Annotated in this window: 44 protein-coding genes, 2 tRNA genes and 1 pseudogene (1 of these 47 running past the window's edge); 40 read left to right on the forward strand and 7 right to left on the reverse strand. The window is 56.6% G+C overall.

What is annotated here, in order from left to right; all coding sequences use genetic code 11:
* The 15 genes from CE168_RS07520 to bsh form a co-directional block, all read left to right on the forward strand.
* A partial coding sequence (locus tag CE168_RS07520; protein WP_099571816.1) for an isopeptide-forming domain-containing fimbrial protein occupies positions 1-1152 on the forward strand: 1152 nt, incomplete at its 5' end.
* 108 nt (positions 1153-1260) lie between these two features.
* Entirely contained in the window at positions 1261-2226 is a 966-nt protein-coding gene (locus CE168_RS07525; protein ID WP_236824360.1) for a class C sortase, read from the forward strand.
* Complete coding sequence (locus CE168_RS07530) at positions 2150-2932, forward strand: histidine phosphatase family protein (RefSeq protein WP_099571908.1); 783 nt, start codon at positions 2150-2152, stop codon at positions 2930-2932. Before CE168_RS07525 ends, CE168_RS07530 begins: the two co-directional genes overlap by 77 nt.
* A 245-nt stretch (positions 2933-3177) precedes the next feature.
* Complete coding sequence (locus tag CE168_RS07535; RefSeq protein WP_099571817.1) at positions 3178-4131, forward strand: magnesium transporter CorA family protein; 954 nt, start codon at positions 3178-3180, stop codon at positions 4129-4131.
* A 20-nt stretch (positions 4132-4151) separates the two neighbouring features.
* Entirely contained in the window at positions 4152-5009 is an 858-nt protein-coding gene (locus tag CE168_RS07540) for a transporter substrate-binding domain-containing protein (RefSeq protein ID WP_099571818.1), read from the forward strand.
* A 94-nt stretch (positions 5010-5103) separates the two neighbouring features.
* Entirely contained in the window at positions 5104-8076 is a 2973-nt protein-coding gene (gene leuS, locus CE168_RS07545; protein ID WP_099571819.1) for a leucine--tRNA ligase, read from the forward strand.
* A gap of 166 nt (positions 8077-8242) precedes the next feature.
* Positions 8243-9019: a ComEA family DNA-binding protein gene (locus CE168_RS09050; protein WP_180753755.1), complete on the forward strand. Its 777-nt coding sequence runs from the start codon at positions 8243-8245 to the stop codon at positions 9017-9019.
* A complete protein-coding gene (locus CE168_RS07555; RefSeq protein WP_099571820.1) occupies positions 9016-10758 on the forward strand; it encodes a ComEC/Rec2 family competence protein in 1743 nt (580 codons plus the stop codon). Before CE168_RS09050 ends, CE168_RS07555 begins: the two co-directional genes overlap by 4 nt.
* 33 nt (positions 10759-10791) lie before the next feature.
* On the forward strand, positions 10792-11766 hold the full coding sequence (holA, locus tag CE168_RS07560; RefSeq protein ID WP_099571910.1) for a DNA polymerase III subunit delta: 975 nt from the start codon (positions 10792-10794) through the stop codon (positions 11764-11766).
* A gap of 1 nt (position 11767) precedes the next feature.
* Positions 11768-12397, forward strand: coding sequence for a tRNA (adenosine(37)-N6)-threonylcarbamoyltransferase complex ATPase subunit type 1 TsaE (tsaE, locus tag CE168_RS07565; protein ID WP_099571821.1), 630 nt, complete (start codon positions 11768-11770; stop codon positions 12395-12397).
* An 84-nt stretch (positions 12398-12481) separates the two neighbouring features.
* Positions 12482-13291, forward strand: coding sequence for a tRNA (adenosine(37)-N6)-threonylcarbamoyltransferase complex dimerization subunit type 1 TsaB (gene tsaB, locus CE168_RS07570; RefSeq protein ID WP_099571822.1), 810 nt, complete (start codon positions 12482-12484; stop codon positions 13289-13291).
* A gap of 10 nt (positions 13292-13301) precedes the next feature.
* Positions 13302-13847: a ribosomal protein S18-alanine N-acetyltransferase gene (rimI, locus tag CE168_RS07575; protein ID WP_099571823.1), complete on the forward strand. Its 546-nt coding sequence runs from the start codon at positions 13302-13304 to the stop codon at positions 13845-13847.
* Positions 13848-13895: 48 nt separating this feature from the next.
* On the forward strand, positions 13896-14939 hold the full coding sequence (gene tsaD, locus CE168_RS07580) for a tRNA (adenosine(37)-N6)-threonylcarbamoyltransferase complex transferase subunit TsaD (protein ID WP_099571824.1): 1044 nt from the start codon (positions 13896-13898) through the stop codon (positions 14937-14939).
* 117 nt (positions 14940-15056) lie between these two features.
* A tRNA-Asn gene (locus tag CE168_RS07585) sits at positions 15057-15132 on the forward strand.
* Positions 15133-15416: 284 nt separating this feature from the next.
* Positions 15417-16367: a choloylglycine hydrolase gene (bsh, locus tag CE168_RS07590; RefSeq protein WP_099571825.1), complete on the forward strand. Its 951-nt coding sequence runs from the start codon at positions 15417-15419 to the stop codon at positions 16365-16367.
* Positions 16368-16534: 167 nt separating this feature from the next.
* On the opposite strand, the gene CE168_RS07595 is transcribed toward bsh, so the two are convergent.
* Complete coding sequence (locus CE168_RS07595) at positions 16535-17218, reverse strand: ECF transporter S component (RefSeq protein ID WP_099571826.1); 684 nt, start codon at positions 17216-17218, stop codon at positions 16535-16537.
* A gap of 440 nt (positions 17219-17658) precedes the next feature.
* Between CE168_RS07595 and CE168_RS07600 the strand changes: the two genes are divergently transcribed.
* Genes CE168_RS07600 through CE168_RS07610 form a run of 3 tightly spaced genes read left to right on the forward strand, consistent with a single transcriptional unit; the run spans position 17659 to position 20049 of the window.
* Positions 17659-18123, forward strand: a complete 465-nt coding sequence (locus tag CE168_RS07600) for a MerR family transcriptional regulator (RefSeq protein ID WP_099571827.1) — start codon at positions 17659-17661, stop codon at positions 18121-18123.
* 60 nt (positions 18124-18183) lie between these two features.
* Positions 18184-19230, forward strand: a complete 1047-nt coding sequence (locus tag CE168_RS07605) for a zinc-dependent alcohol dehydrogenase family protein (RefSeq protein WP_099571828.1) — start codon at positions 18184-18186, stop codon at positions 19228-19230.
* A gap of 51 nt (positions 19231-19281) precedes the next feature.
* Positions 19282-20049, forward strand: coding sequence for a carboxymuconolactone decarboxylase family protein (locus CE168_RS07610; protein WP_099571829.1), 768 nt, complete (start codon positions 19282-19284; stop codon positions 20047-20049).
* Between the two features lie 148 nt (positions 20050-20197).
* On the opposite strand, the gene CE168_RS07615 is transcribed toward CE168_RS07610, so the two are convergent.
* On the reverse strand, positions 20198-21328 hold the full coding sequence (locus CE168_RS07615; protein ID WP_099571830.1) for a 5-methyltetrahydropteroyltriglutamate--homocysteine S-methyltransferase: 1131 nt from the start codon (positions 21326-21328) through the stop codon (positions 20198-20200).
* A 137-nt stretch (positions 21329-21465) separates the two neighbouring features.
* Here CE168_RS07615 and CE168_RS07620 point away from each other — a divergent pair.
* From CE168_RS07620 to CE168_RS07635, 4 genes and pseudogenes are all read left to right on the forward strand, one after another.
* Positions 21466-21896: pseudogene (locus CE168_RS07620) on the forward strand (GtrA family protein).
* Between the two features lie 96 nt (positions 21897-21992).
* Positions 21993-23021 carry a cation diffusion facilitator family transporter gene (locus CE168_RS07625; protein ID WP_099571831.1) on the forward strand — a complete coding sequence of 343 codons (1029 nt, stop codon included), beginning with the start codon at positions 21993-21995 and terminating at the stop codon, positions 23019-23021.
* Positions 23022-23314: 293 nt separating this feature from the next.
* Entirely contained in the window at positions 23315-24091 is a 777-nt protein-coding gene (locus CE168_RS07630) for a MazG nucleotide pyrophosphohydrolase domain-containing protein (protein ID WP_099571832.1), read from the forward strand.
* The gene (locus tag CE168_RS07635) at positions 24084-25502 is read left to right on the forward strand and encodes an aminopeptidase C (protein WP_099571833.1); all 1419 of its coding nucleotides are present in this window, start codon (positions 24084-24086) and stop codon (positions 25500-25502) included. The genes CE168_RS07630 and CE168_RS07635 overlap by 8 nt, the downstream gene beginning before the upstream one ends.
* 328 nt (positions 25503-25830) lie before the next feature.
* Here the strand turns inward: CE168_RS07635 and CE168_RS07645 are convergent, their stop codons facing one another.
* Positions 25831-27432 (reverse strand): ABC-F family ATP-binding cassette domain-containing protein, encoded by a 1602-nt coding sequence (locus CE168_RS07645; RefSeq protein ID WP_099571835.1) that lies wholly within the window; start codon positions 27430-27432, stop codon positions 25831-25833.
* A 230-nt stretch (positions 27433-27662) separates the two neighbouring features.
* Here CE168_RS07645 and CE168_RS07650 point away from each other — a divergent pair, with 230 nt between their 5' ends.
* The 15 genes from CE168_RS07650 (at position 27663) to CE168_RS07720 (ending at position 48441) form a co-directional block, all read left to right on the forward strand.
* Positions 27663-28040, forward strand: coding sequence for an MGMT family protein (locus CE168_RS07650; RefSeq protein WP_099571911.1), 378 nt, complete (start codon positions 27663-27665; stop codon positions 28038-28040).
* A 323-nt stretch (positions 28041-28363) separates the two neighbouring features.
* Positions 28364-28439 (forward strand) — tRNA-Gly (locus CE168_RS07655).
* 531 nt (positions 28440-28970) lie between these two features.
* On the forward strand, positions 28971-30467 hold the full coding sequence (locus CE168_RS07660; RefSeq protein ID WP_099571836.1) for a DUF3375 domain-containing protein: 1497 nt from the start codon (positions 28971-28973) through the stop codon (positions 30465-30467).
* An 89-nt stretch (positions 30468-30556) separates the two neighbouring features.
* Positions 30557-31252, forward strand: coding sequence for a DUF4194 domain-containing protein (locus CE168_RS07665; RefSeq protein ID WP_442861948.1), 696 nt, complete (start codon positions 30557-30559; stop codon positions 31250-31252).
* Entirely contained in the window at positions 31252-34737 is a 3486-nt protein-coding gene (locus CE168_RS07670) for an ATP-binding protein (protein WP_099571838.1), read from the forward strand. Before CE168_RS07665 ends, CE168_RS07670 begins: the two co-directional genes overlap by 1 nt.
* 48 nt (positions 34738-34785) lie before the next feature.
* The gene (uvrA, locus tag CE168_RS07675; RefSeq protein WP_180753756.1) at positions 34786-37773 is read left to right on the forward strand and encodes an excinuclease ABC subunit UvrA; all 2988 of its coding nucleotides are present in this window, start codon (positions 34786-34788) and stop codon (positions 37771-37773) included.
* A 143-nt stretch (positions 37774-37916) separates the two neighbouring features.
* Positions 37917-40115, forward strand: a complete 2199-nt coding sequence (gene uvrC / locus CE168_RS07680) for an excinuclease ABC subunit UvrC (RefSeq protein ID WP_442861949.1) — start codon at positions 37917-37919, stop codon at positions 40113-40115.
* A gap of 66 nt (positions 40116-40181) precedes the next feature.
* A complete protein-coding gene (locus CE168_RS07685; RefSeq protein WP_099571840.1) occupies positions 40182-41126 on the forward strand; it encodes a shikimate dehydrogenase family protein in 945 nt (314 codons plus the stop codon).
* Complete coding sequence (gene rapZ, locus CE168_RS07690; protein ID WP_099571841.1) at positions 41126-42061, forward strand: RNase adapter RapZ; 936 nt, start codon at positions 41126-41128, stop codon at positions 42059-42061. The genes CE168_RS07685 and rapZ overlap by 1 nt, the downstream gene beginning before the upstream one ends.
* Positions 42062-42210: 149 nt before the next feature.
* The gene (gene whiA, locus CE168_RS07695) at positions 42211-43161 is read left to right on the forward strand and encodes a DNA-binding protein WhiA (RefSeq protein WP_099571842.1); all 951 of its coding nucleotides are present in this window, start codon (positions 42211-42213) and stop codon (positions 43159-43161) included.
* 128 nt (positions 43162-43289) lie between these two features.
* Positions 43290-44495, forward strand: coding sequence for a phosphoglycerate kinase (locus CE168_RS07700; protein ID WP_099571843.1), 1206 nt, complete (start codon positions 43290-43292; stop codon positions 44493-44495).
* A gap of 126 nt (positions 44496-44621) precedes the next feature.
* Positions 44622-45416 (forward strand): triose-phosphate isomerase, encoded by a 795-nt coding sequence (tpiA, locus tag CE168_RS07705; RefSeq protein WP_099571844.1) that lies wholly within the window; start codon positions 44622-44624, stop codon positions 45414-45416.
* 124 nt (positions 45417-45540) lie between these two features.
* Positions 45541-45789, forward strand: coding sequence for a preprotein translocase subunit SecG (secG, locus tag CE168_RS07710; RefSeq protein ID WP_099571845.1), 249 nt, complete (start codon positions 45541-45543; stop codon positions 45787-45789).
* A gap of 134 nt (positions 45790-45923) precedes the next feature.
* Positions 45924-46736: an HAD hydrolase family protein gene (locus tag CE168_RS07715; RefSeq protein ID WP_099571846.1), complete on the forward strand. Its 813-nt coding sequence runs from the start codon at positions 45924-45926 to the stop codon at positions 46734-46736.
* A 169-nt stretch (positions 46737-46905) separates the two neighbouring features.
* Positions 46906-48441 (forward strand): aminotransferase class I/II-fold pyridoxal phosphate-dependent enzyme, encoded by a 1536-nt coding sequence (locus tag CE168_RS07720; protein WP_099571847.1) that lies wholly within the window; start codon positions 46906-46908, stop codon positions 48439-48441.
* A 276-nt stretch (positions 48442-48717) separates the two neighbouring features.
* Here CE168_RS07720 and tal read toward each other — a convergent pair whose 3' ends face one another.
* Both tal and tkt read right to left on the reverse strand, forming a co-directional pair.
* On the reverse strand, positions 48718-49821 hold the full coding sequence (gene tal, locus CE168_RS07725; protein WP_099571848.1) for a transaldolase: 1104 nt from the start codon (positions 49819-49821) through the stop codon (positions 48718-48720).
* A gap of 88 nt (positions 49822-49909) precedes the next feature.
* Entirely contained in the window at positions 49910-52018 is a 2109-nt protein-coding gene (tkt, locus tag CE168_RS07730) for a transketolase (protein WP_099571849.1), read from the reverse strand.
* Between the two features lie 391 nt (positions 52019-52409).
* On the opposite strand from tkt, the gene hrcA reads away from it, so the two are divergent.
* Both hrcA and dnaJ read left to right on the forward strand, forming a co-directional pair.
* Complete coding sequence (hrcA, locus tag CE168_RS07735; RefSeq protein WP_099571850.1) at positions 52410-53543, forward strand: heat-inducible transcriptional repressor HrcA; 1134 nt, start codon at positions 52410-52412, stop codon at positions 53541-53543.
* 53 nt (positions 53544-53596) lie between these two features.
* Positions 53597-54748, forward strand: coding sequence for a molecular chaperone DnaJ (gene dnaJ / locus CE168_RS07740; protein ID WP_099571851.1), 1152 nt, complete (start codon positions 53597-53599; stop codon positions 54746-54748).
* A 169-nt stretch (positions 54749-54917) separates the two neighbouring features.
* On the opposite strand, the gene CE168_RS07745 is transcribed toward dnaJ, so the two are convergent.
* The gene (locus CE168_RS07745) at positions 54918-55709 is read right to left on the reverse strand and encodes a fructosamine kinase family protein (RefSeq protein ID WP_099571852.1); all 792 of its coding nucleotides are present in this window, start codon (positions 55707-55709) and stop codon (positions 54918-54920) included.
* A 200-nt stretch (positions 55710-55909) separates the two neighbouring features.
* Between CE168_RS07745 and CE168_RS07750 the strand changes: the two genes are divergently transcribed.
* Complete coding sequence (locus CE168_RS07750; RefSeq protein WP_099571853.1) at positions 55910-56794, forward strand: undecaprenyl-diphosphate phosphatase; 885 nt, start codon at positions 55910-55912, stop codon at positions 56792-56794.
* Positions 56795-56894: 100 nt separating this feature from the next.
* Here the strand turns inward: CE168_RS07750 and CE168_RS07755 are convergent, their stop codons facing one another.
* A protein-coding gene (locus CE168_RS07755) for a PAC2 family protein (RefSeq protein WP_099571854.1) crosses the window boundary here: on the reverse strand, positions 56895-57671 show its 3' portion. 48 nt of this gene lie beyond the right edge of the window; only the last 777 of its 825 coding nucleotides appear in the window; the start codon falls outside the window, past its right edge — the gene reads right to left on this strand; it ends in the stop codon at positions 56895-56897.

Raw genomic sequence — 57671 nt, forward strand, 5'->3', positions numbered from 1 at the left:
ATCGTGGACCGTACCCCGGCAACAACCACGCCAAGCAGCGGAACCGCCGTCAAAACGACCGCGTCCATCATGATGATGAACGGCACCGCGGTCAACGGCATCAGCCAACTGCGCACGGCCAGTGGCACGACCTTGACGCTCGGACAGGTGATCTACAAGGTATCCAGCGTGGAAGCACCCGATAAGAAAGTCAACGTCGGCAGCACGTGGAAAGACAGCGCATCCGAAGCGATAGGCAAGGATCTGACCTACCGCGTGACGCAGAAAATCCCTAACTGGACAGGCTATGATCACTACCATCTCGCGTTGAATGACAAGCTTGGCACAGGCCTCGACTACGTTTCGCTCACTTCGATTACCGTCGGAGGCAAAGCATTGGCAGACACGTTCTACAAGGAAAACGTCAACGGCAAAACCATCAGTTGGCTGTTCGGCGTCAACGGAGACATCCTCGCTTCAGACGCATCAAAGGCAGCCCTGCCGGTCGGTTCGACGATCACCGTCACCTACACGGCCCGCCTCAACGGCAACGCGGTCATCGGAAGCCCCTGCAACGTCAACTCCATCGACTTGGAATACTCCCATAACCCCAACGCATGGCAGGACCACAACAACCAGCCCGGCAACGAGGTCAAAGTCTGCACCGGTGAAATCGCATTGCGCAAGGTCGACGCCAAAAACCAAAAGCTCACCGGCGCGAAATTCACCATCGCCCAAGGCACCAACAACAAAACACCTTTGAAACTCGTATCACTCGGCAAAGGCAACTACCGCCTCGCCACCAGCAGCGACACCACAACCACCACCACGTTCGAAGCCGGCGAAACCAAAATCCAAGGACTCAAAGGCGAATACACCATCACCGAAACACAAGCGCCCCAAGACTACTCACCGCTCATGCTGCCCAGCGCAGTCGTCACCGTCAACGTTGACGATGCCACCATGACGTGGAGCATCGACGTCAAATCCGACCCCAACAACCTCATTAAAAAAGGCGACAGCCACACCGTGGTCGTCACCAACATCCGCACCATCACCGAAATACCGTTGACCGGCGCGGCAGGATTGACCATGCTTTTCAGCATCGCAACGCTCCTCTTCATAGGAGGCATCGTAATGCTGCGCATGTGCAAATCAGCTGACGACCGCTAACCGGCATCCAACGATAGGAAACACATGACGGTCCCCACGCACGACAAACCCCGACACAAAAACACGTCGGCAAAACGCAACATCATCCGATGGTGCGTGGGAACCGCCATGCTCACCGCAACAGCACTCATCATCAGCATCCCCCTGATCATGCGCGCCGAAGACAACATCCAACAAGCAGCCAACGTCAAAGCATACGCAGCCACCGTCACCAACACCACAGACACGACAATCCAAGAAAGCAAAAGGCAGGCAAAACTCTACAACGCACGCCTCGCCAACCGAACCAAACCACAAACCGACGATCCAGCAGACAACTCAACCAACAACCAAACCGACAACCAAACAAAGGATAAAACCCCAACACAAAATCCCATCGAATACAACCAACAACTCATCATCCCACCCAGCGACGTCATAGCAACCATCAACTACCCAAAACTCGGCATCAACCTACCCATACGGCACGGAACCAGCGAACAAGTGCTCGCCATCGGCGCCGGACACTGGAAGGGAACATCCCTACCGATCGGGGGAGCGGGAACCCACACCGTCATCACCGCACACCGAGGCCTCGCCGACAAACTCATGTTCACCAAACTCGACCAAGCCCGCGAAGGCGATGAATTCACCATCACCACCCTCGATGAAACCCTCACATACCAAGTGCAAACCATCCGCACCATCACCCCCGACGATTTCACCTGGATAAACAAACACGACGACACCGCCGATCAGGCCACGCTCATGACCTGCACCCCATACGGCATCAACACACACCGACTCCTCGTCACAGGAACACGCATCCCAAACCACGACGAATGCCCGCCCGAAACAGGCTGCCTCACCGACGGAACACTCACCGCCACAGCGTTCGTGCTCACCACCGTATGGGCAATCATCATCGCGCTCGCACGCCACAGTTACAATGAAATGCATGATCGACGAAGTATTGTTCCTACGCCACGGACGCACCGCCTACAACCTCGCAAGACGACTGCAAGGCCAAATCGACATTCCCCTCGACATCGTCGGCAGGTGGCAGGCCGACCAAAGCGCTTATGCACTCGCTAAAAAGTACTATTGGGCGAAAGTCGCGCACCTCGCCGACCATAATGACGAACTCGCCCAACCCGCGTACAAGGGCGCGTATCTCGCCAATATCGACGAAATCAACGAGGCGCCGGCCGCAAGTCGACGCATGGTCGTCGTGTCGTCAGACCTTTTCCGCGCCCAACAGACCGCCCACGCCATTGCCGACCTTCTCGGACTTGACGTAGTCCTCGACCCGCACCTGCGTGAACGCAGCTTCGGCGAATGGGAGGGCATGACCCGTGAGGAGATCCTCGAACAGTACGCCGACGACTACCATTCATGGCGCGCCCACACCGGGGGCGAAACCAAGCATGGCGTCGAAAGCCGCCGCCACACCGGCCAGCGTGGCGCCCAAGCCATCCGAAGCATCATCGCCGAACATGCCGGCGATTCCATGCCAACCACGCTGCTCGCCGTCGGCCACGGATCATGGATCGTGGCCACCGTCGCCGTATTGCTTGACATGGATCCGGACGATCTCAACAATCTCGGCGCCATGCGCAACGCCTTCTGGACGCGGATGAGCGTCGATGCCAGACGTGGCCCCGCCGAACCCGACACATGGCAGTGGAAGCTCGACGCCTTCAACCAAGGCCCGGCCATCGCGGCGTTTACGGACTGGGAGAATGGGCCGAAGGAATTGCGCGGCCCGAACATGCCGTTGTGGAAGCCCATCATGCAGTAACATGCGGTGACATGCGGTAACCCACGGTGGGCCATTGCTCACCGTGGGCGCATGCGGCGAACATGAATTCTCGATGAAATCTCCGGCTTGTGGCCGGTTAGCTCCCAAGGTTGGACTATCCTAAATAAGGTTGTTTGCCCGAATGGCCCCTGAGCGGCTGCGAAAAGCTGGTCGCAGTAGGCTATGGGATTCGGGCTGCCGTACAGCGATAGAACGTTGGGAAGCGCGAAAGGCGGGTGAGAAACATGTTGAGAATGTTCAGAACGATTAACGGCCAGGTGGAGCAGATCCAAAAACCCGAAAACGGATCCTGGTTATGCCTTTCGGATCCGACCGATGTGGAGCTCGCCAACGTTTCCATGGAAACCGGCGTCGATCTCGCCGACCTGCGCGCCCCACTTGATGACGAGGAACGGTCCCGTGTGGACGTGGAAGACGATTACACGATGATCATCGTCGACATTCCAACCGTCGAGGAGCGTGGCGGGCGAGACTGGTACGAGACCATCCCGTTGTCGATCATCATCACGCAGTCGGCCATCATCACAGTCTGCATGCAGGACACTCCGGTGCTGCACCCGTTCATGGAAGGCACGATCCGCGGTTTCAACACGTATATGAAAACGCGTTTCATCCTGCAGATACTGTACCGCAACGCCACCATGTATCTGCGGTATCTGCGCATCATCGACCGTGAAAGCGACAAGCTCGAACTCAAGCTGCGCCATTCCATGCAGAATCGTGAGATCCTCATGCTGCTCGAATTGAGCAAGACGTTGGTCTATTTCACCACGTCGCTCAAGTCGAACGAAATCGTGATGGAAAAGCTGACCACGCTGCCGCGCATCAAGCAGTATCCGGAAGACGAGGATCTGCTCGACGACGTCATCACCGAAAACAAGCAGGCTATCGAGATGGCCAACATCTACAGTGGCGTTCTTGCCAACATGACCGACGCGTTCGCGTCGATCGTGTCGAACAATCTGAACAACGTGATGCGCATCTTCACGATCATCTCCATCACGCTGTCGATTCCGACGCTGGTTTTCTCGATGTACGGCATGAACTTCCAGGATGGCGGCATGCTTGGCATGCCGTTGACAGACAAGCCGTGGGGCTTCGCCGTGATCATCGGAATCTCGCTGGTCGTTTCGGCCATCGTCACCTGGTTCCTGACACGTTCACGCATGTTCAAGTAGAAGCGCGTAGAATCGCGCGTATGCAACGTCTGTCACGAAACATTTCCGCGTTGGTATGCGCCGCTTCGGTCGTATTGGGCACGAGTGCGTGCGGCACTTCCATTTCCGTCGTCACCAATGGTCTTGCGCAAGGGCCGACCATTGCGATTGGTGTGGCCGCGGACCAGCCGGGATTGGGTTTTCTGCATGGGGGAGAGTATTCGGGTCTCGATATTTCCGTGGCGCAATATGTGGCGAATGTGCTGGGATTCGCGCAAAAACAGATCGTGTTCAAACAGGTGCTGCCGTCGACGCGTGTCGCGTCGCTTGAAGACGGCACTGTGGACATGGTGGTTGATGCTTTCGCCGCTGATGATGTTCAGGATGGTGAGGTTGAGCTTGCAGGACCGTATCTGACCGTGCATGCGGCATTGCTGGTGCGTTCCGACAGTGCGGGAACCATCACCGGAACCGATGATCTTGCCGGGAAAACGGTATGCGTGGCCAAAGGCGGATTGCCCGCCGATAACGTTCGAAATCTTGCGGAGGATGTGACCGTGAGCGAACGCGACACGTATCCGCAGTGCGAGACGGCATTGATGATCGGGCAAGCGGACGCCATTGCGGCCGATGACGCCATAGCGGCTGGCCTCGCATCCAACAGGGGAGGCAGGTACCTTAAGGTCGTGGGCGAAACGTTCGGAGAACGCTCGTATGCGATCGCGGTCAGATCCGGCCAATCCACGCTTGCCAAACAGGTCGACGCCGCATTGCGGTCCATGATGGACGACGGCTCGTGGAAGCAGGCCGTAGACGAGATGAAACAGTCGACTGGCTACGTTCCCGACATGTCGATCAACCCTCCCGCGATAACGCTCTCAGCGGCGTCAGAAGGCTGACGGCCGTCGCCTTGCGTGACGCTTTGCAAAACGCTTCTTACATAATGATTGGCGCCTTGCGAAGTGTCCAGTTGCGCGGCTAGTTTCATGCATTATGAGTGACATTGAGAAAAGCGCGCAGACGCAGTCGAACGAACCAGCCGAGCCGTCGTTCCGTTACAATGCGGATCTGGCTCAGGGCATTGAGGGAAAATGGCAGAAGATTTGGGATGACGAAGGCACTTTCTGGGCTGCTAACGTCAACGGCGATCTGAAGGACGGAAAGGGTCGCAACGCCGAAGGGCGCCCGTCGTATTTCGCGATGGACATGTTCCCGTATCCGTCGGGCAAGGGCCTGCATGTGGGTCACCCGTTGGGCTACCTTGCCACCGATGTGGTCAGCCGCTACCACCGTATGAAGGGCGAGAACGTGCTGCACGCCATGGGCTATGACGCCTTCGGCCTGCCGGCCGAGCAGTATGCGGTCCAGACCGGTCAGCATCCGCGCATCACCACCGAGCAGAACATCGCCAACATGCGCCGCCAGCTGCACCGTATGGGACTGAGCTTCGACAACCGTCGTTCCTTTGCCACCATCGACCCGGGCTACGTGCGTTGGACCCAGTGGATCTTCTCCCGCATCTATGATTCCTGGTACGACGAGGATGCCACCAATCCGTCTGGTTCCAAGGGCTGCGCACGCCCGATCAGCACGCTGGTGGAGCAGTTCGAATCCGGCGAGCGTGAGATTCCAGGATTCGCAGGCAAGCAGTGGGGAGACCTGAGCGAAGCCGAGCAGGCCGACGTGCTCAACGACTTCCGTTTGGCCTACATCTCCAAGTCCCCGGTGAACTGGTGCCCGGGCCTGGGCACGGTGCTCGCCAACGAGGAGGTCACCGCCGAAGGCAAGTCCGAACGCGGCAACTTCCCGGTGTTCCAGCGCGAGCTGCGCCAATGGTCCATGCGCATCACCGCATACGGCCACCGTTTGATCGAAGATCTTGATGGCATCGACTGGCCTGAGAAGGTCAAGCTCATGCAGCGCAATTGGATTGGCGAATCCCACGGCGCTTCCGTGCATTTCGAGGTCGAAACCCCGAACGGTGCCAAAGACATGGAGATCTACACCACCCGTCCCGACACCCTGTTCGGCACCACGTTCGCCGTGGTCTCCCCGGAGCATCACCTGCTCGAAGACGTTCCCGCCGAATGGCCGGCCGAGACTCCGGAAGACTGGAAGGGCGGCTATGCCACTCCGGTCGAGGCAGTGAAGGCCTATCGCTTGGCTGCGGAATCCAAGACCGCCAAGGACCGTGTCGACGAGGCTGGCGAGAAGACCGGCCTGTTCACCGGCCTGTACGCCACCAACCCAATCACCGGAGCCAAGCTGCCGCTGTTCACCGCGGATTACGTGCTCATGGACTACGGCACCGGCGCCATCATGGCCGTGCCTGGCGGCGACCGGCGCGATTACGATTTCGCGGTCAAGTTCGGCCTGCCGGTCATCTACACCGTGCAGCCGCTGGCCGAATCCGGCGACGATCTGGCCAACTATGAAGGCAAGGCGCCGTTCGTCTCCCACGACGGCATTGTCATCAACTCCTCCGTGGATGCCACCCACGCCAAGGGCGACGCGTTGAGTCTCAACGGCCTGCGCGTGGACGAGGCCATCGACAAGGTGAACGCATGGCTGGAAGAGGCCGGTGTCGGCAAGGGCACGGTCAGCTACCGTCTGCGCGACTGGCTGTTCAGCCGCCAGCGTTATTGGGGCGAACCGTTCCCGATCGTCTACGGCGAGGATGGCACTCCGCACCTGCTGCCGGACGACCAGCTGCCGATCAACCTGCCAGACGTGCCGGACTACAGTCCGAAGACCTTCGATCCGGAAGACGCCGAATCCAATCCTGAAGCTCCGCTGAGCCGCAATGAGGATTGGGTGAAGGTCGAACTCGACTTGGGCGACGGCAAGAAGACCTACTATCGCGACACCAACACCATGCCGAACTGGGCCGGCTCCTGCTGGTACTACATGCGCTACCTCGACCCGACCGATACCGAACACATGGTCGAGAAGAGCGAGTTCGACTATTGGATGGGACCGAACCACAATGAAACCGCCGGCAAGTCCGGCGGCGTGGACCTGTACATCGGTGGTGTGGAACATGCCGTGTTGCACTTGCTGTACTCCCGTTTCTGGCACAAGGTGCTGTTCGACCTCGGTTTCGTCGATTCCGCGGAACCGTTCCACAAGCTGTTCAACCAGGGCATGATCCAGGCGTACGCCTACACCGATGACCGCGGCCAGTACGTCCCAGCCGCCGAAGTGGTGGAAGGCCCGGCCGATGCCAACGGCGAGCCGACCTTCACTTGGAACGGCGAACACGCCAACCGTGAGTTCGGCAAGATGGGCAAGAGCCTGAAGAACATCATCACGCCGGACGACATGTACGCGAACTATGGTGCCGACACTTTCCGTCTGTACGAGATGGGTATGGGCCCGCTGGCCGAATCCCGCCCGTGGAACACGCGCAACGTGGTCGGATCCATGCGTTTCCTGCAGCGCCTGTGGCGCAACGTCGTCGACGAGAACACCGGCGAAGTGCGCGTCACCGATGGCGAACTCGACACGAAGACGCTGAAGCTGTTGAACAACACGATCGCCGACGTGACCGTGGAAATGGAAGCGATGCGTCCGAACACGGCCATCGCCAAGCTCATCGTGCTCAACAACCATTTGACCAGCCTCGACGAGGTGCCGCGCGCAGCCGTCGAACCGCTGATCCTGATGCTTTCCCCGATCGCCCCGCACATCTGCGAGGAACTGTGGAACAAGCTCGGACACGGCGAGTCGCTGGCGCACGCCGAATGGCCGAAGGCCGACGAACGCTATGTCGGACAGGACACCGTCACCGCGGTTGTGCAGATCAAGGGCAAGGTCCGTGCTAAGCTTGAGGTTTCGCCCGACATCGACCCGAAGGAACTTGAGAAGATGGCGTTGGAAGCCGTCGCCGACCGTCTGGGCGGCAAGGAACCGCGCAAGGTCATCGTCAAGGCTCCGAAGATCGTGTCCATCGTTCCCGCGGAATGATATTTCGGAAAACTTTCGGAACTAACGGCCGCTGACAAGGTATCCAACCGGGTGTGAGCCTTTCCCGCATAAGGCGACACGCCGAACATGTGGATAACTCGCATCCTCCGACCACAGGGGCCGTTTCGACTGGACAGCATGCCCATGCATCCTCCAATTTGGATGCATGGGCATTACTATTACCCCGCCAAACGGGCGGAACAGGCAGGCCGATACCACATCGCAGGCCGCGCAGCGGCTGCGTGGACTTGGCGTGCCCAAAACACACGGAAAGAACACGCTCAGGCAAAACGTTCGCAGCGAACATGCCCTTCCCGCAACCTCCGAACCATCTGTGGCAATTGCGGCACCTGCAACGACTGAAATATCCCGTGAACAAACGTCGGAACCTGCGAAACCTTCATTGCGGGAGCTGGCCGGAGTCAAACCTGCCGACAAGTCGACGGAACAGGATGGGCCCAAACGTGATCGTCCACGACTCGTCTTTCAGCCCATCCACGCGGTCATCGCCATACTCACCCTGTCGTGCGCGCTGTGCGCAAGCCTGACCATGCTTGTGCAACAGGCCATCCACTACAGCGCGCTCCAACAGACGCAGATCACGCAATCCGAACAATCACAGGCGAACGAAATCATGAAAGACGGGACGTCATCCACGGCAACAACACCAAACCAGCAGCCTTCCATGGAACAAAACGACCAGAACGAGCCAACATCCGAACCGACGGAACCTTCCGATCCGGCTGACGATCTGCTGAACATCAACACCGCCGGATCCGACGAACTGCAAACCTTGAAAGGCGTAGGCCCGGTGACCGCGCAACGCATCATCGACTACCGCAATCAGATCGGCCGTTTCGACAATGTCGACCAATTGTTGGAAGTCAAAGGCATCGGCGAGAAAACGCTGACGAAATTCCGAGACCAAGTGTGCGCACGATGAGAGGAAACACGTTCGAATGGCGGGATAGGGAGCAGGGGAGCAGGGATTGGCGACTGCTGCCGGCCGCCCTGTGCGGGTGGGCTGCGAGTCTGGCCACACATGCGGGATTCGACTACTGCGTCGAACAGGAAGGCAGACTCGGCATGCTGCCGCTCGTTTTAGTGTTGACTGTGCCATTGCTGGCATTGTTGGGATTGCCGTTCATGAGATCGTCTATCCTGCGATTGCCGGTCGGCATACGACGGGTGGTCGCGGCATGGCATTTCGGCATTATCGTATGCGTGGTCGCGGCGACGGCATGCGCGTCTTCCGCGTTGACCTATGACGTATTGCAATGGAGGGATGCGGCCTCGTACGCGGCCAGAAATGGCGAAAGCGACGTTGTCACGCTGGTACGCACGACATCTCCCGCAGTGAATTCGAACAGGCGTACGAACGATTGCCAGATCGATGCGACGATTTCGACGATCACGGCAAGCCAGGTCACGCAGCCAAGCATGATGCGGGTGCGCGTCTATGCGGACCGGCCGAACTGCGGCACACTCAAACAAGGCTGCGAATACCGGATGCGGGGCACGCTCGCAGTGTCGCAATACGGTGCCATGCCGCTATGGCTGACGGACATCGCCTCCGTGGAACGCCTACGGGCACCCAATCCCGCATTGCGCGTGATCGACATGATGCAGCAGGCGTTCTTCGAACAGACGTCACGGCTTTCCGACCAAGGAAAAGTACTTGTTCCCGGACTGACATTAGGCATTCTCGGACAGGATTACATTCCACCAGACAGCGACAATGGCAAGACTGGCACGGGCATTGATTCCACATACGCCAATCTGCTTGAAGACGCCTTCCAACGTTCGGGCATACTGCATCTGATGGCGGTCAGCGGCGGGCATCTCGCGGTTATCGCCACCCTGGTACGTACCATCTGTTCGTTTTTCCTATTGCCGAGACGCGTCACGGCCATCGCCATCGGCATGTCATACATCATGCTGTCGATGTGCGTGTTCCCCTCCGATTCGGTGTCACGAGCCCTGCTGATGGGCTTGGCCGGAGCGGGCTTCCTGTTCCTCGGGCGAAGAACACAGGCTTTGACCGCCCTCAACTGGACCACTTTGGGCATGCTCATGGTCAATCCGCACATGTCACGCAGTTTCGGATTCGCGCTATCATGCGCGGCCGTGCTCGGCATCGTACTGTTCGCAGGGCCGTTAAGCACATGGCTCACGCCGGTCATGCCGGCGTTCATCGCACAGACCATGGCCATGACCATAGCCGCGCAATTGTTCACCCTGCCGATCCAAGTGCTCATCGAACCGGAACTGCCCGTCTACTCCATTCCGGCCAATCTGGTCGTCGCACCCTTCGTGGGCTTTTCCACACTTGCTGGACTCGCCAGCCTCGCCATCTCATGGATACTGCCAAACATGGGATTCATGTTCGCAAACCTGGCATCCTGGGGTACCGCCGTCATGGAACTCATGGCCCTCAACCTCGGATCGGGAGAGCAAGCCACCATTCCATGGACCGGAGGCGCGGGCGGCGCTCTGCTGATCATCCTCGTCGAAGCCGTCGGATACATGGTCGCACGACTCGCCGGCACACTCTTCTTCCGCATCGCAACACCAGAACCAAACCTGCCAGGCCGACGACTCATACACAATCCCGTCGAACGCGTGAAAGCATGGGGCGAACGAACCCACAACACGCTCAAAACCATGAAATGGAACAAATGAATCTTGTCCACCGATACAGCGAGATTGAATACTATGCCGAAACCATCCGCAGCGACCTTCCACCTCATCTATGGAGGCGACCCGTACCTCAACGAGCAAGCCGTACGCGACCTGCGCCACCAAGCGCAACGCAAACATCCCGACGCGGAAACCATCGAACTCGATGCAACCAACGCCGACCATTACGCCTTCGACGAAGCGGTAAGCCCATCACTGCTCTCCGAACAGTCAATCGTCATCGTATCCAACCTGCAAAACGCCGACGACAAACTCGGCGAAACCATGGTCGCCTACTGCAAGCAAGCCGTCAACAATCCAACCGAAACCAGCATCGTCATCTGCCAGCATGAAGGCGGCATCAAAGGCAAACGACTCATCGACCAACTCACCAAAGCCGGAGCCGTCAAAGAAACCGTTGCAGACCTCAAAAAAGCCGAAGCGAAACTCAACTTCACCATACAATGCTTCGAGCGACGCAACCGACGCATCGAACCCATGGCCGCACAACAACTCGTAGCCGTACTCGGCGACAAAACCGGCGAACTCGCAGCCATGGCAAGCCAACTCTGCTTCGACTTCGACGACAATCCCATAACATTGGAACGCGTCAACCAATACCTCACCGCCAACCCCCAAGTAGACGGCTTCCGCGTGGCAGACCTCGCACTCTCCGGGCGGACAGCCGACGCCATCATCGCCATGCGCGCCTCGGTCGAACAAGGCACCGCGCCAATCGCACTCATCGGAGCGCTCGCCATGAAACTACGCACCATGGCCAAGGCGTCAGCCGTACGCTCCGGCACCATCAGCGAGGCGGAAGCGAAAACCAATTCATGGGTGCTGAAAAACGCCACCAGGCAGCTTCCCGGATGGACATCCGACGGCATGAGCCGATGCATCCAAATGCTCGCATGGGCCGACGAACAAAGCAAAACCAACGGATCGGACCCGGTCTACGCGCTGGAACGATCCATCGAACTGATCAGCAACAAAGGACGAACCAACTAACATGAGCGAGGCCACCACCAGCATCACCAACGCAACCAGCGACACCACCAAAACCGTCACCATCGAAGCGGCAACCGGCGAAGCCATGCGCGAACTCGGCAAACACGTCGCACGCCTCACCCGCGGAGGAGACATCATACTCCTCTCCGGGCCACTCGGCGCAGGAAAAACCACCTTCGCACAAGGCTTCGGCGCAGGACTCAACATCAGCGAACCCATCGTCTCACCAACCTTCACCATCGCGCGCGAACTCGAAGGCCAATTCCCCAACGGCAACTCCGCCCACCTCATACACGTCGACGCCTACCGACTCGGCGGCAACGCCTACGCCCCAGGCCAAAACGCCGTCGAACGACTACTCGACGAACTCGAATCACTCGGACTCGACGAAGAACTCGAAGACCCCAGCGACAACACCATCATCCTCATGGAATGGGGCGAACAAATGGCTGCCGCACTCGCACCGGAACGCCTCGAAATCCACATCGACCGGCCACTCAACACCGACGGCACAGACACAACGACCAATACGGCCAGCAACGAACTCACCAGCAACGGCGTACGCACCGTAACCTTCATTCCCGTCGGCAAATCCTGGCAAACCTTCAACATCACACGCAACATCCGCTAAAATCCTCTAAAACACAGCCAGCAACCACGATTCCAGCATCGGTTGTACAGTAGTTCCCAGCTTGGCATAAGGAGTTTCCACAAAATGCAGACACTGGTGATCGACACTTCATACGGCTCAACCGTCGGCATGGTCGGACACGACCCCATCATCGAAACCGACTCACGCACCCACGTCGAAAAACTACAGGCGAACATCGCCGCAACCGTGGAACAAGCCGGCCTCACACCGAAAAACATCGACCGCATCATCGTCGGCGTCGGACCAGCACCCTTCACCGGACTACGCGCAGGAATCGTCGCAGCCAAAGCGCTCGCCTTCGCCACCGGTGCGCAGCTTATCGGACAGAATGTGCTTTCCCCGCAGGTGCTTGTGCGCGACGCGGAGCGTGACGGCCGCCATCATCTGACGCTCGCCGTGAACGATGCGCGACGCAAGCAGCTGTATTTCACATTGCTGGACGGCAACGGCTATGAGGTCGGCGGCAGCGCAGGCGAAGACCGTGACGCAAACGTTGAAAGCGGCTATGTGAAAACCCTGATCGACATGGATATCGACTATCCCGAATCAATCGCAAGACGCGTCAACGAGGTACTGGAACAGCTTCGCCAGTCAGATACAAACGTGGAATATGTGGTCGATGTCATCGGCCATGGAGCGGCGAAATACGCGCAATCGTGGGCAAGTCTTCCCGAAGGCGGCATGGTGAGCGACCATGCGCTGCTCGACGAGGGTGCATCCGGACTGGAACGTTTCGCGGCCTTCGCCACTTCGCAACAGGCTTTGGCGAATCCGGAGCCGATCGAACCGTTGTATCTGCGCAGGCCGGACGTGTCGGTGCCGAACCCGTTGAAGCATGTGCTCAACCATGCCGGTGCGGAACGTACGGAGTGACGGCAGGCCCATGATCGTTGACCATATGAATATCGACGAGGAAATCGTTGTGCCGCAGATGGCCGCTTTGGAAGCGGACCTGTTCGGCAGGGGAGCGTGGAGCGAGCAGTCAATCCGTCAGGAATTCCACGCGCCGGCACGCACGTATCTGTTCGATATTGATGATTTCGGTATTGTGGATTGCGCGGCCGCAGATAGGCCGGGTGCAGATGGTTTCGCTGCGAAGCAGCCCGTCGTGCGCGGCTATGCCGGTTTCTGGTATGACGGTGATGATGCGGAAATCATGACGATCGGCGTCGGCAAGCAGTTCCAGCGGCGGGGAATCGCGGCTTCATTGGTGGAAGCGTTGATTGCGCGGGCGCGCGAGCAGGGGGCGCAACGCATGTTGCTTGAAGTGCGCATCGACAATATTCCTGCCTTGGCACTGTATGAACGGTTCGGTTTTGCCAGAATGGGCTTGCGCAAACGCTACTACCAGCCCGAAGGCATCGACGCATACACCATGAGCCTTGATCTTGAGCCGAGGATCGTCGGCTTCGCAGCAGCGGAACAATAAGCAGAACAACCAAACGGAACAGCAAGCAAAGCAGCAAACGGAGTAGCAATGAGCGAACCAATCGTACTCGGCATCGAATCCACCTGCGACGAGACCGCGGCCGCGGTAGTGCAGGGGCGCACCCTGATCTCCAACGTCGTCGCGTCCTCCATGGATGAACACGCACGTTACGGAGGTGTGATTCCTGAAATCGCGTCACGCGCCCACGCCGAAGCGTTCGTGCCATGCGTTTCCAAGGCGTTGGCTGACGCGAACATGACATTGTCTGACGTCGATGCGATCGCCGTGTCCGCGGGTCCCGGCCTTGCTGGCTGCCTCGCCGTTGGCGTGTCCGGTGCGAAATCGCTTGCCTGGGCGGCGAACAAGCCGATTTACGGCATCAACCATGTGATTGGGCATATCGCGGTCACGCAACTGCAGTTCGGTCCGTTCCCCAAAGACACGCTTGCGTTGATCGTTTCCGGCGGGCACACCTCTCTGCTGCATGTCGAGGATGTCGCACGCCATATCGACGTGGTCGGTACAACGCTTGATGATGCGGCCGGCGAATGCTTCGACAAGGTCGCCCGCCTGCTGGGCTTTCCATATCCGGGCGGTCCTCATATCGACCGTCATGCGCAACTGGGTGACCCGCACGCCATCAAGGTGCCGCAAGGACTCACCCAAGGCAAAGCGGGCCAGCAGCATCCGTACGATTTCAGCTTCTCCGGCGTGAAGACGGCCGTCGCGCGTTGGATCGAGGAACAGCAGGCGCAAGGCAATGAGATTCCCGTGGATGACGTGTGCGCGTCGTTGGCGGATTCCGTGGCGACCGTGCTCGCCAAGAAGGCGATGCGCGGCTGTGAGCAGTACGATTCGAAGACGTTGATTGTGGGAGGCGGCTTCTCCGCGAATTCGCAGCTTCGCGCCAAACTGTTGGAGGTTGGAGCGGAATATGGTGTCGAGGTACGCGTGCCGCAGCTTAAACTGTGCACCGACAATGGCGCCATGGTGGCCATGCTGGGAGTCAATCTGGTAGAGGCTGGAGTGGCCCCGTCAAGCCCTGATTTCGCAATCGATTCGGCTATGCCATTAACGAAGATCTCCATGTGAGATTGGACTGAAAGCATCGAATGGAAACGTTTTGCAAGCCGAAACACGCATGTGACACGCTGAAGATTTGCAATCCACAAGTTTTGGTGTAACATTTTTGTCTTGTGCACAGCGCATTCCTGCGTAGCTCAGTTGGCAGAGCATCCGACTGTTAATCGGACGGTCACTGGTTCAAGCCCAGTCGCAGGAGCCATATGAAAGCCCTTGGAAACCAAGGGCTTTTGTTATATTCATCGTCATATTCGAGGAATCAACGAAGATGCCGAGGTTCTCGGCTTATAGGAACTTTTGGCCAATAACCCGGATATTGCGGCAGGCACGTTTTACACGAAATTCATGATTGAGGAGAACGATACTATGGATGAGGTAGCCAAAGCAGGTTCCTCCACGGGCAAAACTTAAGATTTTCCCAGCAAGCGGCGTTTACCATGAACACGCAAGCAAGAAAAACACGGCAAATCATGGAAGGGAGTCCATATGTGCACTGGTGTTCGTTTCTCCGACGATGAGGGAAACACGTATTTCGGCCGTAATCTCGACTGGAGCTTCTCCTACGGCGAGACCATTCTGGTCACTCCGCGAGGCTACAAGTACGACTATGTGTATGGGGCCGAAGGCAAGAGCGAACCGAATGCGGTGATCGGCGTGGGCGTGGTCATGGCCGACCGCCCCATGTATTTCGACTGCGCCAACGAGCATGGCCTGGCCATTGCCGGACTGAACTTCCCCGGATACGCCTCCTTTGCGCACGAGCCGGTCGAAGGAACCGAAAACGTCGCTACCTTCGAATTCCCGCTGTGGGTGGCGCGCAATTTCGACAGTGTCGACGAAGTCGAAGAAGCGTTGAAGAACGTGACGCTCGTTTCGCAGGTCGTGCCCGGCCAGCAGGAGTCCCTGCTGCACTGGTTCATTGGTGACGGCACCCGAAGCATCGTCGTCGAGCAGATGTCCGACGGCATGCACGTTCATCATGACGATGTAGACGTGCTCACCAACCAGCCTACCTTCGACTTCCATATGGAAAACCTGCGCAACTACATGTGCGTGAGCAACGACATGGCGGAGCCGACCACTTGGGGCAAGGCGGAACTGAGCGCATGGGGCGCCGGCGTAAGCATGCACGGCATTCCTGGTGACGTGAGCTCACCGTCGCGTTTCGTGCGCGTCGCCTACACCAATACGCACTATCCGCAGCAGAACAACGAGTCCGCCAATGTGGCACGCTTGTTCCATACACTGGCCTCCGTGCAGATGGTCGACGGCTGCGCTAGGATGAGCAACGGCCAGTTCGAGCGCACGCTGTTCACCAGCGGTTATTCCGGAAAGACCAACACGTATTACATGAACACGTATGAGGATCCGGCGATCCGCTCGTTTGCCATGTCTGATTTCGACATGGATTCGAGCGAACTGATCACTGCCGATTGATTCCGAGAATTTCGAGCTCGAAGATTCCAGTTCCGAAGATTCCGCAGTGATCGCACTGCGGACAGTATAAAAGGGCACAACGTCGCAACCGGCGTTGTGCCCTTTTGATCAGTAAAACTAATGAGATTTATTTGGAAAAATAATTTAAAAATGGTCGAGGAATGCTTTCAAACGTTTTCCTCGTTATGTTCCTTACGCGAGGAAGCGAATCGCGACAGAACACCTGACTTGCGTAAAGCGCAATACATTCCCCAGGAGCCGAAACCGGCGAATGCCACCGCGCTGAGCAGCTCGCAAATGGTGCCGATGATGCCTCGCGGGCTGAAGAACGAGAATGCCTGATAGTAGAAGAACAGCAGATAGAAGTTGTAGACGATTCCAACCGACAAAGCAGACAGAATGGTGACGCCGAGCGTCCAACGACGGTAGCGGAACAACGCGAATACCGCTTCCGCGGCTGCCGCCTGCACCAACGCGATCACAATCAGGCTCACGCTGTATTTCGTGCCGAGCACCACCTCGACGAACGATGCGACTAAAAGCACATAGGCCGAAGCTCCCGGCTTGCGCACAATCAGAGACCCCAGCGTGGCGGGGAAGTAGAACAAAGCATGAAGCAGCGCCGCTGAACCAGGAAGAATCAAAGTCAGCAATGGAAAAAGACCATACGAGAGGCCGTCGAACACCCAGAACATCACTCCCGACATCACGCCTACTGCCGCGCCGACCGCGATATCGACCACACGCCATGTGAGGGCCTTGCGTGTTCCTTGGGTTATTTTCAAAGACTGCCTTACCTGCTTCGACAGCTTCGCGTCCGTATTATGAATTTCAGAGAATGGCTTCGCCATAATGATAATGAATCCTTGCGTTGGTCGATGCCGCGCACCGTGAGTCGGAGATCGCGGCAGTCGCCGTGGGCCGTTCCTCGACCTGCGCGGCTCGGGCAGGAACGACGAAAGGCATTATACGACATGCTGCTTGCCGAACATGCATCATGGATCTCCCTGTGTTCAAAATACCGTTACAAGTACGCCAAATCCAGGCGTACGGCCCAGTCCAGCACACCTGATCCGCACGATTTCATTAAACTCAGCAGCATAAGAGCTTCTTGTCGTGAGACGGCAGTCGGCCAAAACAGCATGGTCCTATGTTCCTTGCGATGAACACGTCAGTTACTCTTTGCAGACGCAACTTAGCTAATTTCCAGGATTACAGGTTCTTTTGCTATCCGATAGCATGCGACACGCCAAGTAGACTTCAAGCACTTTAAGTTTTTACAGTGCAGGATATGAGTACCACAACATGGCATACGATTCGTGAGGCATCCATGATTTCCGGACTTCCCGAATCCACTTTGCGCTACTACGAGCAGATCGGCATCATTGACCCGATAGCACGCGACCCAAGTTCTGGCCATCGTGCCTACACTGACGAAGACATTCAATCGCTGGTCACCATTTCCTGCTTGTCTGCGACCGGCATGCCGCTTGAAGCCATGCGCGAGTATCTGAAAAACCGTTTCGACGGAACCGAAGGCGCGCGTAGGCAAATGGAGCTACTGGACGCGCAGACATTGCGTTTGGCCGCAAAAGCAGAAAGCATCCGCATGCAGCAAGCCTATGTTTCCCTCAAAACACTCTATTGGCGTGCCGTGGCGGAAGGCCATGACGACGAAGCGCAACGACTTCTGGAAGAAAACCACGATGTCATCGAAACAGTGAAAAAACAGATTCACAGCAAGGCTGACGCATAAGCCGAAGCATCATCGCAGACATTACCTCAATTCAATTCACACACAGCAAGGGAGCAACTCATGAAGGCAGCGATCTTCAAGGGAGTCAAGCAGATGGCATGCGAAGAACATGCCGAACCGACCATCATCGACGGGGGAGACGCCATCATCCGCGTGGTACGCGCATGCGTATGCGGATCCGACCTGTGGTTCTACCGCGACGGCAGCAAGGAACCCAACACCCAGGCCGGTCATGAAGCCATCGGCGTGGTCGAGCAGGTCGGCGATGATGTGACCGTGGCCAAGCCGGGCGATTTCGTGATCGTGCCGTTCCCATTCAGCTGCGGCAAGTGCCCGGTATGCAAGGCCGGCTTCGAATCCAGCTGCCCCCATGGCGGATATTTCGGCGATGAGGGACTGGGATGTCAGGCGGAATACCTGCGCGTGCCAGAAGCTAATGGCACGCTGGTGGTCGTTCCGGGCGACGCGAAGAGCTTCTCCGACGACATGCTCGCATCGCTGCTCACCCTCTCTGACGTGATGTCGACCGGTTATCATGCGGCCGCTTCCGCCGAAATCAAGCTGGGGGACACCGCGGTCGTGTTCGGCGACGGTGCGGTCGGCCTGTGCGGCGTGCTGTCCGCCAAGCTGATGGGCGCCACGCGCATCATTTCCATGAGCCGCCATGCTGACCGCCAGCGTATCGCACGCGAATTCGGCGCCACCGATTTCGTGGAGGAACGTGGCGACGAGGCCGTGGACAAGGTGCTGGGAATGACCGACGGCTACGGTGCCGACGCAGTGCTTGAATGCGTGGGATCCGCGCTGTCGAACGACACCGCCATGAAGGTGGCGCGAGCAGGCGCAGTGGTCGGCCGCGTCGGCCTGCCGCACGGTGTGGAAGCCGACATTCCGGGACTGTTCTACCGCAACGTCGGTCTGCGCGGCGGTCCGGCACCAGTGCGCACGTACGATATGCATCGACTGCTCAAGGAAGTGCTCGACGGCAACATCAATCCGGGCATCGTCTACACCTCCGAATACACGCTCGACGATATTCAGGAAGCGTACGCGGCCATGGACGAGCGCCGAACCGTAAAGTCGCTGCTGCGCATCAGCGAAGTCTGAGCAACATGCCGACGATAGAATAAGCGCAAATCAAACGAAAGGAAGCAAGTCTTGTTCGAAGAGCTGCATAAACGGATGAATTCGTTTTGGAATAATGACAGGACGTTGTCACAAACCGATCCGGAATTCATCGAATTCTTCTCGAATTTCGCTTATGACGAAGTGGTGAACGAACCGGGAGCGAACCATCCTGATCTGGATGACAAAACCCGTTCTCTGGCCATCCTCGCCGTGCTGGTAGGAGTTCAGGGACTGGACGCTTTCGAAATGATGCTGCCGGTGGCCTACGAAACTGGACTGTCCTCCATCGCCATCAAGGAAATGGTGTATCAGGCGACCGCCTACTGCGGTTTCGGCAAAACCCTGCCGTTCCTGAAGAAGCTCAACAACTTCCTCGGCGCAGCCAACGTGCATCTACCACTCGAATCGCAAGGCACCACCACGCCGGAAACACGCGCCAAGGCGGGCGAAGACAAGCAGATCGAACTCTTCGGCGAGCATATGCGTGGATTCGCGCAATCCGGCCCCGAAGAGACACAACACATCAACAAGTGGCTTGCCGACAACTGCTTCGGTGACTATTACACGCGCGGAGGATTGAACAATCGCGAACGCGAGATAATCACGTTGTGCTTCCTTGCCGCGCAGGGCGGTTGCGAGCCACAGCTGACGTCTCATGCGAAGGCCAATATGGGCATCGGCAATGAGAAGGCTTTTCTGATTGCCGTCATTTCGCAGTGTATGCCGTATATCGGGTATCCGCGTACGCTGAATGCGATTCGTTGCATTAATGATGCCGCGAATCAGATGCAGGGCTGATTGCAGTAAGGTTTTACATCAACCGATGCCTGGATAGCTTGCTTCGATCCTTGCTTGATGCTCGCTCCGATATGGAAGGGACCGTTTGCCAGTCATGATTAGATTGGCAAACGGTCCCTCTATGTATATTGCTACTCGTGTGCGGGCGTCACTCGCCCCACACATCCTTGGCGATGGACTGTACGAGCGCGATCTTAGCCCACTGCTGTTCCTCGGTGAGCTTGTTGCCTTCCTCAGTGGAGGCGAAACCGCACTGGGTGGACAGGCACAGACGGTCGAGCGGCACATACTGGGCCGCTTCGGCAATGCGGTCCTTGATCGTTTCCGGATCTTCAAGTTCCGGCTTTTTGGAGGTAATCAGGCCGAGCACGACCTGCTTGTCGCCGGAAACCTTGGCGAGCGGTTCGAAGTCACCGGAACGGTCGTCATCGAACTCCAAGTAGTAGGCGGCGACGTTTTCCTTGCCGAAAAGCACGTCGGCCACAGTGGAGTATCCGCCGGCGGAAGCCCACGTGGAGTGGTAATTGCCACGGCAGTCGTGCGTGGTGATTACCAGATCCTCCGGCAGATCCTCGATGGCGGCATTGTTCATGGCGGCATACTGTTCCTGCATGGCGGCGAACTCGTCGGCGGTGTAATGCTGGTTGAAGTTCGGATCACAGAACATGCCCCACGTGCAGTCGTCCAGCTGAACGTTGCGGCAACCGGCCTCATACAGCGCCATGATCAGACCATGGAAGGCCTTGGCGGTGTCATCGGCAAGCTCGTCGTAATCCTTCTGGGTGTCGCCGTAGAACTCGTGCACGGAAGCGATGTTTTCCGGGCGGAACAGCTCCGCATACAGCTGTGCCGGGGCCGGAACGGTCTGGCGTGAGACGACAGTGTCGTCTTCGAACTGCTTGATGAACTTGAAATGCTCGATGAACGGGTGATTCTGATCGAACGCGATCTTGCCAGTCAGGCGTGCGGATTCGGCGCGGGTCTCCTCATCGTGGAAGAAATAGCCTTTGTCCATCGACACCTTTTCCACGCCGGCGAAGCCCCACATACAGTCGAGATGCCACCAGCCACGACGGAACTCACCGTCGGTGATGACATGCAGGCCGGCAGCCTTCTGCTTGGCGACCAGTTCGATAATGGCCTTATCTTCCACGGCCTTGAGGGCGGCCTTGTCAATCTTGCCTGCTGCGAAATCGGCGCGGGCCTTCTTGAGCTCTGCCGGACGTAGGTATGAGCCGACCACGTCGGCGCGGAACGGCGCGTTCTGGGAATACGTCATTGGATGCTCCTTTTGCTGACAGTTAAAAATACCTAACGAAGATTAGTCAGTTTCCCGAAGCAATGCATCAAAAAGACGAGAATGTGAGACGGGACGTTATAGTGTTCTCCATCAAATCAAAGCAAGAGGTTATATGTATGGGCGGCATCAAACGGAATGAGGCAAACGGGCCAGACGAATCGACGGTACGGGGCAAAACGAAAAAGCCGAAAACCTTAGGCAAGTATCTGCTGGTTTCCGCAACGCAAACCATTGTGGAATTCGGATCGTTCATCCTATTGCATCTGCTACCGTGCCGTCTTCTGTCGCGAACGGCGTGGCCATCACGCTATCGGCTTCGTATAACTTTCTGATGAACCGCAATGTCACGTTCAAATCGTCCAGCAATTTCGGACGCAGTGTGGCATTGTTCATTCTGCTGTGGATTTGGAATTACTTGTTTGGTTCCACCATGCTGGCATGGCTGCCTTCCGCATTCGGATGGAACGCGGTGTTGGTGAAGTTCATGACCATGGCATGCCAGTTCGCATGGGGATATCCGCTGTGCAAGAAAGTGATTTTCCGCTGAATCTGCGAACGTATCAATCCCAATGGCACCCTATGGCAACGCCCTATGTATGATTGAACATGTCTTGTATTAACCCCAGAAAGAAATGGAAAGGCAATGAACGAATCGCAAGATTCCAACGACAGTAGCGCGAACAATACGAACGACATTCGTCAACAAGAGGCAGAGCATCAAGGAGCGGCCGTAAAAGCGGCACTTGGAGCCAATATCGGCGTGGCCATCGCCAAACTCGCCGCGGCGTTCTTCACCGGATCGTCCGCAATGCTTTCCGAATCGGTGCATTCCATCGCCGACTGCTCCAACGAAATCGTGCTCATGGCAGGCGGGCGTTTCTCCAAGCACAAAACGGACGGTGATCACCCGTTCGGCCTGTATCGCGCCAAATATCTCGCCTCGTTCGTAGTGGCGACGCTACTGTTCTTCGTCGGCGGTTTCTTCTCCACTTCCGAGGCGGTGAAGAAACTGTTCGCCATTGCCGAAAATCCCGCTTTGCGTGACGTCAACCAGATGGAACTGCTGGTGGCGTTCATCGTGGTGGTTATCAGCGCTTGTCTGGAAGGCTACGGCCTGCATCAAAGCATCAAAGAAGCCAACGAGCGTATGGAGCGCACGGGTGTGGCCCATATGGGTGTGTTCCGTTTCTGGAGACGCACCAAGTCGGCGGAGCTCGCGTCCGTCATCATGGAAGATACGCTTGCTCTGATCGGTTTGGCATTCGCAGGGGCGGGCATCGGTCTTGCGATTTTGCTCGATAATGAGATATTTGATGCGCTCGGCGGTTTGATGGTTGGTCTTGTGTTGATTACTGGATCGCTGCTGCTGATGTTCAAATCGGGTTCGTTGCTGATTGGCGAGGCCGTCGATTCGGATACTCGAAAGAAGATTGAGCAGGCCGTTATTTCGACGTCTGGTGTGGAGCGGTTGCTGAATATGCAGACCGTGCACATGTCCGAAGACGATATTTTGTTGTGCGTCAAAGTGCAGACCAGCAAGCTCGACCGCGATTACGACGTTGAGACCGTGAACAAGATCGAACGAAGCGTGCGTGCCGCACTGCCATGGTTCCGTTTCGAAATCTACGTAGAGCCCGACCTTTACCGCACCGACCACAAAATCGTTTCGTAGCGGCGTGCAATGCGCCTACGGTCATGAACCGTAGAGGGCGAAACGACGATACGGGCTTTTCATGAGGAGCTGGCATTCCGACGAATTCGGAGTGCCAGCTCCTCCTTTTCGCACGCTTTCTTATTAGGTGTCTCCTTGAGCTTGTGCGCACGTATCTTCTCCGGCATCCGATCCGTGGCCTGTCGTTGGGCTCCTCGGCGACCGTGAACGTACCGATTCCTCCACCGACTGGAGGAATCTGCCCGCTGTCGGCTGCAGCTGCATGGTCGGCACATGCGAGAACAATCGGTGGCATGACTGAAGCTGCACATGATGATTACCAGTTGCCCGAAGGATTCGAGCATTGTTCGAAACTTGACCCTGTACGCGATGCACCTAGCGCGTTAGACCGTGTCAAGCAAGTCGTACGCATTCTGCACGAACCAGGCGGATGCCCTTGGGACGGCGAACAAACCAATACAAGCCTGCTTAAACCACTGTTGGAAGAAACCTACGAATACATCGACGCCGTGGAAACGAACGATCGAGACAATATGCGCGAGGAGCTCGGCGACATGCTGCTACAATCCGTCTTCCAAGCGCAAGTATGTGCCGTGGATGCGCAGGATCCGTTCAATATCGATGAAGTGTGCAATCGTCTCGTCAACAAGCTCATCACCCGCCATCCGCACGTCTTCCAAACAGACGATGCTGCCGACGATTCCGTACCGGCACCGGAAAGCGCACAAGATACGCTGAAACTGTGGGAAGCGATGAAGCAGAAAGAGAAGCATCGCAAGTCCGTGCTCGAAGGCATCTCCCACGCACAAGGCGCACTGCCACGTGCCACGAAAATCGTATCGAGAGTGCACAAATCGCAGTATCGTGACCAGCTCGAAACCGCATTCAATCCAAACGCAGAACGGACGGGCGAACAGCATGATGTCAGTCATCCTTATGCCGACGAAATCATCGCCATCATACGCAAGGCGCAACGCGACGGCGTGGACGTGGAATCCGACCTGCGTTGCCGTTTACGCGGCATAGAATCCGAAATCAAACACATCGAAAGGACCATGAACCATGAGTGATGTCAAAGCACTCGACCCAGCGCTGCTCAAACAGTATTCCGTGGACTTCAACGCTGACCGAGCCAATCTGGTGGCCGCCAATGCGGCAGTATCGTCCGGCGTACTTGCCGCAGCTACCGACTACAAGGGCGAGCGCGTACTGCAGAATGATTTCTCCATTGAACTGAAGCAGGGGAGTATCACCAATCAGCGTAGTTCGGGACGTTGTTGGATGTTTGCGGCGCTTAATACGTTGCGTTATGAGTTGATGCATCGTTGGAATTTGGAGGACTTCGAGTTTTCGGAAACCTACCTGTTTTTCTGGGATGCGATGGAGAAGTCGAACACGTATTTGGAGAATGTGCTTGCCACGTTGGATGAGCCGTTGGATAGTCGTGTGTTCGAGGCGATTAATTATGGTCCGGCCGATGATGGTGGTTGGTGGCAGATGTTCGCCGATTTGGTGAACAAGTATGGTTTGGTGCCGAAGAGCGCTTATCCGGAGTCGGCTAATTCGAGAAATTCGGATGCGTTCAAGCAGTATTTGAATACGAAGCTGCGTGAGTTCGCATCCGATTTGCGTGACCGTCATACGGCTGGAACGTCGTTGGATGAATTGCGTGCGTTGAAGAATGAGGATATGGCCACGGTGTATCGCATGTGCGCGATCGCGTTGGGGGAGCCTCCGGAGCGTTTTGATTTTCTTGCGCGTATGAGCGATGACAAGGATGATGCCAAGAAGAAAACCGCGGGGGATGGTTCGTCTGAAAAGGCTGCGAAGACCGGTAAGGATGAGCGTCCGCAGATTCGTGAGTTCGGCATCACTCCGATGGAGTTTTACAAGAAGTACGTGCCGGTGGACGTGAACGATCTGGTTACGTTGTGCAATGTGCCGGTGGAAAGCCGTCCGTTTGGCAAGCGGTATCGTATTCGTTTTTCGGCCAATGTGGCTGAGGCGGGTGATATGGAGTTCGTGAACGTGCCTCTTGACGTGTTCAAGAAGGCTGCCGTGGATCAGATCAGTGGTGGTCATCCGATTTGGTTCGCTTGTGATTGCATGCAGTTTTCGCTGCGTGGCGATGGCTTCTTTGATTGCGATACCGTGCGCGTTGACCAGCTTTTCGGTACGGAATTCACGTTCGACAAGGCTAGGGGGTTGGAGTATGGCGATTGCCCAAGCAATCATGCCATGACTTTGACCGGCGTGAATTTAGATGAGGATGGTCGCCCGAATCGTTGGAAGGTGGAGAACAGTTGGGGTAAGGATAATGGTCAGGATGGCTATTATGTGGCGTCCGATGCTTGGTTCGACCGTTATGTTACCGAACTGATCATTCGCAAAGAGTATCTTGACGAGGCCACGCGCGAAATACTGGCCGATCAGCCGGTTGAGCTTGAACCTTGGGAGCCGCTCACCAATCGAAGCCGATGAAGGCTTGTGCACAGGTCGCGTCCCTCTGGCCTGTTCCGCGCGTTGCCTTCGCAAGAGGAGCGCGGAGGCTAGGGGATGCGTGGCGAAATCCGAAAATGATTCAGACGATTGGCATGGCGACTTCCAGACAAACAAATCGGCTCAAGCCGACAATTGGCAATCAACATGCGATTCATGAGTCGGGACCGCTTGCAAGCCATGGATTGTTCGCAGGTCCCAAGGCAAGTTTGTGGATCGTCGAATACTTGTGAAGCGCATGCGAAAAGAAAATGCCGGACGTTTCTCGCGTCCGGCATTTTCAATCCCAATAAAACTCGAATTACTCGGTTTACTCTTCGGCGACCAGTTCCAGATAGGAGTCGTTCCATAGGTCTTCGTCGCCGTCAGGCATGAGCAGCACACGTTCAGGGTTCAATGCCTGCACCGCACCCTCATCGTGGGTGACGAGCACAATGGCGCCTTCATACTTGGCGATGGCCTTGAGGATCTCATCGCGTGAAGCCGGATCAAGATTGTTGGTCGGTTCGTCAAGCAGCAGCACGTTCGCACGGCTCGTCACCAATGTCGCCAACGCCAAGCGGGTCTTTTCACCACCGGAAAGCACACGGGCCGGTTTCAACGCATCATCGCCCGAAAACAGGAACGAGCCAAGAATCGAACGCGCCTGCGTATCGTTCAGTTCCGGGGCCACGTGAATGAGGTTTTCGAGCACCGTGGCGTTCAAATCAAGCGTGTCATGTTCCTGTGCAAAATAGCCGATCTTACAGCCGTGACCGTAATCCACGGAACCGGTGTCCGGCTCTTCCAAATGCGCGAGCAGACGAAGGGTGGTGGTCTTACCAGCACCGTTGTATCCCAAAATCACCACACGCGAACCCTTATCAATGGCCAAGTTCACGCCGGCGAACACGATGTTCGAACCATACGCTTTCGAAACGTCCTTCGCCATGATCGGCGTGCGACCGCACGGAGCCGGCTCCGGGAACCGAATATCCGCCACTTTCTCCTGCTTTTGTGCCTCGGATGTGTTCTCGAGAAGTTTCTCCGCACGACGCATCATGTTCTGCGCGGCCACGGCCTTGGTTGCCTTCGCATGCAAGCGGATACCCTGCTGCATGAGGCGTTCCGCCTTCTTCTCTGCCACTTCACGTTCGCGACGGCGACGCTCCTCGTCCACAGCACGCTGGTGCAGGTAGGCTTTCCAACCGAGGGAATACATGTCGATCTGGCCGAGCTGCGCGTCCAGATGCCAGACCTTGTTGACCACTTCGTCGAGCAGTTCGGTGGAGTGGGAGATGACTAGGAATCCACCCTCGTATTTCTTCAGGTAGCCGCGCAACCATTCGATGGAGTCGGCGTCCAAATGGTTGGTCGGCTCGTCGAGGATCAGCGTGTCCGCGTCGGAGAACAGGATGCGGGCCAGTTCGATACGACGACGCTGGCCGCCGGAAAGCGTGCCCAATTGCTGGCCCATGACCTCCTGCGGCAGACCGAGGCTTGCGGCCATCGCGGTCGCCTCGGATTGCGCCGCATAGCCGCCGGCCTTTTCGAAATCCTGCATGGCCTTGTCGTAACGGTTCATCGCGCGGGTCATGACGTCCGGATCCGGATCGGTCATCTCCTTTTCGGCCTTGCGGATACGACTGATGATCGATGCGATGTCTCGCGCGCTCATCATGCGGTCGAGCGCGGTCTGTTCCGGATCGGCGGCATGCGTGTCCTGTGGCAGATAGCCGAGCTTGCCCGATACACGCACTTTGCCGGCGGTGGGCAGCATGTCGCCGGTGATCACGCGGGTGAGCGTGGTCTTGCCGGCACCGTTACGTCCGACCAGACCGATCTTGTCGCCCTTGGCGACGTGGAAATTCGTGGGATGCAGCAACGTGCGCGCGCCGATCTGAATCTCAAGCTCCTGCGCTTCAATTGCCATGCCTCAACACCTCTGCACTTTCGTTACTGTCGTTCCAAACTGGCCGTGCCGCACATAACGGCCTGCCCATCGTTTTCATAAAGCCAAACGCCAATCGAACATCATACCGAACGCCCGCAACCATAAATGACCGGAACGTTCATCATGCCTCTTCCATCATGAAAAACAAGACCATAATGGGCATAGTAAGGTCAGTCATGGTGGATTTATCGACCAGGAAAGGGGCGATGATGGAGAAAGGGCTGTTCAATAAGCGTGTTTATGAGGTGGTACGGCGCATTCCAAAGGGCAAAGTCGCCACCTATGGGCAGGTTGCGGTTTTGGCTGGAGCGCCGCGCAACGCGCGTTTCGTCGGCTATGCCCTGCATTCGAACCCTGAACCGGGCGTGATTCCGTGTCATCGTGTGGTGTTTCGAGACGGTTCGTTGGCACCCGGATTCGCGTTCGGCGGTCCGGAAAGACAGCGGCTTCTGCTCGAAGAGGAAGGCGTTGCCTTCATGCTCCCGAAAGGCATGTCCGAACTCAGCGAGTCGGGCGAGATGAAAGACTCGAACGCCGGGGCTTCCGGACTGCGCGTCGATCTCGCCCGTTGCCAGTGGGACGCCTAGTCGCCTTCGATCCGCGTCAACAGCTTACGTTCGGCTTTTCCCAACGCCATCTGCCTTATCCGCCGCGGTTGGATAATGGGTGCCTGCCATAATGCGAAGAGCGATGGGGCGCAGATGGCGGAACGGCGAGGCATTCGGCAGCAGGACGCACTGGGGGGGGCGAAGTCGGTCGGGACGCCGGCTGCATCGTTGGCGCCGGCTCCTCGGACCATGACGCAATATCGGCTTTATCGTTGGAAAATAGCGCGACACGCCGTAATTTGCAGAGTCGGCATGCTTCATGTATATTTTCTACTCGTTGCCCACCACGGTGGAAAACACTTGCGGACATAGCTTAGTTGGTAAAGCGCAACCTTGCCAAGGTTGAGACCGCGGGTTCGAGTCCCGTTGTCCGCTCCATCAAAAAGCTTCCGAAAGGAAGCTTTTTTCATATCCCGGTAAAGACCGCGGGATTGCAGAACCAAGTATCCGGCCAACGGATCGCGCGTCCCGAATCCGAGCCGGATCCTTCTTCGCTGAAAAAACGTTTGACCACAATGTGAACGTTCTCTTGAAAAGGGACAATCCATGCGGGAGACTTGGAGCGGTTCCGCTAAACAGGCAACGATGCCGGGGAAGAGCGGAACGGACGGAGGTAAAACAAATGAATGAGAACAGCGACATTATTTTCGTGCCGGACGATTCCGCCAGCCACGAGTGGACGGAACGGGACAGCGAACTAGTGGAGGAGTACGCGGCCCAGCTCATGAGCATGAGCATCTAGCCTGAGACTGGACGGAGGTAGGTTTCCCTCTTTCGTAGACATGGAAAAGACGTCGCATTCGTACTGTAAATGCGGCGTCTTTTTCATGTTTTCGTTTACAATGAAGACTTGCGTCAAGGCATCGGAACACGTGGAAAGGCGTATTGTTGGCTGAAATCAGACGGGAGATGGAGCGACTCCGACCCGTATACGAAACCGGCGTGCTACGGTTGCTGCTGCGCGCCAATTCCATGCTGTATGTCGCACTGTTGCGATCCACGTTCGACCCGTTGACCGGTGAACTGCCGCGCGAAATCGTAGAAGAGCGGTTCGTACGCAGCCTCAACAGGCTTATCGAAACCGGCGGCCACACGTTGAAAGACGGACAAACCGCACGCGACGCCGCACATTCGATCCTGCTTGACCTTACCCGCGAGGGGGAGAGCGACTACGCCTGGCTCGCCAATTCCATGGACGTGGCCTCGCATCGCTACCTGTACCGGCTCACCGCGCGAGCGCACCGCGCCATCGAAGCGCTCGATAGGCTTGAAGACACCACGAAAGCGTTGTCCGGCGCGCAGGCCAACAGCATCATCATGGAAATCGAAAACGCGCGCATGCAGTTGACCGCTGATCCGCGTGAACGCATCCGCCTGCTGAAGAAAGACATCGAGGAACGGCAGAAGGAGATCGACGAACTGGAGCATAGCGAGGCTCTGGAGAAGCTCACGTCCGAACAGGTCGGCGACATCATCGGCGTGATTCACAACACCCTGCGTGGCGTGCCCATCGATCTGCGTGAGCTTGCCCTGTCCGAACGGGACAACGGCGACGCGCTACGCCGGCGCATGCAGGCCGGCGCTCTGAGCGTGGAAAGCATCCTCACCGCATACCATGACGAATATCGACGAGCGTTCCGCGAATCCGACAGCGGACGTCGTTTCGAAGACGCGTTCCAGGTCATCGTCACCGACGAGGGCAGGCGCGAAATCGACGATGCAGTGCGAGACATCGCCAGAAACCCGTATTTGGATGGCGAGCCGAGCGTGCTGCTCAATCAGGTGCGTTCCGAACTCAAACGCATCTACGAGGGTATCGAAGACGTGCGCCGGCAGATCCGCACGTCCGATGAGGCGGTCAGCCGTCTTGTACGCCAGCAGACGGACACCAGCTATCGGACCATGCTCGTCAAACTCAACCAGCTGTTCGCGAAGACCAGCGCCGAAGCCAAAGCCAATCCCAACGATCCGTCACGCCCCTACCATACGGGCGCGGGGCAGGCGCAGTTCCAAGCATTGCCGTCACGGCCGGCCAAGTCAATGGCGCGAGCCATATCGTCCAGTCTGAACGACGCTCCAACGGCGACCGTCGAAGCGCCCGACCTCAAGAACATGGTCGAAATATGCGGGCCGCGTCTGACACGCATGATCAGGCTTATTCGCCGCAATCCGGCGACGACATCGGACGGCATGTTCGTGGATCTTGCGGAAAGCTTCAACCGGCTGCCGAAAAACGAACGGAGGGAAAGCGAACTGGTCGGCTTCCTCAGCGCCCTGCGCACGCAGGACGACTCGTCATACGTGACATGGCGCTGCGTATCGATCGACGGCAGCGAACGCGTATGGCGCACCAAGCCCATTCTCACCACCGAAGCAATGCTCGACGACATCATCGAGGAGAAATAAGCATGACGGACGACATCGAAACCAGCATCGAAGAAGAGACACCGACGGGAAACGAACCGTCGTTCGAAGGATCGGACAGTCCGCAGGCCATGCCCGCGCTGTTCAACGGCGATACCGGCGACATGCCCATCGAGGCTCGCATGGCAGCGATCGCGCTCAAACGCGAACGTTACATCGATGGAAGCCTGTACGACCATGCCTGCGAGCACCGCGATGCTGTGGAACGTTCGCTCAACAACGACATGCTCAGACTGGTCGACAATACGAAATACCACATCATGTACGCGTCGCCGGTCACCGATTCGGAAACAAGCATCCGTTCGTTGAAAACACGCATGAGCCTGACCCGCGAGGAGGCCGCCACGCTTGCCGCGCTTCGCATCAAGGTGTTGGAATACGAGAACCAGAACGCCGAACCGTGCGATTGGCTCATCAGTTTCGACGACATCCGCGCGCTACTCGCCACCGGCGCGGGATTCCTCACCGCCAGCAACGACGAGGAGGGCACGGCGAGGAAGATCACGTCCATCGTCTCGCGCATGCGTACCTATGGGTATCTCGCGCCAGCCGAAGACGACGACATGTACGTTCTCACGCCCCTGGTGCCCATGGTGCTTGACAGGAATCTTGCCGACCAGTGGCTCGGATCCGGAACCGCGGACGGGAGCGTATCCGCCGACGACAACGACATTGCCGGTACGGACGACAGGATGACGGCCGGTATGGAACAAGACGCATTCGATTTCAACATCGACGACGACCGTTTCGATGAGGAGGAGCACTGATGGCAGACGGCATGAAGATCGTTTCCGACAGGTGGATGCTGCAAAGTCGGCAGATCGTCAACTGGGGCTCATATGGAGGCTGGCATGAATTCCACCCATCCATGGACGACACCATGCCTGTGACGCTGCTCGCCGGCGCCAGCGAATCAGGCAAATCCACTCTCGTCGACGCGCAGATCTCGCTGCTTTACCCATCCGGAACCCCCTACAATAAGGCGTCGAATTCCGGTCGTTCGGAACGTAACGACTACACCTATCTGCGTGGCATGATCGGCGTGAGCGACAGTGAGAACGGCGAAACGCCGATCTTCCTGCGTGGCAGGGATGCGGACGGCGTTCCGCAGAACATTTGGGGAGCGATCGTCGACACATACGTGAACAAAACCGACGGAGGCCTGCTTTCCTGCGGCAAATTCCTCTATCTGAGCGCCGGAGACGGGCAGGACGGCCTGCGCCGCCGGTATGTCACGTGGAATCGAACCATCGACCCACGGCTCATGGACCAGTACCGCGACACGCCATTCACCCGGTCCATGTTCGAAAAAACCTATCCGGAATGCACCACGCATGCCAACGCCGCGGCTTTCCACGCCTCCGTCTGGCAAGACATGGGATTGAGCGCCGACGCCTGCCGTCTCCTGCATAAAATCCAATCGGCGGACGCACCCTCGAAACTCGACGACATTTTCAAACAGGGCGTGCTCGACATACCGGAATCCATCCCTCTCGCCCGCGAAACCGTCAACGACTACAACCGGTTCAGCGAGAACTTCCGCAGCATGGAAGACAAAATGGCCCGCGTCGCCATCCTGCAGAACATTCAGACACGTTACGGCGAATACGCGAAGCAAATCAGCGAACGACGCGAATACGAGCTCATCAATCCTGACAGCGAGCATGGCGGCGAGACGCTGTCCGTATGGGCGTGCTCGCGCATGGCCGGCGAAGTGCGCGCGGGGCTGCCGGCCATGCAACGCAAGGTCAGGGAATCGCAGGAGGCCATCGACCGGGCGAAACAACGCGTCGGCGAGCTCAACACGCGAGTCGACGCCATTAAGGAACGCATCCGCGGCATCGACGGCGGCAGCCTGCAGCAGCTCGGCAAAGATCTGCAACGCGTGCGCCAGGACATTGACGAGGCGCGCAGGCAACGACATGCCATAGCCGAACGATTCGAACAGGTCGAATACAGGCTTCCCGATAGCGAGCAGGCATGGGACGCCAAACGCGCCATACTTGCCGAAACGTTCGACGCGTATGAGGAACGACTGCGGGATGCGAACGTCAAATTCCGACAATTGGTGGGGGAGCGTCACGACCGGCAGCGCGACCGTGACATCCTACGACGGGACTACCAGCGCAAGCTCGCGCACAAAACACGCATCAGCGACGATATGGACGACGCGCGCACGCTCATCATGCGGGCGACCGGACTGGACGCGTCTGAACTGCCGTATGTGGCCGAACTGATGGACGTGAACGAACAGAATGAACAGTGGCGCTTGGCAATGAACGTCGCCTACGCGCCCATCGCGCAAACCATTCTCGTCGACAAACGCCACGAACAAGGATTCGCGGCGAAGATCAGCGCCATCGACCCGAACCTCATGACGCGCCGCACCTGGCGGTTCGTCGATACCGGCATGCGATACGATTCCTCCAGCAGTGAGGGCTGGATGTCGTCGAAACTGCAGTATCGGGAGGATTCGCCGTTCGTCGGATGGCTGAAAACGCAGACGACGTCACCGCACTTCGACGCGCGTTGCGTTCATGCCATCGACGATTCGAACCGCAGTGAACGACAGGTGCAGGCCGACGGTCAGATCAAATCCGGCGACCGTGGATTCCACGGCAGCAAAGGACTGCACCAAGTCATCGGCTTCATGAACGAACAATACTTGGCCGAACTGAAAAACCAGCTCGACAAGGCCGAACGGGCACTGAACGACGCCGACCGTCAAATCGAACACATGTCCAACGCCATCAGCCTGCTGCAAGACGAGCATGAGCTCGCGCGAATCATAGCCGACATGCCATGGAACAAAATCGACGTGGACGGACTGCAGGAACAGGAAACACGAATCCGCAAGCAGATCGAACGCATCGAAGGCAACCCGGAACTCGGCCAACTGCAAGCCGAGCTGAAACAGCTCAGCCAACAAGCCACCGCCGAAAACAAAAACCAGTATCAAGCCGAAAACGACCTTGACAACGCCCAACACGCCGTCCAAGCCGAACAATCATGGCTCGACGCCCATGGCAACACCGATTTCGATGACTCCACACTATCCAGCATGGTGTCGAACCTACTCGCCGACGCATACGACAGCTGCTTCGGCGCATCCGTGCACGCGCAAGACCGGCCGAAACTCATCGCAGGCCTCTTCGACCATGAAAACGAAACACCATTCCACACGCGCGTGCTACGCAACATATCACGCATCGCACGCACACGAATCCAAGAAATCAACGCCAGAGCCAACCAACTGCGCGCTGACACGGAACGCATCATGGACGACTACCTCAAAAACCACTCCACAGACGACAACACCGTCATGGCAAGCGTGGAAGACTACCGATACTTCCTCGACGAACTCGACGAACTCAACATGCTCGTCACCCGCGCAGCAACCGACGAAGAATACTCCAACAGCGTCAAAAAACTCTACATGAGCTTCCAACAGCTCAACCGCGCGCTACGCACCGACGAAGAAAACATCAAAGAACAGCTCAACCGCATCAACAGTATGCTCAAAGAGCAACAATTCGGCCCACGAGGCGGCAGACTATCACTCGACGTGACCTTCAGCCCCACCGACCGCCAATTCGAAACCTCCCTCAGCCGCATCCTGTCAAAACTCGAAGACTGGACACGCAACGCAACCAACAACCCCACAGAAACACGCAAAGCATTCAACAACTGCGAAACATTCATCAACAGACTGAACAACGAACTCGAAAAAATACACGACGCCAACGGCATCAAAGAATACGGCGCACGCAACCTCGACCCACGCGTACGCAGCTCATTCTACGCAATCGTGCACCACAACAACGCCCCCGACGAACGCATCAGCTCCACCGGAGGAAAATCCGGCGGAGCCCTGCAAGAACTCACCTCATTCGTCTACGGTGCAGCCCTCATCTACCTACTCGGCGGAGACCTCACCGCACACCCCACCTACACCACGCTCTTCCTCGACGAAGCACTCATCAAAGCCGACGGCCGCTACACCAAACGCGCGCTCACCGTACTGCCACGACTCGGCTTCCAAATCATCGTCTCCGCCCCGGAAAGCAAAACCGCGGAAATCCTCAACGTCTCCAACAGAGCATACGTGGCATACAAGGACCCAACCACCGGCAACTCATACCTGCAGGAACTCGACAGCGCGACCATCGCGCAAAACGAAACGCAACCCACCACCAATGAAAAACAACACACCACAAATAGAACACCCGTTCGAAATCACAATAAAAAATAAGGTATCCTAAACAACCAGAACCCAAAACACCCACAGCGGAGGCAAGCCGTGACAACCAAACACAACAACACAACAAACGGCGAAACCATAATCGAACGCATACTCACCAGCGACGCATTCCTCACAAAAGAAATCAAAAAGGCCCCCCTCAAACAAAAAAACGGATCACTCACAGCCGACCTCAAACACCTACCCAACGACCTCAAAATCATCATCCAGGGCGCTCGTGAGCATAATCTGAAGAACGTGGACCTTGAGTTTCCACGCAATCGCATGGTGGTGTTCACAGGGTTGTCTGGCTCCGGCAAATCCTCGCTTGCGTTCGACACGCTGTTCGCCGAAGGCCAACGCAGGTATGTGGAGTCGCTGTCGGCGTACGCGAGGCAGTTCCTGGGGCAGATGGACAAGCCGGATGTCGATTTCATCGAAGGCTTGAGCCCGGCCGTGTCGATTGATCAGAAGACCACGAATCGTAATCCGCGTTCGACGGTCGGTACGATTACGGAGATTTACGATTACCTGCGACTGCTGTTCGCGCGTACGGGCGTTCCACATTGCCCGGAATGCGGCGCGTTGGTAAGTGCGCAGACGCCACAGCAAATGGTGGATGCGCTGCTGCAGTATCCGGAACGTACACGATTCCAGATACTCGCGCCGGTCGTTCGCGGGCGTAAAGGAGAGTTCGAGGACTTACTTGATCTGTTACGAGGCGACGGCTACGCGCGTGTGCTGATCGACGGCGAGAAGAAGCAGCTGTCTGACGATATCAAACTTGTCAAGCAGAAGAAGCACACCATCGAAGTGGTGGTGGACCGACTGGTGGTCAAAGACGGCATTCGTCAGCGTTTGACCGATTCCATTGAAACCGCGTTGAGACTCGCCAAGGGTATCGTTGTAGCTGATTTTGTGGATTTGGATGAGAAGGATCCCGGCCGCCGCAAGCCGTTTTCCGAGAAACGAGCATGTCCGAACGGCCATCAGCTTGAGCTTGACGAGATCGAGCCTCGTACATTCTCATTCAATGCGCCGTACGGCGCCTGCCCCGTGTGTACCGGCATCGGATACAAGCTGGAGATTGATCCGGAACTGGTGATTCCCGATCCCAGCAAAACCCTGAATGAGAATGCCATCGAACCGTGGGGCATGACCAAGGGCACTGGCGAATATTACCGTCATGTGCTTGAGGGGCTCGGCGATGAGATGGGATTCGATCTTGACACTCCTTGGAAAGATCTTCCGGAGGAGGCTCGTCAGGCCATCATGTATGGGCGCGATTTCAAGGTTCAAGTCTCATATCGTAATCGTTGGGGTCGCATGCGCGAATACTCCACCGGTTTTGAAGGTGTAGTGCGCACACTGATGCGCAGGCACGACGAGACCGATTCCGACCAGATGAAACAGTACTACGAATCGTACATGCGCGAAGTGCCATGCCAGGCATGCCAGGGACGTAGACTTCGCCCTGAGGTATTGGCAGTGACCGTTGGCGGCGAGTCCATCGCCGACGTGTGTGACATGTCCGCCGAGAAAAGCCTCGCATGGGCGAATGGCTTGCAACTTGAAGGATCGGCCGCCCAAATCGCAGGCGAAGTTCTGAAGGAGATTCGTGCCCGCCTTGGATTCCTCAACGACGTCGGACTCAACTACCTGACGTTGTCCCGTGCGGCCAAGACCTTGTCTGGCGGCGAGGCACAGCGTATCCGTTTGGCGACGCAGATCGGTTCCGGACTGGTGGGCGTGATGTATGTACTTGACGAACCGTCCATCGGCTTGCATCAGCGAGACAACGAACGCCTGATCACCACGTTGCATCACCTACGCGATCTCGGCAATACGCTGATTGTCGTGGAGCATGATGAGGACACCATCAAGAATGCCGACTGGGTCATCGACATCGGACCGGGAGCTGGCGAGCATGGTGGCGAGGTCATCTATTCTGGCCCCGCAAAAAAGCTCATTGACGCTCCACGCTCGGTTACAGGAGACTATATCGCCGGTCGTAGAAAGATCGAAGTGCCACAGTCCCGACGCAAAGTACGCAAAACCAAACAACTGCGCGTGGTCGGAGCCCGTGAAAACAATCTGAAGGATCTGACGGTTAATTTCCCACTGGGAGTCTTCACCTGCGTGACGGGTGTTTCCGGTTCCGGCAAGTCCACCTTGGTCAATCAGATTCTGTATCCGGTGCTTGCCGACAAACTTAACGGCGCACGCATCGTGCCCGGCAAGCATACCCGGGTGGAAGGCGTGGACCAGTGCGACAAAGTGATCCACGTCGATCAGAACCCGATTGGGCGTACCCCTCGTTCCAATCCGGCCACCTATACCGGAGTATGGGACAAAATCCGCACGTTGTTTGCTAAGACTCCCGAAGCTCAGGTACGCGGATATGGTCCAGGACGTTTTTCGTTCAATGTCAAGGGCGGACGGTGCGAAGCCTGCCACGGCGACGGCACGCTGAAAATCGAAATGAACTTCCTGCCGGACGTGTACGTGGACTGCGAGGAATGCCATGGCAAACGTTACAATCGCGAAACGCTGGAAGTGAAATACAACGGCAAATCCGTTGCCGATGTGCTTGACATGCCAATCGAAGAGGCTGCCCAGTTCTTCAAGGCCTATCCTTCCATTTCTCGCTATCTCGACACGCTCGTTCAGGTGGGCCTGGGATATATTCGACTCGGACAGCCAGCTCCAACGCTTTCCGGAGGCGAATCGCAGCGAGTGAAACTTGCCACGGAATTGCAACGAAGGTCTACGGGTAAAACCGTATATATTCTTGATGAACCTACCACAGGCTTACATTTTGAAGATGTGCGCAAACTACTGCTTGTCCTGCAGGGATTGGTAGACAAAGGCAATACCGTCATCGTTATTGAACACAATCTCGATGTGGTCAAATCGGCTGACTGGCTTATTGATCTTGGCCCAGAGGGCGGAGATGGAGGCGGCACTATCGTTACTGAAGGCACGCCGGAACAGGTGGCGCAGTGCGAGCGGTCCTGGACCGGCAAATTCCTTAAGGACATGCTGTGAGCACACCCATTGAACGTCACAGTCCGGAAGTTTGGCGCAAAACCGCCGAGCAGATGAACGTTGACAGCAGCGATACCGTAAGGAGTGCCCTTTCTGACGGAAATGCGCCTTCCTGCGGAAGAGTTAACAAGAATGGCGCGCCTCTGCTGGGGGATTCGCGCGACCTGTTTCGTCCGAAAACATCCGATATTCCGGCACAGCCGGGCGTCTATAAGTGGCGAGACGGCGAAGGCAGGGTCATTTATGTGGGCAAGGCCAAAAACCTGCGCAACCGTTTGACCAACTACTTCCAGCCGTTGTATCAGCTGCATCCGCGTACCCAGACCATGGTGCTTACGGCACGCAGCCTGGAATGGACGGTCGTAGGTACCGAACTTGAGTCATTGACATTGGAATACACGTGGATCAAAGAGTTTGATCCACGATTCAACGTCGTGTTCCGAGACGACAAAACCTACCCGTATTTGGCGATTTCATCCTCAGAGCGCGTGCCGAGGGTGTGGGTGACCAGAAGCCGCAAACGTCGTGATACCAGATATTTCGGCCCCTATGCCAAGGTATGGGATTTGCGGCATAGTCTTGATCGTCTGCTGAAAACCTTCCCCGTGCGCACCTGTTCGCAAAACGTCTATCACAAGGCGGAAGTTACCCGGCGCCCATGCCTGTTGGCTTCGATCGGCAAGTGTTCGGCACCTTGTGTCGGGCGCATCAGTGCAGCGGAACACCGGAAAATGTGCGAGCAGCTCGTCGGCGTGCTGACCGGTCGCATCGGCAAATCGTATATCGCACAGCTCACTCGCGAAATGAAAGAAGCAAGTGCTGAACTTGAGTTTGAAAAGGCAGCACGATTGCGTGATCAAATCCAAATGCTGTCCACGGTGGTCGAGCAGAATGCCGTAGTGTTCGATTCCGATGTCGATGCCGACTTTTTCGGCGTCGAATCGGATGAGCTGGAAGCATCCGTGCATGCGTTTTACGTGCGTGCCGGTTCCATTCGCGGAGAACGCAATTGGAGCGTGGAACGGGTTGAGGATGTGACAGACGAGGAGCTGATCTCCGACCTCATCGTACAAGTGTATTCGGAAACCGCGGGGGATACATCCAATGTCCCCCAGTCAACCGTCGTCACCGAACAACGTAATGCCATCGGATCAACGCAAACCGTGACTGCGACCAATGCTTTGGCGCGCGCACAGGCAACACGAGAACGCAATGAACGTCAGGGGCAGACTGGTCGTGCGGATTTGCTCGCTCCTATCTCTCCGGTGCCGCGTGAGGTGATCGTTCCCATCGAGCCAGCCCGGCGTGAGGAGTTGGAATCGTGGCTCAGCGGACTGCGCGGCGGTGCCGTGAGCATTCGTGTGGTCAGCAGGGGAGACAAAAAGCAACTCCTGGACCGTGCCAACGACAATGCCAAGCAGGCGATGCAGCGCAGCAAAATGAGCCGTATCAGCGATATGGGCGCCCGCACTACGGCCATGAATGATGTCGCCAAGGCGCTTGGGCTTGAACAGGCGCCGTTACGTATCGAATGCTACGACATTTCCAATACCGTTGGTGGCGCGTTCCAGGTCGCTTCCATGGTAGTGTTCGAGGATGCGATCGCCAAGAAGTCGGAATATCGTCGTTTCGCCATTCGCGGCGCGGACGGGCAAGGCGCGCTTGACGATTTGAGCGCATTGTATGAGACGCTGACACGTCGATTCCGGCATGGCAATATCGCAGGCGATTCCGGCGAAAGCATGGACAACGAACGACGAGCATCCGAACAGGGCGAACAGGGCGAACAGGGCGAACAGGGCGAGGAGCCGTCGGTGCAGCAGAACGTCAACCGTCATCATTTCGCCTATAAGCCGAATCTCGTGGTAGTTGACGGTGGCAAACCGCAGGTCATGGCGGCAGCGAAAGCACTTGAGGATTGCGGCGTGGATGATGTGGCCGTCTGTGGATTGGCGAAACGTTTGGAAGAGGTATGGGTTCCGGACGACGATTATCCAATCATCCTCAAACGTCAGTCCGAAGGCATGTATCTACTGCAACGTGTTCGTGACGAGTCGCATCGTTTCGCCATTACCTACCATCGCCAGACACGAAGGAAAGGTGCATTGCGTTCCGCATTGGACGATATTCCCGGCGTCGGAGAGGCGTATCAGAAGCGTCTGCTGAACCATTTTGGTTCGGTTCGTGCCATGCGAGAGGCGAATGTCGAGGATTTCGAGCAGGTCAAAGGCGTTGGGAAAGCCAAAGCCGAAGCCATTTATCAGGCGTTGCACGCCCATGACGGGCAGCGACCGACGGAAGATGCAGTTTCGTCGAATAGCCCGAAGGATGGAATGAATTAGGATTGAGTAGCGGAAAAAGATAATCGAATTGCTAGCATGATGACGGTGAGTATTAAGGGAGGGAATATGACTGAGGTCAATCATCGGTGCGCGGTTTTGGGCAAGCCGATCGCGCATTCGTTGTCTCCAGTGCTGCACAATGCCGCTTATCAGGCGTTAGGACTTGATGATTGGGTGTACGACAAGCATGCGGTAGGAGAGCCCGATCTTGAAGGTTTTCTCGAATCGCTTGACCCGACTTGGGCTGGTCTCAGTCTGACCATGCCATTGAAGAAAACAATCCAACCGTATGGTACGCCCTGCAATATGTGGGCGAAGGAACTTATGGTAGCCAACACCGCGGTGTTCGATTGGAACGGGACCTGCGTCAACGGCAATCCGAATCTTCCCGCCATCAAGCTGTATAACACGGATGTGCGAGGCATCGAGCTCGCTTTCGAACACTCGTATCAGGCGCGCAGGACGAAACCGAAGACGGACCGTTCGGGAACGGCCGTGATCATCGGCAACGGCAACACGGCGACGTCAGCGTTGGCCGCGTGCGTTGAATCCCCCGCAATCGGACATGTCATCGTCGTAGCTCGCCATCCCGAAAAGAATACCGCTCTCAAACCTCTTGCCGAACGATATTTGCCGTCGGAACGCCCGATAACCATTGTCGGAATGGATCATGCTGTTGAGGCGTTACGCCATGCAGATATGGCGGTAAACACCATCCCTGGTCTGGCTGCGGACAGTATCGCCGAAGCTTTGGAAACGTCAAATGCGAACATGGGTGGAACATTGCTTGATGTCGTGTACGATCCACGTCCTACCAAACTGATGCAAGCTTGGCGTCAAAGGGGAGGAACCGCCATCGGCGGCGAGGAAATGCTATTGTACCAAGCAATGGTGCAGGTTTGCCTGATGACGGGAATCTGGAATAATGATCCGCCGAGTGGCATGATTAATCAGGACCGCACCGCGCGGTTGGAACAAGCCATGCGCATCGCACTTGAGGAGGCTCTGTGATGACACAGGAAGATATCGACGCACAAGCGAATGGCACGCATGCCAGCGCTCCTTCGCCTGCCGAAGGTTTTGAAGTATTGCTAATCACCGGCATGAGTGGTGCGGGGCGATCACATGCGGCCAACAGTATTGAGGATATGGGCTGGTATGTGGTCGATAACATGCCTCCCAAACTGTTGGTGCCGCTGGTCGACATGATGATGACCACCGGATCCAACATCCATAAGCTTGCGGCAGTCGTGGATGTGCGTTCCCGCGATTATTTCGCCGATCTGTCCGCGGTGCTCAGCCATTTGGATGATCTTGGTGTGAAAACACGCATCCTGTTCCTCGACGCCAGCAACGAGGTGTTGATCAAACGATACGAATCCGTACGCAGGCCGCATCCGTTGCAACAGGGCAACCGGCTGATCGACGGCATTCTCGAGGAGCGTGACCTTCTTGAGAATCTCAAGGAGCGTGCGGACATCGTCATTGACACGTCGTCGTTGAGCATCCATCAGCTGTCCACGAAATTATATGAGGCCATGCTTGGATCTGGGCCGACCACGGTTTCCGTACACATCTTCAGTTTCGGTTTCAAATATGGTATTCCCATCGACGCCGATTTTGTCGCCGACGTGAGATTCCTGCCGAACCCATTCTGGGTTCCGGAGTTGCGTTCGCTCACCGGACGAGACAAGGCAGTCAGCGATTACGTGCTTTCCAGCGAAGGTGCCGCCGATTTCCTTGACGCATACGAAAAAGCGATTGCGATTGCGATCGAAGGGTATGCGCAGGAAGACAAGCATTATGTGACGATTGCAATCGGTTGCACCGGAGGACAGCATCGTTCCGTTGCGATGAGCGAGGCCTTGGCCAAGCGCCTGCGTGCGAGGGGGCTATCGGTTTCCGTTTCCGCACGTGAGCTTGATAAGCGGTCAGCGGGAAAATGATCGTATTATGAGAAAATAGTGTCCATATATAAAGAAATCAAGCTGTGATTGTCCAAGATATTCGGTATCACAGTAAGCCGTGGCGGTGCGGAGTGATTCCGCGACTCGCCTGAAATTTAGGGAAGAACAGCAAGGTAGGAGGTTGGCTCTTGGCTCTTCTGGATGACGTCAAAAGCGAGCTGTCCGCAATCGACAATGAATTGCCAATCGCTAAAAAGGCGCAGGCTACGGCAATGATTCGGTTCGGCAATGGTTTGCACTCGGTGGATCACCACATTCTTGTGCAGGTGCAGCTCGACTCCCAAGATGCGGCCACCTGGCTGCAAGACACCATCAAGAACCTGTATGGCCACGAAGCCACGCTCACTCCTGTTTCTAGGCAAACGCCGACCGGTACGGTGCAGCGTTATGTGATCCGCGTGCCGAAGGGCAGTGCGGCACTTGTGCTGCAGACCGGTCTATACAGCCGCTACACGAAGAACATGGTGCTTGGCCTGCCGAGCGATATCGTCAACGGCAAGATCGCGCAGATCAAAGCTGCATGGCGTGGCGCGTTCCTTGCGAACGGCCGCCTGTCCGACCCGGGCAAGGCCAGCTATCTCGAGATCGTATGCCCGAACCATGAGGCCGCTCTGGCGCTGGTTTCCACTGCACGACGCTTGGGCATCACCGCCAAGCCACGTAAGCTGCGCAGCTCCGAGCGCGTGACCCTGCGTGACCCTGATGCCATCGAACGCATGCTCATCCTTATGGGTGCCCCGCGTTCAGCACGCGAATGGACCGGAAAGCGTTCCGACGGCGAAGCGCGAGGCAAGGCGAACCGTTTGGCCAACTTCGACGACGCCAACATGCGCCGCAGCGCCAAGGCGGCCGCGGAAGCATGTGATAAGGTGCATCAGGCATTTGAAATCCTCGGCGACGATATTCCCGATAACCTCAAGTCTGCGGGCCAGCTCCGTCTCGATCATGCGGATGCGTCGTTGGAACAGCTGGGACGTTTGGCCGATCCTCCGATTACCAAGGATGCCATCGCCGGTCGCATTCGCCGACTGCTGCAGCTCGCCGAAAAAACCGAGAAGGCGCGCCGACAGTCGGTCTGATTGAGTTTTTGCACGAAACACCATGCCTGTTTTCGAACAGCATGGTGTTTTTGTTCGTTTGAGCTTGTATTATTCGTAAATGGCAATATGGCCATTCCACGCTTACAAGCGGCTAGGAAAGGATATACATGAAGACACTCAAGGATCTTGGAGATCTCAAGGGCAAGCGCGTTCTCGTTCGCGCTGATTTCAACGTTCCGCTGGACGGCACCACGATTACCGATGACGGTCGCATCAAGGCCGCTCTGCCGACCATCAAGGCTCTGCGCGAAGAAGGCGCAAAGGTCATTCTGATGGCCCACCTCGGCCGCCCGAAGGGCAAGGTCGTTCCGGAACTGTCCCTCGCTCCGGTCGCCGCTCGTCTTGGCGAGCTGCTCGGTATTGAGGTTCCGCTGGCTGAAGACACCTACGGCGAAGACGCTCAGGCCAAGGTCGCCGCAATGAACGATGGCGATGTCGTGCTGCTGCAGAACGTGCGCTACAACCCGGAAGAAACCAGCAAGGATCCGGAGGAGCGTTCCGCTTACGCCAAGAAGATCGCAGCTCTCGGCGAAGCGTTCGTGTCCGACGGTTTCGGCGTCGTTCACCGTGCGCAGGGCTCCAACTACGACGTTGCAGCTGATCTGCCGGCAGCCGCCGGCCTGCTGGTCGAGAAGGAAGTCAAGGCTCTGTCCCGTGCCACCGTCGAGCCGGAGCGCCCGCTGACCGTCGTGCTTGGCGGTTCCAAGGTTTCCGACAAGCTCGGCGTGATCGAGAACCTGCTTGACAAGGCCAACCGTCTGGTCATCGGCGGTGGTATGGTCTACACCTTCCTCAAGGCCAAGGGCCTCGAGGTCGGCACTTCCCTGCTGGAAGAGGATCAGGTCGAAACAGTCAAGGGCTACATCGATCGTGCCGAGCAGAACGGCGTTGAGCTCGTACTGCCGACCGACATCGTGGTGAACCCGGTTTTCCCGAAGTCCGATGAGGACATCGCTCCGGAAGTCGTGGCAGCCGATGCCATTCCGGCCGACAAGATGGGTCTGGACATCGGTCCGGATTCCCAGAAGCTCTTCCACGACAAGATTGTGGATTCCAAGACCGTCGTGTGGAACGGCCCGATGGGCGTGTTCGAGGTTCCGGCATTCGCAGCCGGCACCAAGGCCGTGGCTCAGGGCTTGGTCGACGCAACCGCAGCTGGCGCGTTCACCATTGTCGGTGGCGGTGACTCCGCTTCCGCAGTGCGCAACCTCGGCTTCCCGGAGGATGGCTTCTCGCACATCTCTACCGGTGGCGGCGCTTCCCTCGAGTTCCTTGAGGGCAAGGAACTGCCGGGCCTGAAGGTGCTCGACTAATTGCTTAACGCATAATCTGGAGGTGCTCCCTTATCGACAAAGGTGGGGGAGCACCTCTTGTTTTCACTAAACCGAAATTACGGCGTACTAACACTGAATGAAATAAGAACGGAGACGGGCAAACACATGGCATCGCAACGAATTCCACTGGTCGCCGGCAATTGGAAGATGAACTTCGATCATCTTGAAGCCACCTATTTCGTTCAACAGCTCGCATGGAAACTTCGTGACATCCATTTTGACTACCGCCATTGTGAAATCGCATTGATGCCGTCCTTCACATCGTTGCGCAGCGTGCAGGTGTTGGTCGAATCTGACAATTTGAAGATTCGCTACGGCGCACAGGCTGTTTCCGTAACATCGCAGGGCGCGTTCACCGGAGATGTGTCTGCCGATATGATCGCTCACCTTGGCTGTTCGTATGTGATTGTCGGCCATTCTGAACGCCGTAAATACCATCCGGAAGATGACGCGAACATCGTGGACCAGGTACGCGCTGTTTTGGCGGCCGGCATGCAACCGATTCTTTGCGTTGGCGAAAGCTATGAGGAACGTCGCAAAGGCATTGAGCTTGATTTCGCCGTGGGGCAGGTGCATGACGTCACGCGCGATCTTTCCGACGAGGAAGCATCGCGTCTGATAGTAGCGTATGAGCCGGTATGGGCCATCGGCACCGGAATGGTGGCCACTCCACAATCCGCTCAGGACGCGGCCAAAGCGATTCGGGATGATCTGTCTGCGACTTTCGGAATACATGTGGGAGAGGCTGTGCGCATTCTGTATGGTGGCTCCGTATCTTCAAAGAATGCCGAAGAATTGATTGGCGAGCCCGATGTGGACGGATTCCTTATCGGCGGCGCCGCGCTGAATGTGGATGAGCTCACCAGAATCTGCCAGCTCACCATGAATGCGACGGTATGATGTTCGCGGAATAATGTTTTTATCGAGTTGGTCTTTCAAGGTACGGTCATTATTCGATTTTCTCAATACCTTGCGCTATTGTTAACGACAGTGTTTACGAACTGGAGGTTCACTCGTGTCCGCTATGGCCATCGTCAAGCTTGTGCTGCAGATTATTCTTGTTATTTTCAGCCTCTTGCTCACCCTGTTGATTCTTATGCACAAGGGTAAGGGTGGCGGTCTGTCCGATATGTTCGGCGGCGGCCTCACCCAGAATGCGGGTTCCTCTGGCGTCGCCGAAAAGAACCTGAATCGTTGGACCGTCATCATCGCAATACTGTGGGTCGCCATCATCATCGCCCTCGGTCTGATGACGAAATTCAACCTCATCTGATTGGCTTTTTGCTTCGGCCCATGACTGTAATCCAGCCATGGGCCGAAGTTGTTTCTATCGTAGTATTGGCTGCAACATACGAGCGAAGGATTGATTTGACGTCTTTGAAAATCGAGAAAACCCAAGAAACCACAATGGTTGTCGCGGATTTGGACGGTACCTTGCTGCATGATGGTGAAACATTCGAGGAACGTTTTCTCACACAACGTTCCATCGATGTGATTAACCGCATGCACGATAATGGCGTGACTTTCGCTGTGGAAACGGCACGTCCGGTCAGCACAGGCTTTTCGTTCGTGGAAAAACTGCCGGTTGATGCCGTCGCCTATCTCAATGGAGCATTGATCGATTTCAATCCATCCTCATCAAATTATGAAATGCTTACTTCGCCGATGCTGCCGGAAGATGGCCATCTTAAGAAAATCGGGTTCTCCTCACAGCGAGCATGCGAAGTCTGCAAGAATCTGTTGACTGAACTGCCCGGCATGGAAGTCGGCATTGTCATGGATGATGTGAGATACACCAATTTCGACGTTACGAAATACTGGAAAACACAGACTTGGCGATACACTGACTTCGACGATGTTCCTGAAGGTATTGCCGATAAGCTCATTATCTTCCCTAACGATGAGCAGTGGAATCAGGTCGGTTCTCTTGTGCCCAGCGACTTTGATGTTCACATCTCTGAGGGATCGCTGTGGATGTTAATGAATCCTCAAGCCAACAAGGAACATGCATTGGATCTGCTTGCAGAGCATTTTGAGACGCCAATAAGCAAAACCGTCTCATTCGGCGATGATTTGGTCGACATTGCCATGCTATGTAAATCCGGCAGGGGAGTGGCGGTAGCGAACGCCAATCCGGATGTGTTGAACATCGCAGATGAAATCTGCCCATCCAACAACGATGACGGTGTGGCACAGTGGATTGAAGATAATCTATTGTGACGTCTCGTAATGTTCAAGAGTTACATGAGTTGAACTTCATGAATTGAACTTTTGTTGCAAAGGGATGCGAAATAGTTACATTTCGATATTGAACTTCCGTGATTTCAATAGGTGGCTTGTGCTAGGATTTGAACTAGTATTTGACGAGAATTGAACTGGGAGGACTGGTATGACAGAATCATTCTCCAGCCGGTTGAACGCCGCAATGGCGTTCCGCAATGTCAAACAAATTGACTTTGTGCATGCGGCTGAGAAGTTCAATATCAAACTTGGTAAAAGTCATATGAGTCAGTACGTGAGCGGCAAAACCGTGCCACGTGCCGATATCGCCCATTTTCTTGCGGCTTTTCTGCAGGTCAATGAGGATTGGCTGATGGGAAAGGACGTTCCCATGGAGCAGAACCCCGCCGCCTTGCCTGCAATCGAGTCTGATGAAACCCGACATGATAGCAATCCTGCATCAGCGCAATCAAAAGAAGGAAAGACTATGCGCACCTTTGCGAAATCCCATAAGCTCGACAATGTGCTCTACGACGTTCGTGGTCCGGTGGCGGACGAGGCGGCACGCATGGAAGCAGCGGGAACGCATATTCTGAAACTCAATATCGGCAATCCTGCGCCATTCGGATTTCGGACTCCGGATGAAGTTGTGTATGACATGGCGCAACAGCTGCCTGAGACCGAAGGATATTCACCGTCCAAAGGTCTGTTCTCGGCACGCAAAGCCATCATGCAGTATGCACAGCTCAAGAATATTCCGAATGTCTCCATCGATGATATCTTTACTGGCAATGGCGTCAGCGAGCTCATCAACCTGTCGCTGTCCGCATTGTTGGACAACGGCGACGAAGTGCTAGTGCCTTCGCCGGACTATCCTCTGTGGACCGCCTGCGTGAATTTGGCCGGCGGCACCGCCGTGCATTATATCTGTGACGAGGGATCCGAATGGTATCCCGATATCGACGATATCCGCTCTAAAATCACGGATAAGACCAAAGCAATTGTCATCATCAATCCAAATAATCCGACCGGAGCGCTTTATCCGAGGGAACTGTTGCAGCAGATTGTCGACATTGCCCGGGAACATCAGCTCATTATTTTCTCCGATGAGATTTATGATCGCCTAGTCATGGATGGGTTGGAGCATATTTCTATTGCATCGCTGGCTCCGGATCTGTTCTGTGTGACGTTCTCCGGTCTGTCGAAGTCGCATATGATTGCCGGATACCGCATTGGATGGATGATACTTTCCGGCAACAAGCGTATTGCAAAGGATTACATCGAGGGCCTGAACATGCTGGCGAACATGCGTATGTGTTCGAATGTTCCCGCTCAGTCGGTGGTGCAGACCGCTTTGGGTGGGCATCAGAGTGTCAAAGACTACATCAAGCCAGGTGGCCGCGTGTACGAGCAGCGCGAACTGGTCTATCGGATGCTCAATGAAATTCCCGGCGTTACCGCAGTTAAGCCGAAAGCGGCGTTCTATATCTTCCCGAAGCTAGACGTCAAAAAGTTCAATATTCACTCTGACGAGCAGTTCGCATTGGATCTGCTGCATGACAAGCATATTCTAATCAGTCATGGCGGTGCGTTCAACTGGCAGAATCCAGATCATTTCAGGGTGGTATATCTGCCGCGTATCACGATGTTGAAGGAAACCATAGGTGAGATCGCTGATTTCTTGAGTACATATCATCAGGCATAATGACCTTGGTTGTTTGAAGGACATTCATGGGGTGAAGCGCGCGCAGTATCGCGACGCTCCACCCCTAAATACTTATAGTCACATTACCCATAAGTATGGTTACGATCCTTTGGAGGACGCAAAGCGCAGGCGATCCAAGCGGACCCGTCAGGCTACCGATTTATGCCTCCGTGCTGGAATAAGCTGAAAACATGTAGAGCAATAACAGAAATTCCCCTGTCAGAATTCTGACAGGGGAATTTTTTAGCCTAAATCGCTAACGTCTAAGCAAAAAGCTCAGCCGTTGACGCGGTCGATGCCAGCCTGGACGTCAGCGAGGACGGTGTCCCAGGACTTGATGAAGGCGGCGACGCCGTCGGCTTCCAGCTTGTCGGTGACATCCTTGATGTTGATGCCGAGCTCAGCCAACTTGTCCATGACGGCGTGGGACTCTTCGTAGGTGCCCTGGATGGAGGCGGCGCCGTTGCCGTGATCGGCAAGAGCGTTCAGGGTCTTCTCCGGCATGGTGTTGACGACGAACGGAGCAACCAGCTCGTCGACGTACTTGCAGTCGGAGTAGGCGGCGTTCTTGGTGCCGGTGGAGGCCCACAGCGGACGCTGCTTCTTGGCACCCTTGGCTTCGAGCTCAGCCCAGCGCGGATCGTTGGCGAACTTGTTCTCGAACAGTTCGTAAGCGAGGCGAGCGTTGGCGACAGCGGCCTTGCCTTCGAGGGCCTTGGCCTCGTCGGATCCGTTGGCTTCCAGCAGCTTGTCGACGGCGGTGTCCACGCGGGAGACGAAGAAGGAAGCGACGGAGCCGATGTGCTTCAGATCGTGGCCGTTGGCGGCAGCCTGGGCGATACCCTCGATGTAGGCGTCGATGACCTGCTCGTAGCGTTCCAGGGAGAAGATCAGGGTGACGTTCACGGAGATGCCCTTGGCCAGGGTGGCGGTGATGGCCGGCAGACCTTCGAGGGTCGCCGGGATCTTGATCATGGCGTTCGGGCGATCGACCTTAGCCCACAGTTCCTCAGCCTGCTTCTCGGTGGCTTCGGTCTCGTGAGCCAGACGTGGGTCAACTTCGATGGAGACGCGGCCGTCAACGAAGTCGGTCTTCTCGGCGATCTCACGGAAGATGTCGGTGGCGTTGCGCACGTCGGTGGTGGTGAGCTCGCGCACGGCGGTCTCAACGTCGACCTTGCCCAGTTCCTTCAGCTGCGGGTCGTACGGGCCGACCTCATGCAGAGCCTTCTGGAAAATGGACGGGTTGGTGGTGACGCCGACGACGTTCTTGTTGGCGATCAGGTCCTGCAGGGAGCCGGACTCGATGCGGGAACGGGACAGGTCGTCCAGCCAGATGGAAACGCCGGAATCGGACGTACGCTGAGTTGCTTCGGTCATTGTTTTTCTCCTTATATTCCGTTATGGAACAAATCTGTTATATCAAAGGGGGAGGGGCGTCGGCGCACTGCGGCACCCCTCCGAGAAATCACTTGGCGGCTTCGACTTCGGCGATGGAGGCCTTGGCAGCTTCCACCACGTGCTCGGCGGTGATGCCCAGATCGATCATGTTCTGAGCGCCGTCGCCCTGCAGGCCGAACTGCTCGATGGAAACCGGCTTGCCGTAGGAACCGAGGTACTTGTACCACGGCATGGCAACGCCAGCCTCGACGGAGACACGAGCCTTGACGGAGGCCGGAAGCACGGCTTCCTTGTACTCAGCGTCCTGCTCCTCGAACCATTCCATGGACGGGACGGACACGACGCGAGCCTTGACGCCTTCGCCGGCCAGGGTCTTGGCGGCGGAGACGGCCCACTGGACCTCGGAACCGGAAGCCATAATGATGACGTCCGGGGTACCCTCGGTGTCGACGAGTACGTAAGCGCCCTTCTTTACGCCGGCCTTGGCCTTCTCAGCGGTCTCGGCGAGAACCGGGACACCCTGACGGGTCAGGACCATAGCGGTCGGCAGGGTGTTGTTCTTCTCGAAGAAGTAACGGTAGGCTTCGGCGGTCTCGTAAGCATCGGCCGGACGAACGACCTCAAGCTGCGGGATGGCGCGGAAGGAAGCCAGATGCTCCACCGGCTGGTGGGTCGGGCCATCTTCGCCGACGGCGACGGAGTCGTGGGACCACACATACAGGTTCGGAATCTGCATGAGGGCAGCCAGACGCACGGCGGAACGCTCGTAGTCGGAGAACATGAAGAAGGTGCCGCCGAACGGACGAGTGTGGGAGCCCAGCAGGATGCCGTTGGTGATGGTACCCATGGTGAACTCGCGCACGCCGAAGTGCAGCTGACGGCCGTACGGGCTGCAGACCGGCCACTGCTTGGTGGCGCACTCGGCGGGAGCGAAGGTGGCAGCGCCCTTCAGATCGGTCTTGTTGGAGCCACCGAGGTCGGCGGAGCCGCCCCAGAGTTCCGGCATGACAGCAGCGATGGCGTTCAGCACGGAGCCGGAAGCGCCACGGGTTGCAACTCCCTTGCCGACTTCGAAGGTGGCTTCGAGGTCATCAATGGCCTTGTCGAAGCCTTCCGGCAGCTCGCCGGCCTTGAGGCGGTCGTACAAAGCGGCGTTGTCCGGGTTGGCCTTGCGCCATGCGTTGTACTTCTCGTCCCATTCCTTGTGGGCTTCGAGACCGCGCTCAGCAACCTTGCGTGCGTGAGCCAGAGCCTCTTCGTCGACGTGGAAGGACTCTTCCGGATCGTAGCCGAGCAGTTCCTTGAGGCCTGCGACGGCTTCGGCGCCCAGCTTGGAACCGTGAGAAGACGGATCGTTGGTCTTGCCCGGGGTCGGCCATGCGATCAGGGTGTCGACCTTGATAAGCTTCGGCTGGTTCGGTGCAGCCTCACGAGCCTTGGCGATGGTGTCGGCCAGACCCTCGACGTCCTCCTTGTAGGAGCCGTCAGGCTGGATGAAGCTGAACTCGTCCGTGTACCAGCCGTAGGCCTGGAAGCGCTTGAGCACGTCCTCAGCCAGAACCAGATTGGTGTCGCCTTCGATCTGGATGCGGTTGGCATCGAAGATCACGGTCAGGTTGCCCAGCTGCTGGTTGGCAGCGAGGGAAGCAGCTTCGCCGGAGATACCTTCTTCGATATCGCCTTCGCCGCAGATGACCCAGATGTTGTGATCGAACGGGGACTCACCTGCCGGAGCTTCCGGATCAAGCAGGCCACGCTGGAAGCGCTGACCATAGGCGAAACCGATGGCGGAAGCGAATCCCTGGCCCAGCGGACCAGTGGTCATTTCGATGCCCGGGGTCAGGCCATATTCCGGATGGCCCGGGGTACGGGTGTCGGCGCCGCCACGGAAGTTCTTCAGATCGTCCAGGGTCAGGCCGTAGCCGGAGAAGTACAGCTGGACGTACTGGGTGAGGGAGGCGTGGCCGCCGGAAAGGATGAAGCGGTCGCGACCTTCCCAGTTGGGATCGTTCGGATCATGCTTGATGAAATGCTGATACAGAGTATAGGCGATAGGCGCCAGGGAGACGGGGGAACCCGGGTGGCCGTGTCCCGCACGCTCAACCGCGTCGGCCGACAGGACCTTGGCCATCTTGATGGCGCGCTCGTCCAGCTCGGTCTCCTTGAATTCGGTCATGGATTACTTTCCTTCCAATTGGTCGGGCCGCGTATCCGGCTTGTGCCGAGCGCTCGACGCCCTCACATTGCGTTTCCCATAGTAGCGACGTGAGGTGACGTTGTGATGGATTTTTGGCGTGTTTTGGTAGTTTGTGTTCTGTTAGCGCTAACAATTAACATTCTCGTGCGATTGTTCTGTTCGATTGGTGGTATGACGAGCATTTCGGGAGATCGATATCGAAAAAAACGAGAAACGCGTACTCTGGAAGCGAACGTATTAGCACTCGTGCCGCGCGAGTGCTAATACAATGGGAGAAGCATTTATGGAAGATGGTTTCGCCTAATATCGCAGATATACCGAAAACCGGATTCCGCTGAGTTGTATCGCATATGTGAAAGAGGAGGCACGCATGACGCAGTCAAGACGTATGTTGGTACTGCGTGCCATCGTCGAGGACTATATTCGCTCGCAGGAGCCAGTCGGTTCGACCACTTTGACCAAAGATCATGATCTGGGCGTCAGCTCGGCCACCGTCCGTAATGATATGGCCGCCTTGGAAGATGAGGGATACCTTATTCAACCCCATACGTCAGCAGGGCGCATACCAACGGAAAAAGGGTACCGATACTTCGTGGACCGTTTGGCCACAGTGGTGCCGATGTCCGAAGCGCAACGCCGTGGCATCAACAGCTTCTTGTCGGGATCCGTCAACCTGCAGGACACCTTGCAGCGCGCAGCCCGTCTTCTGGCGCAGATCACCGGTCAGGTCGCAGTCGTAGCGGCGCCGTCGTTGGCGAAATCAACGTTACGGCATATCGAAATCGTTCCCGTATCAATCAACACCTTATTGGCCGTCGTCATCACCGACACCGGCCGAGTGGCGCAGCATATACTCAACGTTTCCGAGTTGCCAGATGCCACGGTGCTGTCGCATCTGGTCAACGAAATCAATGCGCAGTGCGCCAGCGTTTCCTTGACTCGGACCGCAGACTATGTCAGGCAGATGTCGTCCCGCAAGGAATACCGCTCCATCAGCAAATTGGTGGAAACGCTTGCCCAGGCTTTCGATGGCATGGCCGACGACGAGCGCGCGAGCGAACTCTATATGGCAGGAACCTCACGGCTCGCGCACCAGCGTACCGTGGCCGATCTTGCACCATTGTTCGATGCGTTGGAAGAGCAAGTCGTGCTCATGAAACTCATGAGCTCGTTGAGTGAAGCCACGCAATCCAATGGAGTCGGGGTGGCCATCGGATCCGAAACGCACACGCCCGGCCTGCTGCACGCATCCGTGGTGACCAGCGGATACGGTCGAACCTCGGCAACCGTTGACGACGCCGCAGAAGGCGAAACTGCAGAAGAACAAGGGAGAGAAGCCAGCGATCGCACCACTACAGCGCAAGATTCCAGCGAGCCCATTGCTTTCGTCGGATCCATCGGGCCGACGCATATGGACTACGCGGCGACCATGGCCGCAGTGCGTGCCGTCGCCAGATATCTGACCGCATTCGTGGCACACGACGAAAACCAAACCAACAGCTGACCCCGCCTTATGGCACAATGACACGCAGAAAACAATAGGGAGAAAGAACAACAGTGACGGACTATTACGAAGTGCTGGGCGTAGACCGCTCCGCAAGCGACGAGGAGATCAAAAAGGCCTATCGAAAGATGAGCCGCAAATATCATCCCGATATCGCAGGTCCGGAATTCGAAGATAAATTCAAGGAAGTCAACAACGCTTACGAGGTACTGTCCGACCCGCAGAAGCGTCAGATGTTCGACGCCGGCGTGGACCCGAACGATCCAAATGCCGGAGGTATGGGCGGCAGCGGATTCGGTGGCGGATTCGGCGATATGGGAGACATCTTCAGCATGTTCACTGGAGGTGCCTTCGGAGGTGGTAACGGTGGACCGACCCCGCGTACGCAGCCAGGACGTGACTCACTTGCCACGGTAACCATCGACTTGAAGACGGCGGTGTTCGGCGACACCGCGCATGTTGAGATCAAGACGTTCGGCCTATGTCAGGAATGCGCCGGAACAGGGTGCCAGAAAGGCACCCAGCCTGCGCAATGCCCCGACTGCCATGGACAAGGCTACGCCCAGCGCGTGGTACGCACCATGCTCGGCCAAATGATGACCACTGCGCCATGTGAACGCTGCGAAGGACACGGTACCGTTATCGAAAATCCGTGTCCGTCCTGCCTTGGTCATGGTCGCGTGCGCACCACTCGTAATGTTGGTGTGTCCGTGCCTGCCGGAGTGGCGAACAATACCCGTCTGCGTCTCGCCAATCAGGGCGAAGTGGGTGAAAACGGCGGTGTTGCCGGCGACCTGTATATCGATATCCGCATCGCTCAAGACGACACCTTCACTCGTGACGGTGATAATTTGCACTGCTGGATTCAAGTGCCGATGAGCTGGGCCGTGCTGGGGCATGATCTGGAAATCGACACGTTCGACGGCAAGCAGTCGGTGAGCGTGCCTGCAGGAAGTCAGCCTGATGACACTGTGACCTTGAAGAACCTGGGTGTCACCCATCTTAACAACAAGAACGAACGCGGCGATCTGGTGGCGCATATCGCAGTGAAGATTCCGACAAAGCTTACCGATGACGAGCGTAAGCTGATGGAACAGTTCGCCGAAAAGCATGACGCCGACGCCCAGCATGTCGCGGTAAGTGCACGTCCAACTACCGGAACGAAGAAGGGATTCTTCTCCAAGTTGAAAGATGCGTTGCGCTGATTTTCCTTGTTCTAATGCCTTACATCCGATAAGAAAACAGCGTTAGATCGCATTCAAATAGCCGGTTGCTTCAAAAATCAAGGCAACCGGCTATTTTGTCAATGTTTCTGCTGTAGCAAGCGGATTGTCTCATGTCTACAACAGCCAATCATTAGACATATCTACATGTTTATTTGAGCAATGACCGGCACATGGCGCGATATTGGTTCACATAACCGCCGCCGAAGAACACGCAATGGCCGGCGATGGGGTAGAGCTGCCACAAAGTGGTTCGTTCCTGCCATCCTGCCTTCAACGGGTGCACGGACTGGTATCCGTCGAGAATGTCCCGCAAATACGACATGCCGAACAGGTCAAGCATGGCGAGATCCTCTTCACGATGTCCGCCATGCGCGGCCGGATCGATCAGCACCGCTTCCACAGATCCGGAATCGGCTGACCACATGACATTGCCGCTCCACAGATCGCCATGCACACGCGCAGGCTTATCGTTAGCTGCTTTGCCCAGTATTTCAGGCAGCGCTTCAATGACAGCTTCAGTCAACTCCATGTCGTAGTCGGTCAGTTCACGACGTTTCATACCAAGCCGTACCATTGGTCGGAGCCTGCCTTCGGCCAAATATGTGACCACGTCATCCCATTCGCCTGTATCCATAGGAACCGGATCCTGCAGGGGGCCAAAATAGCAGGTTCCCGCATAGCCGGCCGGGGCGGATCCGAAATAATCAGCACCGGCATCGTGCATGCGGGCGAGGGACGCGCCGAAATCATGCGCGGCCTGCAGTGTCGGCCCGCAGGCGTTCACACGTTCGATATCGAGATAATCCTTGCCCCAATCGTATACGTCCACAACACGCGGACCTCCCTTGGAGCTCGCTTCACCAAGCCATTGCAGGCCACGGCCTTCGCATTCGAAGAAACCTTCCGGGCTGAATGCTCTGCTTTTGCGGTATTTGCTCATAATGCCAGGCCTTTCTTTTGCATCATGCGCCACGTTTGCGAGACTATATAGAGTCGCTGGCGAGATTCCGATAGGTTTTGGCACCATTGTGTGCATAGTTTGAGACAACTCAAGGATCCATAGTGAAAAATTAGACCCCTCTCGCTAGTCTTGGATGCGGAAAAGCAGACGAAACCATTGATACATATAAAAGAGGGTTCATGAATTTTTTCCAAGCGATTTTCCTTGGGCTGGTGCAGGCATTGACCGAGTACCTGCCGGTTTCTTCCAGTGCCCATATCCGCATCATCGGCGATTTGATGCTGGGCTCTGACCCGGGTGCCGCGTTTACCGCCATTATTCAGATTGGCACCGAGCTTGCCGTCATTTTGTATTTCCGTCACGACATCATCCGTATTCTCGGTGCTTGGTTTGGCTCCCTGTTCGGCAAGGAGGGCAAGGACTTCAAAAGCCGTATGGGCGCACACAATCCGGATACCCAGATGGGCTGGTTCATTATTCTCGGCACCATGCCGATTCTGATTGCGGGCCTGCTGTTCAAGCATGCCATCGAAGGATCGCTGCGCAATCTGTGGATCACCGTCACCGTGCTTGTGCTATTCGGCGTGTTGCTGTGGGTGGTCGATGCTCGTTCCAGGCAGGTCAAGACCATGAAGGAAATGACGTGGAAGGACGCGTTGATCTTCGGCATCGGCCAGATGCTCGCCCTGATCCCAGGCGTTTCCCGTTCCGGCGGCACCATCACCTTCGGCCGTGCTATGGGGTACACCCGTGAGGCAGCCGTTCGCGTGAGCTTCCTTATGGCCATTCCCGCCGTATTCGGCGCAGGCATTCTGGAAGCCGTATCGGCCGTTAAGGACGTTGCGACGGGGGATGCCGGCATGTTCCCAGGCTGGGGCCCGACCATCGCCGCGGCCATCGTAGCGTTCGTAGTCGGCTATGTGGTGATTATCGGCTTCCTGAAGTTCGTATCCACATTCTCGTACAAGGCATTCGCCATCTACCGCATCGGCTTGGCAGTCGTTGTGGCACTGCTGCTGATCACAGGCGTGCTCTCTCCGCTGGAAGCCGTGGCTACAGCGTGAACCTAGTTCGATAAGCGAACAACAAACAAGAAAGTTGGGCCGACCATCGCAGGATGGTCGGCCCAACTTGTATATTGACAGCCTGTCGTCAGTCGCAACATCAATTGCCACGCAAGAACGATTCGGCCTCGCGAATCAATTCCTCACATGCCGGCATGCCATTCGACGCGATACGTTGTGCCTGGGCGTTCAAATCATAATCCCGCTCCAAACGGGCAAGATAATCGCCAGCGTGTGTCTGCTCGACAATCTCATCAGCATTTTTGCGCCATTCTGCGGCCTTCCTGTTCAAATCACCCTCGATAAGCGGATGCTCCAACAGAAGCGATAATGCGCGAACCAACTCAAGCGTGCCCTGCAAACATTCCGTATTGGCGCAATAATGAGGCACGGAAACCCACATGGACGTGGTCCGGAATCCTGCATCCGACGCAAAAGCGTCAAGAATATTAGGAATGCCCACAGGGCCGTTATATTCCTTGTCAGGCTCGCTTTCGCAGCCATTCTTGGAAATGTCAAGCGGTAAAGGCCTCGTATGGGGGCAGTTGTCGAACATGGATCCTAACGTGACGATATCGCTCACATCGTAATCCTCTGCGATACGCAATGTATACCTGCAGTATTCCTCCCAACGATAATTCGGTTCGGGGGCAATCTGCGCAAGCAAATGCAGCGTAGGGGAGACGTCAATGTCATAAAACGTGGTCTGCGGCCAAATAATTCGTTTACGTCCCTGTACCGAGCAGATCATCGGGCGAGCCACCTGATAATCATAAAAACCCTCGTTGTCGATATGACGCACCTCCTGTGAATCATATCGCGATACAAGATGCCGTATGACATTCGTCGCGGCCTGGCAAGCATCATTCCAACCCTC

Source organism: Bifidobacterium sp. N5G01 (genome assembly GCF_002742425.1).
Classification (GTDB): Bacteria; Actinomycetota; Actinomycetes; order Actinomycetales; family Bifidobacteriaceae; genus Bifidobacterium; species Bifidobacterium hominis.

What these genes read in the sequence shown, in the direction of transcription:
- CE168_RS07605 (WP_099571828.1), top strand. Translation starts at nt 18,184, where the DNA reads ATGAAGGCAGCGATCTTCAAGGGAGTCAAGCAGATGGCATGCGAAGAA.
- tsaD (WP_099571824.1), top strand. Translation starts at nt 13,896, where the DNA reads ATGAGCGAACCAATCGTACTCGGCATCGAATCCACCTGCGACGAGACC.
- CE168_RS07615 (WP_099571830.1), bottom strand. Translation starts at nt 21,328, where the DNA reads ATGACGTATTCCCAGAACGCGCCGTTCCGCGCCGACGTGGTCGGCTCA.
- CE168_RS07645 (WP_099571835.1), bottom strand. Translation starts at nt 27,432, where the DNA reads ATGGCAATTGAAGCGCAGGAGCTTGAGATTCAGATCGGCGCGCGCACG.
- tpiA (WP_099571844.1), top strand. Translation starts at nt 44,622, where the DNA reads ATGGCATCGCAACGAATTCCACTGGTCGCCGGCAATTGGAAGATGAAC.
- CE168_RS07595 (WP_099571826.1), bottom strand. Translation starts at nt 17,218, where the DNA reads ATGGCGAAGCCATTCTCTGAAATTCATAATACGGACGCGAAGCTGTCG.
- tsaE (WP_099571821.1), top strand. Translation starts at nt 11,768, where the DNA reads ATGAGCGAGGCCACCACCAGCATCACCAACGCAACCAGCGACACCACC.
- CE168_RS07525 (WP_236824360.1), top strand. Translation starts at nt 1,261, where the DNA reads ATGCTCACCGCAACAGCACTCATCATCAGCATCCCCCTGATCATGCGC.
- CE168_RS07720 (WP_099571847.1), top strand. Translation starts at nt 46,906, where the DNA reads ATGACAGAATCATTCTCCAGCCGGTTGAACGCCGCAATGGCGTTCCGC.
- rapZ (WP_099571841.1), top strand. Translation starts at nt 41,126, where the DNA reads ATGACACAGGAAGATATCGACGCACAAGCGAATGGCACGCATGCCAGC.
- CE168_RS07600 (WP_099571827.1), top strand. Translation starts at nt 17,659, where the DNA reads ATGAGTACCACAACATGGCATACGATTCGTGAGGCATCCATGATTTCC.
- CE168_RS07630 (WP_099571832.1), top strand. Translation starts at nt 23,315, where the DNA reads ATGACTGAAGCTGCACATGATGATTACCAGTTGCCCGAAGGATTCGAG.
- tal (WP_099571848.1), bottom strand. Translation starts at nt 49,821, where the DNA reads ATGACCGAAGCAACTCAGCGTACGTCCGATTCCGGCGTTTCCATCTGG.
- CE168_RS07685 (WP_099571840.1), top strand. Translation starts at nt 40,182, where the DNA reads ATGACTGAGGTCAATCATCGGTGCGCGGTTTTGGGCAAGCCGATCGCG.
- CE168_RS07700 (WP_099571843.1), top strand. Translation starts at nt 43,290, where the DNA reads ATGAAGACACTCAAGGATCTTGGAGATCTCAAGGGCAAGCGCGTTCTC.
- CE168_RS07540 (WP_099571818.1), top strand. Translation starts at nt 4,152, where the DNA reads ATGCAACGTCTGTCACGAAACATTTCCGCGTTGGTATGCGCCGCTTCG.
- CE168_RS07750 (WP_099571853.1), top strand. Translation starts at nt 55,910, where the DNA reads ATGAATTTTTTCCAAGCGATTTTCCTTGGGCTGGTGCAGGCATTGACC.
- hrcA (WP_099571850.1), top strand. Translation starts at nt 52,410, where the DNA reads ATGACGCAGTCAAGACGTATGTTGGTACTGCGTGCCATCGTCGAGGAC.
- CE168_RS07660 (WP_099571836.1), top strand. Translation starts at nt 28,971, where the DNA reads ATGGAGCGACTCCGACCCGTATACGAAACCGGCGTGCTACGGTTGCTG.
- CE168_RS07670 (WP_099571838.1), top strand. Translation starts at nt 31,252, where the DNA reads ATGGCAGACGGCATGAAGATCGTTTCCGACAGGTGGATGCTGCAAAGT.
- tkt (WP_099571849.1), bottom strand. Translation starts at nt 52,018, where the DNA reads ATGACCGAATTCAAGGAGACCGAGCTGGACGAGCGCGCCATCAAGATG.
- tsaB (WP_099571822.1), top strand. Translation starts at nt 12,482, where the DNA reads ATGCAGACACTGGTGATCGACACTTCATACGGCTCAACCGTCGGCATG.
- holA (WP_099571910.1), top strand. Translation starts at nt 10,792, where the DNA reads ATGCCGAAACCATCCGCAGCGACCTTCCACCTCATCTATGGAGGCGAC.
- CE168_RS07650 (WP_099571911.1), top strand. Translation starts at nt 27,663, where the DNA reads ATGGAGAAAGGGCTGTTCAATAAGCGTGTTTATGAGGTGGTACGGCGC.
- CE168_RS07715 (WP_099571846.1), top strand. Translation starts at nt 45,924, where the DNA reads ATGGTTGTCGCGGATTTGGACGGTACCTTGCTGCATGATGGTGAAACA.
- CE168_RS07625 (WP_099571831.1), top strand. Translation starts at nt 21,993, where the DNA reads ATGAACGAATCGCAAGATTCCAACGACAGTAGCGCGAACAATACGAAC.
- secG (WP_099571845.1), top strand. Translation starts at nt 45,541, where the DNA reads ATGGCCATCGTCAAGCTTGTGCTGCAGATTATTCTTGTTATTTTCAGC.
- CE168_RS09050 (WP_180753755.1), top strand. Translation starts at nt 8,243, where the DNA reads ATGGGCATTACTATTACCCCGCCAAACGGGCGGAACAGGCAGGCCGAT.
- bsh (WP_099571825.1), top strand. Translation starts at nt 15,417, where the DNA reads ATGTGCACTGGTGTTCGTTTCTCCGACGATGAGGGAAACACGTATTTC.
- CE168_RS07665 (WP_442861948.1), top strand. Translation starts at nt 30,557, where the DNA reads ATGCCCGCGCTGTTCAACGGCGATACCGGCGACATGCCCATCGAGGCT.
- CE168_RS07745 (WP_099571852.1), bottom strand. Translation starts at nt 55,709, where the DNA reads ATGAGCAAATACCGCAAAAGCAGAGCATTCAGCCCGGAAGGTTTCTTC.
- CE168_RS07635 (WP_099571833.1), top strand. Translation starts at nt 24,084, where the DNA reads ATGAGTGATGTCAAAGCACTCGACCCAGCGCTGCTCAAACAGTATTCC.
- CE168_RS07535 (WP_099571817.1), top strand. Translation starts at nt 3,178, where the DNA reads ATGTTGAGAATGTTCAGAACGATTAACGGCCAGGTGGAGCAGATCCAA.
- CE168_RS07555 (WP_099571820.1), top strand. Translation starts at nt 9,016, where the DNA reads ATGAGAGGAAACACGTTCGAATGGCGGGATAGGGAGCAGGGGAGCAGG.
- leuS (WP_099571819.1), top strand. Translation starts at nt 5,104, where the DNA reads ATGAGTGACATTGAGAAAAGCGCGCAGACGCAGTCGAACGAACCAGCC.
- rimI (WP_099571823.1), top strand. Translation starts at nt 13,302, where the DNA reads ATGATCGTTGACCATATGAATATCGACGAGGAAATCGTTGTGCCGCAG.